General features: G+C 45.4%; 47 protein-coding genes and 1 riboswitch (2 of these 48 running past the window's edge). Of the genes, 10 read left to right on the plus strand and 37 right to left on the minus strand.

The genetic code is table 11. From position 1 onward, the window contains the following. On the minus strand, positions 1-4,347 hold the 5' portion of the coding sequence (locus IGI88_RS06300) for a Spy0128 family protein (RefSeq protein ID WP_429960283.1). Its footprint begins 1,845 nt before the window's first position; 4,347 of the gene's 6,192 nt are visible here — the first part of the coding sequence; the start codon lies at positions 4,345-4,347; its stop codon lies beyond the left edge, outside the window. Positions 4,348-4,642: 295 nt separating this feature from the next. Between IGI88_RS06300 and IGI88_RS06305 the strand changes: the two genes are divergently transcribed. Further along, entirely contained in the window at positions 4,643-6,061 is a 1,419-nt protein-coding gene (locus IGI88_RS06305; RefSeq protein ID WP_429946919.1) for a helix-turn-helix domain-containing protein, read from the plus strand. Positions 6,062-6,275: 214 nt separating this feature from the next. On the opposite strand, the gene rpoC is transcribed toward IGI88_RS06305, so the two are convergent. Together rpoC and rpoB are read right to left on the minus strand one after the other, a co-directional pair. Then, positions 6,276-9,926: a DNA-directed RNA polymerase subunit beta' gene (gene rpoC, locus IGI88_RS06310; protein WP_034871965.1), complete on the minus strand. Its 3,651-nt coding sequence runs from the start codon at positions 9,924-9,926 to the stop codon at positions 6,276-6,278. Between the two features lie 87 nt (positions 9,927-10,013). Further along, complete coding sequence (gene rpoB / locus IGI88_RS06315; protein WP_008381746.1) at positions 10,014-13,631, minus strand: DNA-directed RNA polymerase subunit beta; 3,618 nt, start codon at positions 13,629-13,631, stop codon at positions 10,014-10,016. A 433-nt stretch (positions 13,632-14,064) separates the two neighbouring features. Here rpoB and IGI88_RS06320 point away from each other — a divergent pair, with 433 nt between their 5' ends. Then, a complete protein-coding gene (locus IGI88_RS06320; protein WP_429960284.1) occupies positions 14,065-15,027 on the plus strand; it encodes a biotin--[acetyl-CoA-carboxylase] ligase in 963 nt (320 codons plus the stop codon). A gap of 333 nt (positions 15,028-15,360) precedes the next feature. Here IGI88_RS06320 and menA read toward each other — a convergent pair whose 3' ends face one another. The 3 genes from menA to pplA form a co-directional block, all read right to left on the minus strand. Further along, on the minus strand, positions 15,361-16,314 hold the full coding sequence (gene menA / locus IGI88_RS06325) for a 1,4-dihydroxy-2-naphthoate polyprenyltransferase (protein ID WP_005230333.1): 954 nt from the start codon (positions 16,312-16,314) through the stop codon (positions 15,361-15,363). 12 nt (positions 16,315-16,326) lie between these two features. After that, entirely contained in the window at positions 16,327-17,403 is a 1,077-nt protein-coding gene (locus tag IGI88_RS06330) for an FAD:protein FMN transferase (protein ID WP_429960285.1), read from the minus strand. A 264-nt stretch (positions 17,404-17,667) separates the two neighbouring features. Further along, complete coding sequence (pplA, locus tag IGI88_RS06335) at positions 17,668-18,606, minus strand: extracellular electron transfer flavoprotein PplA (RefSeq protein WP_429960286.1); 939 nt, start codon at positions 18,604-18,606, stop codon at positions 17,668-17,670. A 270-nt stretch (positions 18,607-18,876) separates the two neighbouring features. Between pplA and IGI88_RS06340 the strand changes: the two genes are divergently transcribed. The 4 genes from IGI88_RS06340 to IGI88_RS06355 all read left to right on the plus strand — a co-directional run bounded on the left by IGI88_RS06340 (position 18,877) and on the right by IGI88_RS06355 (position 23,000). Then, complete coding sequence (locus tag IGI88_RS06340) at positions 18,877-20,817, plus strand: NAD(P)/FAD-dependent oxidoreductase (protein WP_005230327.1); 1,941 nt, start codon at positions 18,877-18,879, stop codon at positions 20,815-20,817. Between the two features lie 206 nt (positions 20,818-21,023). Continuing rightward, positions 21,024-21,431 (plus strand): NusG domain II-containing protein, encoded by a 408-nt coding sequence (locus IGI88_RS06345; RefSeq protein WP_010748871.1) that lies wholly within the window; start codon positions 21,024-21,026, stop codon positions 21,429-21,431. 10 nt (positions 21,432-21,441) lie between these two features. Continuing rightward, positions 21,442-22,002 (plus strand): Gx transporter family protein, encoded by a 561-nt coding sequence (locus IGI88_RS06350; protein WP_005232987.1) that lies wholly within the window; start codon positions 21,442-21,444, stop codon positions 22,000-22,002. Positions 22,003-22,013: 11 nt separating this feature from the next. Next, positions 22,014-23,000 carry a polyprenyl synthetase family protein gene (locus IGI88_RS06355; RefSeq protein WP_081119194.1) on the plus strand — a complete coding sequence of 329 codons (987 nt, stop codon included), beginning with the start codon at positions 22,014-22,016 and terminating at the stop codon, positions 22,998-23,000. A gap of 163 nt (positions 23,001-23,163) precedes the next feature. Here the strand turns inward: IGI88_RS06355 and gor are convergent, their stop codons facing one another. The 18 genes from gor to IGI88_RS06445 form a co-directional block, all read right to left on the minus strand. Further along, positions 23,164-24,510: a glutathione-disulfide reductase gene (gene gor, locus IGI88_RS06360; RefSeq protein WP_005230323.1), complete on the minus strand. Its 1,347-nt coding sequence runs from the start codon at positions 24,508-24,510 to the stop codon at positions 23,164-23,166. Positions 24,511-24,603: 93 nt separating this feature from the next. Further along, positions 24,604-25,845: a peptidase U32 family protein gene (locus IGI88_RS06365; protein WP_008381725.1), complete on the minus strand. Its 1,242-nt coding sequence runs from the start codon at positions 25,843-25,845 to the stop codon at positions 24,604-24,606. Positions 25,846-25,858: 13 nt separating this feature from the next. Continuing rightward, on the minus strand, positions 25,859-26,779 hold the full coding sequence (locus IGI88_RS06370) for a peptidase U32 family protein (protein WP_016612060.1): 921 nt from the start codon (positions 26,777-26,779) through the stop codon (positions 25,859-25,861). Positions 26,780-27,048: 269 nt separating this feature from the next. Then, entirely contained in the window at positions 27,049-29,529 is a 2,481-nt protein-coding gene (locus IGI88_RS06375) for an ATP-dependent Clp protease ATP-binding subunit (RefSeq protein ID WP_008381720.1), read from the minus strand. A 5-nt stretch (positions 29,530-29,534) separates the two neighbouring features. Next, on the minus strand, positions 29,535-30,002 hold the full coding sequence (locus IGI88_RS06380) for a CtsR family transcriptional regulator (protein WP_005230319.1): 468 nt from the start codon (positions 30,000-30,002) through the stop codon (positions 29,535-29,537). 223 nt (positions 30,003-30,225) lie between these two features. Then, positions 30,226-32,229 (minus strand): Stk1 family PASTA domain-containing Ser/Thr kinase, encoded by a 2,004-nt coding sequence (gene pknB, locus IGI88_RS06385; RefSeq protein ID WP_005232981.1) that lies wholly within the window; start codon positions 32,227-32,229, stop codon positions 30,226-30,228. Continuing rightward, complete coding sequence (locus tag IGI88_RS06390) at positions 32,226-32,966, minus strand: Stp1/IreP family PP2C-type Ser/Thr phosphatase (RefSeq protein WP_005230317.1); 741 nt, start codon at positions 32,964-32,966, stop codon at positions 32,226-32,228. The genes pknB and IGI88_RS06390 overlap by 4 nt, the downstream gene beginning before the upstream one ends. A 14-nt stretch (positions 32,967-32,980) precedes the next feature. Next, positions 32,981-34,339, minus strand: a complete 1,359-nt coding sequence (gene rsmB, locus IGI88_RS06395; RefSeq protein WP_429960287.1) for a 16S rRNA (cytosine(967)-C(5))-methyltransferase RsmB — start codon at positions 34,337-34,339, stop codon at positions 32,981-32,983. Further along, positions 34,329-35,282 carry a methionyl-tRNA formyltransferase gene (fmt, locus tag IGI88_RS06400; protein ID WP_429960288.1) on the minus strand — a complete coding sequence of 318 codons (954 nt, stop codon included), beginning with the start codon at positions 35,280-35,282 and terminating at the stop codon, positions 34,329-34,331. Before fmt ends, rsmB begins: the two co-directional genes overlap by 11 nt. Then, positions 35,275-35,766 (minus strand): peptide deformylase, encoded by a 492-nt coding sequence (gene def / locus IGI88_RS06405; RefSeq protein WP_005230314.1) that lies wholly within the window; start codon positions 35,764-35,766, stop codon positions 35,275-35,277. Before def ends, fmt begins: the two co-directional genes overlap by 8 nt. Before the next feature lie 10 nt (positions 35,767-35,776). Next, complete coding sequence (gene priA / locus IGI88_RS06410; protein ID WP_016612055.1) at positions 35,777-38,179, minus strand: primosomal protein N'; 2,403 nt, start codon at positions 38,177-38,179, stop codon at positions 35,777-35,779. A gap of 128 nt (positions 38,180-38,307) precedes the next feature. Then, positions 38,308-38,613, minus strand: coding sequence for a DNA-directed RNA polymerase subunit omega (gene rpoZ / locus IGI88_RS06415; RefSeq protein ID WP_005232977.1), 306 nt, complete (start codon positions 38,611-38,613; stop codon positions 38,308-38,310). 5 nt (positions 38,614-38,618) lie between these two features. Beyond that, complete coding sequence (gene gmk, locus IGI88_RS06420) at positions 38,619-39,233, minus strand: guanylate kinase (RefSeq protein ID WP_005230308.1); 615 nt, start codon at positions 39,231-39,233, stop codon at positions 38,619-38,621. 124 nt (positions 39,234-39,357) lie between these two features. Next, entirely contained in the window at positions 39,358-39,639 is a 282-nt protein-coding gene (locus IGI88_RS06425) for a hypothetical protein (protein ID WP_429960289.1), read from the minus strand. 13 nt (positions 39,640-39,652) lie between these two features. Further along, the gene (locus IGI88_RS06430) at positions 39,653-40,537 is read right to left on the minus strand and encodes a YicC/YloC family endoribonuclease (RefSeq protein WP_429960290.1); all 885 of its coding nucleotides are present in this window, start codon (positions 40,535-40,537) and stop codon (positions 39,653-39,655) included. Positions 40,538-40,564: 27 nt separating this feature from the next. Further along, complete coding sequence (locus IGI88_RS06435) at positions 40,565-40,780, minus strand: YdbC family protein (RefSeq protein WP_005230288.1); 216 nt, start codon at positions 40,778-40,780, stop codon at positions 40,565-40,567. After that, entirely contained in the window at positions 40,773-42,437 is a 1,665-nt protein-coding gene (locus IGI88_RS06440) for a patatin-like phospholipase family protein (protein ID WP_429960291.1), read from the minus strand. The genes IGI88_RS06435 and IGI88_RS06440 overlap by 8 nt, the downstream gene beginning before the upstream one ends. A gap of 75 nt (positions 42,438-42,512) precedes the next feature. Continuing rightward, entirely contained in the window at positions 42,513-43,229 is a 717-nt protein-coding gene (locus IGI88_RS06445; protein WP_005232974.1) for a class A sortase, read from the minus strand. A 231-nt stretch (positions 43,230-43,460) separates the two neighbouring features. Between IGI88_RS06445 and IGI88_RS06450 the strand changes: the two genes are divergently transcribed. Further along, positions 43,461-44,249, plus strand: a complete 789-nt coding sequence (locus IGI88_RS06450) for a hypothetical protein (protein WP_005232973.1) — start codon at positions 43,461-43,463, stop codon at positions 44,247-44,249. A 54-nt stretch (positions 44,250-44,303) separates the two neighbouring features. Here the strand turns inward: IGI88_RS06450 and thiT are convergent, their stop codons facing one another. From thiT to IGI88_RS06485, 7 genes are all read right to left on the minus strand, one after another. Then, a complete protein-coding gene (thiT, locus tag IGI88_RS06455) occupies positions 44,304-44,876 on the minus strand; it encodes an energy-coupled thiamine transporter ThiT (protein ID WP_008381706.1) in 573 nt (190 codons plus the stop codon). Positions 44,877-44,928: 52 nt separating this feature from the next. Beyond that, positions 44,929-45,030, minus strand: a riboswitch (TPP riboswitch). A gap of 181 nt (positions 45,031-45,211) precedes the next feature. Next, complete coding sequence (locus IGI88_RS06460; RefSeq protein WP_008381705.1) at positions 45,212-46,186, minus strand: ribose-phosphate diphosphokinase; 975 nt, start codon at positions 46,184-46,186, stop codon at positions 45,212-45,214. A 116-nt stretch (positions 46,187-46,302) separates the two neighbouring features. Then, positions 46,303-47,676 (minus strand): bifunctional UDP-N-acetylglucosamine diphosphorylase/glucosamine-1-phosphate N-acetyltransferase GlmU, encoded by a 1,374-nt coding sequence (glmU, locus tag IGI88_RS06465; RefSeq protein ID WP_034871957.1) that lies wholly within the window; start codon positions 47,674-47,676, stop codon positions 46,303-46,305. 177 nt (positions 47,677-47,853) lie between these two features. Further along, complete coding sequence (gene purR / locus IGI88_RS06470) at positions 47,854-48,678, minus strand: pur operon repressor (protein ID WP_008381701.1); 825 nt, start codon at positions 48,676-48,678, stop codon at positions 47,854-47,856. 151 nt (positions 48,679-48,829) lie between these two features. After that, a complete protein-coding gene (locus tag IGI88_RS06475; RefSeq protein ID WP_005230272.1) occupies positions 48,830-49,660 on the minus strand; it encodes a metal ABC transporter permease in 831 nt (276 codons plus the stop codon). Then, positions 49,633-50,313, minus strand: coding sequence for a metal ABC transporter ATP-binding protein (locus tag IGI88_RS06480; RefSeq protein WP_005232967.1), 681 nt, complete (start codon positions 50,311-50,313; stop codon positions 49,633-49,635). Before IGI88_RS06480 ends, IGI88_RS06475 begins: the two co-directional genes overlap by 28 nt. Before the next feature lie 12 nt (positions 50,314-50,325). Beyond that, entirely contained in the window at positions 50,326-51,273 is a 948-nt protein-coding gene (locus IGI88_RS06485) for a metal ABC transporter substrate-binding protein (protein WP_034878800.1), read from the minus strand. Positions 51,274-51,580: 307 nt separating this feature from the next. Here IGI88_RS06485 and IGI88_RS06490 point away from each other — a divergent pair, with 307 nt between their 5' ends. Next, positions 51,581-51,760, plus strand: coding sequence for a hypothetical protein (locus IGI88_RS06490; RefSeq protein ID WP_005232965.1), 180 nt, complete (start codon positions 51,581-51,583; stop codon positions 51,758-51,760). Positions 51,761-51,939: 179 nt separating this feature from the next. Here the strand turns inward: IGI88_RS06490 and ispE are convergent, their stop codons facing one another. Beyond that, positions 51,940-52,791, minus strand: coding sequence for a 4-(cytidine 5'-diphospho)-2-C-methyl-D-erythritol kinase (gene ispE, locus IGI88_RS06495; RefSeq protein WP_008381696.1), 852 nt, complete (start codon positions 52,789-52,791; stop codon positions 51,940-51,942). 174 nt (positions 52,792-52,965) lie between these two features. Between ispE and IGI88_RS06500 the strand changes: the two genes are divergently transcribed. Beyond that, positions 52,966-53,373, plus strand: coding sequence for an Hsp20/alpha crystallin family protein (locus IGI88_RS06500; RefSeq protein ID WP_034871953.1), 408 nt, complete (start codon positions 52,966-52,968; stop codon positions 53,371-53,373). A 56-nt stretch (positions 53,374-53,429) separates the two neighbouring features. Here the strand turns inward: IGI88_RS06500 and IGI88_RS06505 are convergent, their stop codons facing one another. From IGI88_RS06505 to IGI88_RS06515, 3 genes are all read right to left on the minus strand, one after another. After that, positions 53,430-54,185 carry a DUF6681 family protein gene (locus IGI88_RS06505; RefSeq protein WP_005232961.1) on the minus strand — a complete coding sequence of 252 codons (756 nt, stop codon included), beginning with the start codon at positions 54,183-54,185 and terminating at the stop codon, positions 53,430-53,432. Between the two features lie 8 nt (positions 54,186-54,193). Next, positions 54,194-54,628 (minus strand): hypothetical protein, encoded by a 435-nt coding sequence (locus IGI88_RS06510; protein ID WP_144330823.1) that lies wholly within the window; start codon positions 54,626-54,628, stop codon positions 54,194-54,196. Positions 54,629-54,809: 181 nt separating this feature from the next. Next, on the minus strand, positions 54,810-55,361 hold the full coding sequence (locus tag IGI88_RS06515) for a hypothetical protein (RefSeq protein WP_034871948.1): 552 nt from the start codon (positions 55,359-55,361) through the stop codon (positions 54,810-54,812). 125 nt (positions 55,362-55,486) lie between these two features. Between IGI88_RS06515 and IGI88_RS06520 the strand changes: the two genes are divergently transcribed. Continuing rightward, the gene (locus tag IGI88_RS06520; RefSeq protein WP_016612040.1) at positions 55,487-55,999 is read left to right on the plus strand and encodes a type 1 glutamine amidotransferase domain-containing protein; all 513 of its coding nucleotides are present in this window, start codon (positions 55,487-55,489) and stop codon (positions 55,997-55,999) included. A gap of 138 nt (positions 56,000-56,137) precedes the next feature. Here the strand turns inward: IGI88_RS06520 and IGI88_RS06525 are convergent, their stop codons facing one another. Beyond that, positions 56,138-56,437, minus strand: a complete 300-nt coding sequence (locus IGI88_RS06525; RefSeq protein WP_005232957.1) for a hypothetical protein — start codon at positions 56,435-56,437, stop codon at positions 56,138-56,140. A gap of 175 nt (positions 56,438-56,612) precedes the next feature. After that, positions 56,613-57,671: the 3' portion of a mannitol-1-phosphate 5-dehydrogenase gene (locus IGI88_RS06530; protein WP_010748851.1), read on the minus strand. It continues 90 nt past the right edge of the window; 1,059 of the gene's 1,149 nt are visible here — the last part of the coding sequence; its start codon lies off the right edge, out of view; its stop codon occupies positions 56,613-56,615.

The raw sequence follows: 57,671 nt of genomic DNA on the forward strand, positions 1-57,671 counted from the left end.
ATATTCCGCAACTGCGGTCAATTGCCCGTCTTCATCGGTGACGGTCACGACTACTGCCAGTTCTCTCGTATCGTAAGTGATGGAGCCATCGTTTCCTGCTTGCTCACGGATGGTATAGCGGTATTCGCCAGCTTCCTCATAGGCGAGAGCGTCAAAGTAGATTTGTCCGGTTGCATCATTGGCTTTTGTTTGAAGAACAGTTCCTTCTTCATCTACCAGTTCAAAGGCAAACTCGTTGGCTTCCAACGTGCGGCCCGTCAATACTTTCTCAGCATTCAGCACCACTTCGCCAGCTTTTGGCGTATAGTCGTTTTCAAAGACTTGATTGCCTTCATATTCCGCCACTGCGGTCAACTGTCCATCTTCATCCGTCACGGTCACAACTACCGCTAGTTCTTTTGCATCGTAAGTGATGGTACCGTCAGTTCCTGCTTTCTCACGGATGGTATAGCGGTATTCACCTGCTTTATCATAAGGAATAGCGTCAAAGTAGATCTTGCCAGTTGCATCATTGGCTTTTGTTTGAAGTACAGTTCCTGCTTCATTGACTAATTCGAAGTCAAATTCTTCTGCTTTCAAATCACGACCGATCAGCACTTTCTCAGCATTCAAAACGACACTACCGGATTTTGGCGTATAGTCATTTTCGAAGACTTGATTGCCTTCATAGACTGCTTTCGCAATCAACTGGCTATCTTCTTCCGTGACGGTCACAGTTACCTTTAGTTCTTTGTCGCTATAGGTGATGGTTGGATCATCGCCGGCTTTTTCCCGAATCGTGTAATGGTATTCGCCAGGCTCATTGTAAGTGATGGCGTCAAAGGCAACTTGACCGTTGCCATCATTAGTTTGTGTTAAAATCACAGAGCCAGTTTCATCCACTAGTTGGAACGTAAATTCGCCGTCTTTTAGCTCGCGCCCATCAAGCAGCTTCTGAACATTCAAGGCGTGGGTCGTTTCTTTGATTTCCCGCTTGTTGGCTAGTTCAAAGACATAATTGACTTGCTTATCAGAAATAGTGAAGGTGTACTGAGTCGCATCTCGTTCGTATCCTTCCGGTGCGGTGATTTCTTGGATCATATAATCGCCGTAACGCAGATTGTCGATCCGATCAATGGCGTTGCCGTTTTCCATGATCTGATTGTTTTTCACCACCAGGTTCGACAAGATGACTTCATAGGTATTTTGTGCATTTTTGCGGCTTAATTGGAAAACCGCTTCTTCATCGATCCCTCGTTCTTTGGTGCCATCGGCATCGTATTTCACGATCGTCAAGGAACCGTTCGTCCCAGAAGACGTTCCGCTGCCATCTGTCGATTTGATGGTGATTTCTTTGGTTACTGTGTGAATCTCGATCTCACTACCCGTCAAATTGACATTGTTGGTCACCCGTTCATTGTTCAAAATCCCGGGGTCAAGTTGTGTTTGATAAACGATAAAGTATGGTTTATCAATCATTTCTTCAAAAGCGATCACTAACGATTGCGTCCCTGCTACCACATCCGAGGTGATTTTCGGATTGTCTTCGTTGGTGAAGGTGACTTTTTCTCCTTTTTCCCACGTACCATTGTTTAAGACCGCTTCATACACATCTACGATCACGGCATCGTCGGCATCTCGTAAAAAGGTGTGTTGATTGTAGTTGATGGTATCGGTCACTACCGCATTGTGGATTTTGCGGCTATCAGCATTGATCATGATTTCCCAATCGATCAACCGATTGTTGTCGGCATTCTGGCTACCATTTTTCATCAACCAGTCCGTTTTCGCAGACTTGTCGACTTGGCCATCGGCAGTCAACGTTGTGTCATTGTCCGTCAATGTAATAGTATTTTTGTAGGTAAATACTTCTTCCGCTGCTTCCGTTGCCAAGAAGACCGCCAGTGTTTCTGACGTTTCTTTCAGCAAGGTGATCGTAACTTTTTTCGTGTCAGGGTCATAAGTGTAACTGTAATCCTCGTTTAGCACCAATTGCTCTTTCAGTGCTCTGACTTGCGTCGTATACCCAGTTACTGTGACCGTGTAAAGCGCCAAGTCTTTCAAGGTTTGGCCTTCTTGCAGCTGGTCCGTGATGATTGCATCTTTGTTGATTTTTTCTTTGTACGTATTGAATAGCCCCATCCAATAGACTTGATCGCTAGAGGCGGTCTGCTCATCAAAAATAGTTCCTAAGTTCCGACCTAATACGGCAGTAATCGCTTTGGCGACATCTTCCCCTTCACCAATAAATAGGCCGTATTTCAAGGCATTTTTTAACCAGTTGGTATCCATCCAAGTATTGGATTCAGAGGCTTCCGTGAACGTATTGCCGGCTTCGTCTTTATAATGGACAAACGCTGCATTACTAAAACGACTGCTAGAACTTCCTAATGCGATCTGCTGTGAAACATCGAAGCTAGTTTTGAAATTAACCGTGATCGTTGCCGAGGTCGTTTGGTACGCCCCTTGCAGCTTGATCCGAAAACCAGTCTCAAGTTCCTTCGTTGAGCCATCGGCTAGCGTTTTCGTTTCTGTGATTAGCTCTAGCGTATAGTCGGTATTGAGCTCTAAAGGCTCGGTCACTCCGCTTGCCGTCACTACCAGCGTATCCGCCAACAAGGCCAGTGCGCTGCTGTTTGCGCCAGAGATCAATTGATAGCGGTCTTCGATGATTAGGTCACTGACTTTTTGCTGATTGGTATTGGCATCAATTTTCCATGCGACAGTCTTCGTTTCATAGTCTTTGGTGCCAGCTGTTTTCACGATACCGATCGTTTTGGTTGGCGTCACTGTCCCACTGCCCGTCAATGAGGTATTTTGATTGTCGCGGATCGAAGCGTAGTTGTAAATACGAGTATCAGCTAGAACAGATTCATACAACTGGGTATCGTATTGGATCTTGTAGTAACCAGCTTTGGCAAACGTGATGCCAAAGCGGACGATTTCCCCCTCTTTATCCAGCTGGTACGTCCCATCAAAGGACCAATCTTCTGCTGGGATAGAGTTACCATCTTTGTCCGTGATCACCAAAGTCTCTGGAACAAAAAAATGTAGGGCTTTTTCAGGATCCGTTCCTGAATAGGTCTGATCCAAAACTCTGGCTTGGTCTTTGTCCAATGTGACGGAAATTTCCCATGATGCTCGTTTCGTTTCTTGATCATAGCCTTTGAACCGTTTGTATTCCGATTGCTCATCGTAAGTAACCGTTGCTTCTGCAGTTTTTTCTGTAAAATCGCTGCCGTTGATTGTTGCCGTGTTTTTGAAAGAAGAAGCCGTTGGATCGGTGACTGCACTATTGATCACGATTCGAACCGGTTGATTAACCGTTTGATTGAAGGTAAACGTGTTGTTAACGCTGTTAAAGGTATATAAGCCATCGGTACGAACCCACTCCTCGGTGGCTTCATCGTACAAGTAGCCTGTCGAAGTACTATAAGACAAACCTTGAGGCATTTTATCGGTGATCACCACATCATGCAATTCACGACTGGTTTGGTTAAAAATAATTTCCCAAACCACTGAACCGCTGGAAGTCACGTTACCAGTCTTAATGATGTCGACTTCATAAATAGGCAATGTAATGATGATCTCATGACCATCTTCATCGTAGATCCCAGTATGAATCGTCACTTCTTCGGTGACAGTGCTCACACTTAATTCCGTAATTAGATCGATAGTCCCTGAGCGGTTGGAAAGTGTTTGTGCCGCTTCGTTAAAAGTAACAGTCAACGTGCCATCGAGTGCTAAGGTAAAGGTTCCGATCGATTGCCCACCAGAACGGGTCAATTCGCCGTTAACGGTGTTATGAATAGCAAAATATTCCGGTAATTGATACGTATAATAATCGCCAGCGCGAATTTCTTCCGTATCTGCTAACGACCAGTCAAAATGAATTTTGATGTTGCCGTTATACATCGGTGGATTTTCGGCAGTGAAGGGTTGATCGTTTAAGTCAGTAATTCGGACATTGTCAAAAAGTTGTACTCCCCGTTCGTTTAGGTTGGCACTAAGATTCTCAGCGGTAGTAGAAGCTTCCGTTTCCGCCTCAGTATCTGGTGCTCGGGGTTGAATGCTGTTTTGATTCAGTGTCGAAGATGCTTGGGTTGCTTGACTTTCACTAGGGACGGTTGCTTGTTCTTCTTCTGCTTGACTCGTTTCTGACTGAACTGCTCCCGCTGTCGATGAATCCGTAGGTGCTTTTTCCGTATCGATCGTTCCCGTCTCAGGCTCGGTACTTTCCAGCGTTTCAGTCGTTCTTTCGGTACTTTCGGTTGCGTTGATTGCTTCTGCTAGTATGATCGTTGGTTCACAAAAAATGGAGCCAAGCAAGACTAGCAAACATATATAGATAGAAAATTGTTTTTTCATAATTGTTCATTCCTTTTTTATTTAAATTTTTTCAATTGATCTCGGAAACGCTCGACGAATAACATTGTTCAACAGTGAGCAAGATATCCCAACAAACAACTGCTTTTTGCCTCCTCCCCATGATTCAAAAATTTTGGTCTTTGCTACTTGTATCAAACGTATTACTACTATTCCACACTTCTATTTTCCCAAAATTTTGGGGTGGGATGTATTCAAAAAAAATACAACACGCAATTTTTTTGAATACATGTAAAAACGTGATACTATTTACTTAAAAGGGGGCTCAGGGGCAATCATGTTACGGAAATTGTTATCATCTACGACACAAAAGAAACTACAGCTGATTGAGTATTTATTAGACGATCAGGGAACGAGTCTTCACGATTTGGCAGTAAAATTTTCCATTTCAATGTCTGCAGCAAAAACCTATATCGCGGAAATCGACAATGAATTTTCGTTTCTGGACTTACAATTTGACGATTATTCAGCTGTTCGCCTCCACTTGCATCCCTTTGCTACTCGGCTAGACGTATACAGCCAGTTTTTGACTCGCTCTTCTGCATTTCAATTATTGGAACTACTCTTCTCATCAAGTTTCACTAGTTATGATATGTTGGCTCTAGAATTAAATTTAAGCAAATCGTCGATCATTCGTTTGATCAAGAGGATCAACATGGTTCTGGCACCATATGATTTCTTCATCGCGACCAAACCCATCCAGTTAAAAGGAAATGAACACAACATTCGCCAGTTTTTTCTGATTTTCTTCTTAGAAAAGTACCAGTATGAATTTGTGGATGCCAACATCAACCAAGAACAGGATTTTTTGAAAATCGCCCGTATCATGGCAGCAGCGACGCCCTTAAAGCTTTATTTTTCCGACATCAAAAAAATCGCTTTTGTGATCTATATCAACACGAAGCGCGATCGCCTATACGCCTCCAACCCCAATGGAAACCACGTCGAATATTTCTTAGAGAAAATCGATTTGAGCGAATTTACCGGCTACAGTCGGGCCTACGTCGAGAAAATGGTCGGTTATGTCACGACCCATATTGGTCAAGACCCCAACGTCTTTCGTAAGACCAAACAAGAGTTTTATCAAATGACCAAACGTATATTTAAAAAGTACAACTATCATGAAGCCGACTTTGAAGAGAAACTCGACGCTGTGGTCTTTTCTTATTTTCTTGGGATCAACTTGCGCGTTCCTTACTGCATCTTGGATGATCGCTTTGCTCGTTTTGTCAACAACTGTGATTTGGTCCAACAGGCAGTCAATCGAGACATCGTTCACCTTTTGACCCATTCAAATTTACCGATCATTCGACCAAGTACGATCAATTACCTGATTTATATTTTCCATATATCTTTCCCAAATTTCGCTAAAGAAATCATCGATGCCAATGCTGGCTTTCGCTTAGCTTTGTTTTATGATACGAATAGTTACCATACGGAATTTATCCAAACGAAAATCCAACAGTTTATTCCTTATCAGCTAACAATCACGATTTTAAATCCTCTGGACTCGTTTTCTCTGACCAAACTGGATGAGACTTATGATTTGATCATCGGCAATCTGACCCCCTCCTGCAGAAAAAACTTATTTCATTATGCAGACATCAATCTGACTTCGAATGACTTGGCGTTTATCGCTCGGCAGGTTCAGGAAAAGGGAATTCATATGCTGCAAGAACGGCAAGAGGAAAACTAATAAACAAAAAAAATCACCTTCGAAAGAGTTGAATGACGTACGCCAAGGAACAATTTGAGCGCATGTCGGGATTCATCATACTTTCGAAGGTGATTTCTTTTGCACATATGGACCTAATAACATTAATTTCTATAATATAGACAAAAAAAGCTTGCCATTCCGAAGAATGACAAGCTTTTCCGTCACACTGAGTCAATCAGGTGCTGGGCATTGATTAGTTTTGGCTATTCAATGCGTCTTCAGCAGCCATTTGTGCTTCGATGTCTGAGATGCTGTAGACATTTTCGCTGGCAACTGTTACTTCTTTTGGTTCCATTTCACGGTAACGAGGCATACCAGTACCAGCTGGGATGATCTTACCGATGATAACATTTTCTTTCAATCCAAGAAGTGGATCTTTCTTGCCGCGAATCGCTGCATCGGTCAACACACGAGTGGTTTCTTGGAAGGACGCAGCAGACAAGAAGCTGTTGGTTTCCAAAGATGCTTTCGTGATCCCTAGTAGGACTGGACGGCTAGTTGCAGGAACGCCGCCGGCTACCAATGTGTCGTAGTTGCGGTCTTTAAAGTCGGCGATATCCAACAATGTTCCTGGCAAGATGCCTGAATCACCTGGATCCATGACGCGGACTTTACGCAGCATTTGACGAACCATTACTTCGATATGTTTGTCGCCGATTTCTACCCCTTGCATCCGGTAAACGCGTTGAACTTCCCGTAATAGGTAGTTTTCAACAGACAAGACATCGCGAACTTGTAACAGTTGTTTTGGATCGATCGAACCTTCTGTCAATGGTGCACCACGATGGATAAAGTCGCCTTCTGCTACTTTCATCCGGGCAGTATAAGGAACGGTATACGTACGCGTATCGGTTTCCCCTTTGATGGTCACTTCTTTGGTCCGAGTTGAAGGGTCTTCTGAGATATCGATGACTTCTCCGGTAACTTCGGTAATGACCGCTTGTCCTTTCGGATTACGGGCTTCAAAGATTTCTTGGACACGAGGGAGACCTTGCGTGATATCGTCTCCGGCAACCCCGCCGGTATGGAAGGTACGCATGGTCAACTGAGTACCAGGTTCACCGATTGATTGGGCAGCGATGGTACCGACTGCTTCCCCAACTTCAACTTCAGAACCAGTGGCTAAGTTGCGACCATAACAATGTTTACATACACCATGTTTGGTGTTACATGTAAAGACAGAGCGAATGGATACTGTTTCGATACCAGCGTCCACGATGGCTTTAGCTAAATCTTCAGTGATCAATTCATTGACCCCTAGAAGGACTTCGCCAGTTTCAGGATGGATCACTGATTTACGTGTGTAACGTCCAATCAAACGTTCTTCTAAGGATTCGATGATTTCGTTTCCTTCGCGAATTGCTTGAATGTCTAAACCACGGTCAGTACCACAATCGTCTTCACGGATGATGACATCTTGGGCAACGTCAACGAGACGACGTGTCAAGTAACCGGAATCGGCTGTTTTCAAGGCGGTATCGGTCATCCCTTTACGGGCACCATGGGTCGAGATAAACATTTCCAAGACAGATAGACCTTCACGGAAGTTTGAGATGATCGGCAACTCCATGATTCGTCCGTTAGGCGCGGCCATCAATCCACGCATCCCAGCAAGCTGAGTAAAGTTGGAGATGTTACCACGGGCACCGGAATCAGACATCATGAAGATTGGGTTTTTCGCTTCCAAAGATTCCATCAGTTTTAACTGAATTTCATCTTTGGCTGCATTCCAAACACCAATAACTCGTTCATAACGCTCGTCATCGGTAATCAATCCACGACGGAATTGTTTCGTGATCGTTTCTACTTGTTTGTGGGCATTGTCGATGATTTCATGTTTTTCGTGCAAGTTCATGATATCAGCGATACCAACGGTGATACCCGCCATTGTTGAGTGGCTGTATCCTAAGTCTTTCATGCGGTCAAGCATGCGTGACGTTTCAGTGATGCGGAAACGTTTGAAGACTTCTGAAATGATGTTTCCTAAGTTTTTCTTCTTGAATGGGCCAACAAGCTCTTGTTCTTTGATGAAGGCAGGCACATCTGTACCAGCTTCAATAAAGTACTTGTCTGGTGTTTGAACCGTCAAGTTGTAGTCTGTCGGTTCGTTCAAGAATGGGAATTCTGGTGGCATGATCGAGTTAAAGATCACTTTACCCACCGTTGTTACCATCAAGCGTTGTTTTTGTTCAGACGTGAATGGTTTGTCCCCTAAAGTGTTTGGATTGATGGCGATCCGTGTGTGTAAATGCACGTAGCCATTGCGCCATGCCGTAACTGCTTCGTCCATGTCACGGAAGATCATGCCTTCCCCTTCACGGCCTTCTTCTTCCATCGTCAAGTAGTAGTTCCCTAGGACCATATCCTGAGATGGTGTTACAACTGGTTTTCCGTCTTTTGGATTCAAAATGTTTTGGGCTGCTAACATCAGCATACGTGCTTCTGCTTGCGCTTCTTCGTTCAATGGTACGTGAACGGCCATTTGGTCTCCATCGAAATCGGCATTGTAGGCTTCACAAACAAGTGGGTGCAAACGAATGGCACGGCCTTCAACTAAGACGGGTTCAAATGCTTGGATACCTAATCTGTGAAGCGTAGGTGCCCGGTTCAATAGCACTGGATGTTCTCTGATAACATCTTCTAAGACATCCCAAACTTCGTCTTCTTGACGTTCGATTTTGCGTTTGGCATTTTTGATGTTTGACGCGATTTCACGAGAAACAAGTTCCCGCATCACGAATGGTTTGAATAATTCGATCGCCATTTCTTTTGGCAGACCACATTGGTACATTTTAAGGAATGGACCCACGACGATAACTGAACGACCTGAGTAGTCGACCCGTTTTCCTAGCAAGTTTTGACGGAAACGACCTTGTTTCCCTTTCAACATGTGAGAAAGAGATTTCAATGGGCGGTTCCCTGGCCCTGCAACTGGACGGCCGCGACGACCGTTATCGATCAAGGCATCGACTGCTTCTTGTAGCATCCGTTTTTCATTTTGAACGATGATGTTTGGTGCATTCAAATCTAACAAGCGTTTCAAACGGTTGTTACGGTTGATTACACGACGATACAAGTCGTTCAAGTCACTTGTGGCAAAACGTCCACCTTCTAATTGCACCATTGGACGCAAATCAGGCGGGATAACTGGGATAACGTCCATGACCATCCAGCTTGGTTTGTTTCCTGAAGCACGGAATGCTTCTAAGATATCCAAACGGCGGATCGCACGGGTCCGTTTTTGACCAGTCGCGTTTTTCAATTCTTCTTTTAATTCAGCAACTTCGCCTTCAAGATCAACGCCATCTAATAATTGTTTGATGGCTTCGGCACCCATTGCTGCTGAAAATTCTTGACCGTATTGGTCACGTTTTTCACGGTATTCCCGTTCAGTCAATAGTTGTTTTTTCTCAAGGCTGGTGTTTCCTGGTTCAATCACTACGTATGAAGCAAAGTAGATGATTTCTTCCAATGCACGTGGGCTCATGTCTAAGACAAGACCCATCCGTGAAGGAATGCCTTTGAAGTACCAAATGTGTGATACTGGTGCTGCTAGTTCAATGTGTCCCATGCGTTCACGACGCACTTTTGAACGTGTTACTTCCACGCCGCAACGGTCACAAACGATGCCTTTATAGCGGATCCGTTTGTATTTGCCGCAAGCACATTCCCAGTCTTTGGTTGGACCGAAAATACGCTCGTCAAACAACCCTTCGCGTTCAGGTTTTAACGTACGGTAGTTAATGGTTTCTGGTTTTTTTACTTCACCATAAGACCAGCTTCTGATTTTTTCAGGAGAAGCCAAACCGATTTGCATACTTTCGAATTTATTTACATCGATCAAAAAAGGTTCCCTCCATTTCATTTCATGGACATATCCGATAGAACGGGGGCTATTTCCGCTAGTGGCGGAAATAGCGAGGGCCGTCTATTATTGCAAGCGATCTTCTGCTGTCTCGATTTGTTGGTTCAACGCGTCGGCGGCATTTTTAGCTTCTGTTTGTGCTTTTTGTTCTAATTCACGGGCTGTTTGTTGCTCCGCAAATTTTGTTAAGGCATCAACGGTGATCAAATCATCATCGTCATCATCCATATCACGCAGTTCGATCTCTGCATCATCGATATCTAGGACACGCATGTCTAGACCCAGTGATTGCAATTCTTTTACTAATACGCGGAATGATTCTGGTACACCTGGTTTTGGAATTGGTTCCCCTTTGACGATCGCTTCGTATGTTTTCACACGACCAACCACGTCATCTGATTTGTAGGTCAAGATTTCTTGCAAGGTGTAAGCAGCACCGTATGCTTCCAGTGCCCAAACTTCCATCTCTCCGAAACGTTGTCCACCAAATTGGGCTTTTCCTCCCAATGGTTGTTGCGTAACCAATGAGTAAGGTCCAATGGAACGGGCATGCAATTTATCATCGACCATGTGGGCCAATTTGATCATGTACATGACACCAACGGAGATGCGGCCATCAAATGGTTCGCCGGTACGTCCGTCGTAAAGCACTGTTTTGGCATCGCTGGCCATTCCTGCTTCAGCAACCGTTGCCCAAACATCTTCATCGCTGGCTCCATCAAAGACTGGTGTTGCCACGTGAATGCCTAATTGACGCGCAGCCATTCCTAAATGTAACTCTAATACTTGTCCAATGTTCATCCGAGAAGGTACCCCTAATGGGTTCAGCATGATATCGACTGGTGTGCCATCTGGTAAGAAAGGCATGTCTTCTTCTGGCATAATGCGAGAAACGACCCCTTTGTTTCCGTGACGTCCGGCCATTTTATCCCCTTCATGGATTTTCCGTTTTTGAACGATATAAACGCGAACCAGCATGTTCACACCTGGTGACAATTCATCGCCAGCTTCGCGGGTAAAGATTTTGACATCGTGGACGATTCCGCCGCCGCCGTGAGGCACGCGTAGAGAAGTGTCACGCACTTCGCGGGCTTTTTCACCAAAGATTGCGTGCAACAAACGCTCTTCTGCTGAAAGTTCCGTTACCCCTTTTGGAGTGACTTTCCCAACAAGCAGATCGCCATCTTTGACTTCCGCACCAATGCGGATAATACCCATTTCGTCTAGGTCTTTCAACGCGTCTTCCCCAACGTTCGGGATTTCGCGAGTGATTTCTTCAGGTCCTAATTTTGTGTCGCGGGCTTCTGATTCATATTCTTCAATATGGACAGAAGTGTAAACATCATCTTTCACCAAACGACGGCTCATGATGATGGCATCTTCATAGTTGTACCCTTCCCAAGTCATGAATGCGACTAAGACGTTTTGTCCTAGTGCCATTTCGCCTTGTTCCATAGATGGGCCATCTGCTAAGATGTCGCCTTTTTCCACTTTTTCACCAAGTGCCACTAATGGACGTTGGTTGTAGCTGGTTCCTGAGTTTGAACGACGGAATTTGGTAACAGAATAAACGTCCAATGCGCCATTGTCACGACGAACGCGCACTTCGGCTGCATCCACGTATTCTACGATCCCATCATGTTTACATAACAAAGCAGCTCCTGAGTCATGTGCTGATTTGTATTCCATACCAGTACCAACCCAAGGTGCTTTCGGATTGATCAATGGTACAGCTTGCCGCTGCATGTTGGCACCCATCAAGGCACGGTTGGAGTCATCGTTTTCCAAGAAAGGAATACATGCGGTTGCGACTGCGACTACTTGTTTTGGTGATACGTCCATGTAGTCGACTTTATCGATCGATACTTCCAAGTTTTCAGAAGTAGCACGCGCCATAACAACGTCGTTTACGAAAGAGCCGTCTTCATTTAACAAGCTGTTTGCTTGGGCCACAACGTAGTGGTCTTCGGTATCGGCAGTCAAGTAATCGATCTTGTCTGTAACACGGCCTGTTTCGCGGTCAACTCGACGGTATGGTGTTTCAATGAAGCCATACTTGTTGACTTTGGCATAAGAGGCCAAGCTGTTGATCAACCCGATGTTTGGTCCCTCAGGCGTTTCGATCGGACACATACGGCCATAGTGGGAATAGTGAACGTCTCGGACTTCATAGCCAGCACGATCACGCGTCAAACCACCAGGTCCTAAGGCAGATAGACGACGTTTATGGGTCAACTCACCCAGTGGGTTTGTTTGGTCCATGAACTGTGACAACTGAGAAGAACCAAAGAATTCTTTGATACTTGCGACAACCGGACGAATATTGATCAATTGTTGTGGTGTCAAGGTTTCGGTGTCTTGGATCGACATCCGTTCACGAACGACACGTTCCATCCGAGCAAGCCCGATCCGGAATTGGTTTTGCAATAATTCACCAACAGAACGAATCCGACGGTTTCCTAAGTGGTCGATGTCATCGACATTGCCGATGCCTTCCATCAAGTTGAAGAAGTAGCTCATTGAAGCAATGATGTCTGCTGGACGAACGGTACGTGTGGCAGTATCTGGATAGCCATTACCGATCACGTTGACTTCTTGTTCTGGATCTTTTGGTGAAAAGACTTTGATGACTTGGACCGTCATTGGTTCGGTAACGACCCCATCTTCTGATGGATAGTACGTTACACTGTTTAGGCCATTATCGATAAATGCGCCTAGTGTTTCCATGACTTGGTGAGTCAAAACAGTGCCTTTTTCAACAATGATCTCGCCTGTTTCAGGGTCAACCAAGGTTTCTGCTAAGGTCAAGTTCAATAGACGTGTTTTCAAGTCTAATTTTTTGTTTACTTTGTAGCGACCAACATTTGCTAAGTCGTAACGTTTTGGATCGAAGAAACGTGCGTTCAGCAAGCTGCGTGAGCTGTCTGCTGTTTTTGGCTCGCCTGGACGAAGACGTTCGTAAACATCTTTCAATCCTTCTTCGGTACGAGAATCGCTTGCGTTTTTATGCAAGTCTTTTTCGATCGTGTTACGCAATGATTCACTGTCGCCGAAAATTTCAAAGATCGTGTCATCAGAACCAAACCCTAGGGCACGGACTAAGACCGTCAAAGGAATTTTACGGGTACGGTCAATCCGTACGTAAGAGATATCTTTGGCATCAGTTTCCATTTCTAGCCACGCACCGCGGTTAGGGATAACAGTTGAACCAAAGCCTTCTTTACCGTTTTTATCGACTTTGCCATGGAAATATACACCTGGAGAGCGGACCAACTGAGAAACGATAACCCGTTCTGCCCCGTTGATGATAAAGGTTCCTTGTTCAGTCATTAATGGGAAATCACCAAAGAATACTTCTTGGGATTTGATTTCCCCGGTTTCACGGTTCGTCAAACGCAAAGTAACATGTAATGGTGCCGAATAGTTTGCATCATGGGCACGGGCTTCTTCTACTGTATACTTTGGTTCTTTCAATTCATAATCCACAAATTCTAGGGACAAGTTACCGTTGAATCCTTCGATTGGCAAAATATCTTCAAACATTTCTCTCAGGCCCTCATCTAGGAACCATTGGTAAGAGTCGGTTTGAATTTCAATCAAATTCGGTAATTCTAATACTTCACTGATCCGTGCGAAACTTCTACGTTCGCGATGCTTTCCGTATTTTACTACGTGTCCAGCCAAGCTCTTCACCTCTTCATAAAGTCTTTCAAAAAGGCTATCCGATTATTTACAAAACTGTAACAAATATTAAATATAGGTTACAGAAAGCATTTTTTGCGGCTTTTAGGCAAAAAAAAACCAAAAATAGAACGGATGCATTGGGCATTTTCTACTTTTGTTTCCTTATTCCTAAGCCGAAACGGACAATATTTCGTTTCTGCTTTTTTCGTTCAGATAGTTTTTGCAACTCCTTATTATACAGATGAAGCACTTCTCTGTCAAGCTTTCATTGGAAGTTACAATGCTTTTCTGGTGCACCCATTTCCTAAGATTTTCTAAAGAAAAAAACAAGGCTGGTGTGGACGGTTTTTCGTAAGAAACTACTTTGCTTTTTGCCGATTTCTTGCTATGCTAACGAAAACGTTACACGTGAAACATTAGGAAGGATATCCTTATGACGACAAAAGAAAAAATACTGACCTTATTACAAAAAGAAGATACTGTGCTATCTGGAGAGAAACTGGCCCAAGCTTTGTCGATCTCTCGTACCGCAGTCTGGAAAGCCATTAAAGAACTCGAGAAAGAAGGCTATCATTTCGAACACTTGGCCAACGGCTATCGCTTTGTCTCGGATGATCGCTACGATCAAGCAGCACTTGCAACCGCCTTGCCGATGATCCCCACGATTCAAATCAAGGATGCTGTTGAGTCTACTATGAAAGAAGCCAAGATCGCCGCTTTGGATAGTGGACTGGCAACCCCCGCCCTTTTTTTGACCGAAACACAAACAGGCGGCCATGGCCGCTTCGAACGACCGTTTTTCTCACCGAAAAAACAAGGGATCTATATGAGCTTGCTTTTAAAACCAAACCAAGCGTTTCAAGAATTGCCGCAATATACCGTTCTGGCGGCGGTAGCAGTTGCCGAAGCCATCGATGCCCTTCTAATGAAGGAAACGGCCATTAAGTGGGTCAACGATCTGTACTTAGATGGAAAAAAAATCTGCGGTATTTTGTCTGAAGCAACCAGTGACTTTGAGACAGGCCGTATTACTTCGGTTGTGATCGGTATCGGCATCAGTTTTTCAATTCCGCAACAGCAGTTTCCAGCAGAGATTCGGGAAAAAGCGACATCACTCTTTCCTGGTGAAGAGTATCCAACCTTTTCTCGGGCCGCGTTGATCCAAGAAATTTGGCGCCGTTTCTTCCAATTATTAGCGCAACTGCCTGACATGAATTATATGGCCCGCTATCGGCAGAAATCCTTTGTTTTGGGCCGCACCGTTCAATTTACGCAACAAGGTGTGACCTATGAAGGGATCGCCAAAGACATTACCAACACCGGTGAATTAGTGGTGGAAACAGCGACGGAGCGCAAGGTGCTTTCTTCTGGAGAAATCAGTTTGGAACGGTATTGATGCTGCGAAAAGTCGCAAATTCGCTTGCTGATTCGCTGCTTTCGCAGGGAATCAGTCAAAGCAATCGCGAGCACACATGCTCCATAAACAGACCTGCTTATTCCGAGGAGTCATACAAAAGAACAACCTAGGCAGCTCCCCTTTCTATCGGGTTTAGCCACTGTCACCAAAACTTTACTGTTGCAATCAGGATCGCAGAGAAAGCGAGCCTCATCTTTTCATAATAAGCATTACGATCGTTATTTTATCAAATGATTTCTGAAGTTTTTTACGTTATTTTGGTTCTCAAAAAAAGATCGACCTGCTCTTTCAAGAGCGGGTCGATCTTTTCTTTTATAGCAATTGCCACAGCAGGCACAAAAGCAAGCCCAAGGCATAGCTGCTGTTGAATAAAATCATGTTTTTAATCGAATAGCCGAAGCTACGTGGGTGGGGCAGGCTGGTTTGATGTTCTTTCAAGTTTTGACGGATTTTCGGCAGTGTCAGAAACACGAGCAAAATCGGCCATTGAAAGAGTCCAAACAAGAGGCCCAATAAAATAGCGGCGTAGGAAGCTAGCATCATTCCTTGAAACAGACGGATACCTGCTTCGCGACCGATGTAGTACACCAGCGTGTAGCGATGGTTTTCGATATCAGCTTCCAGATCCCGTAAGTTATTGGCTAACATGATGTCAGCAATCGTGAAAATCAATGGCAAGGATGCCAACACGATGGCACACACAGCCCAGAGATTCCCCACTAAGCCAAAGGTTCCGTTCGCAAAATCCAGTGCCAGATAAAAAACTTTTTGATCAATGGTATTGATATAGATCGTGATGGCAAAAATCCCTAATCCCATCGTTACACCGCTGAATACCTCGCCTAAAGGCATCCGCGATAACGGAATGGGGCCAAAGGTATAAAAGACCCCGATAAAACAAACCACCAGCCCCATCACTAGCAGCAGCCAGCCGGTAACAAAGGTCAAGTAAAGACCGATCAGTAAGGTTCCTGCCAGCATCGCAAAAATCAGATTGCGAACAGTAGCTTCTGAGATGTTTTCGCGCCCGATCACATTGTGCTGGTATTTGTAGGTCTCTGATTTGGCTTTTTTGAAATCCATATAATTGTTGATGGACGTCGTCGTCAAATCAAACAGCAGCATCCCCAGAAAAAAAATCACAGTATTCAACGGATGAAATTCATGAAAATACACCAACGAGAACAACACACCCATAATGAAGGGGAAGACACTCGCCACCTTGGTGCGGATCTCCACCACTTCTAAAAACACTGAAAGAGACATCTTTCACTCCTCCTATTCTAAATCAGCACGATCACCCATCGTGTAGCCTGATTCCTCTGAAAGCTCAAAGGTATCTTTGATGCCGTCTGTTACGTACACTTTATCTTCTTTTGTGATAAAGATCGCATCGGTTCCCTTTTCGGTATGCTGTTCGATATAAGCCAAGCCTTCTTTGACTCCTTTATCAAACGCCACCGTAGTCAACCCGTCACCATCGATGGATTTGTCAGTGATCACAGTCACACTTGCTACATCGCTATCGTAAGGATAGCCAGTCTCAGAATCAAAAATATGGTGATACGTTTTGCCGTCTACTTCTAAGTAGCGTTCGTAGATCCCTGAAGTAACTACTGTTTTATTGGTTTCTTTGATACTGCCGATAATCGAGCCGCGAGATTTGTTTGGATCTTGGATTCCGACATTCCATGGCTCATCTGCACCGCGGTTGCTATGACCTAACACATAGACATTCCCGCCCAAATCGACGATCGCGGAAGTCACGCCATTGTCCTTCAGCACTTTGACGACTTCATCCGTGATGTAGCCTTTGGCGATCGCCCCAAGGTCAAGGATCATGTCCTTGTCTTTTAAATAAACGGTTTGATCTTCATCGTTAAACTCGACTTGTTCATAATTGATATGTTTCAACGCTTCATCGATCTCAGATTGCTCTGGCTTGCGGGCATCATCAAAGCCGATTCGCCATAATTGGGTGATCGCACCGATAGTCATATTAAAGCCGCCTTCTGATTTCACACTATAATCATAGGCTTCTTTCAACAAATAATAGATATCATCTGAGACCTTCACTGGCTTGATGCCAGCTTGCGCATTGATTTCATCGATCTCTGACCCTGCTTGGTTGATGGTGATTTTATCGCCTAACTCTCTGATGCGGTCAAAGGCCGGCTTCATAGCGTCCTCTTTGCCTTCATCATAAATGCGAATCCGAGTATACGTGCCTAATAAAAATTCTTCTTGAAAATATGGTTCTTCTCGCAGCGTCGTTGCTTCCTGATCACTGCCGCAGGCTGCCAACATTGTGCCTAAAAAAACAAACATCAGAAAAAACGTTACTTTCTTTTTCATGATTTTCCTCTTTTCTATTGTCTTCAACCTTCATATAATAGCCTTTTTTTGGCAGAATGAAAAGGGGCATTCCGTGATTCCTCAACGTATTTTAGGAATCCTTAATCGAACCTTTTCTTCTTTGTAAAAAACAGTTCTTTTTTAAAACAACCTTCCCACCAGATTGCTTCCTTTTGCACGAACTTGCTTTTTTGACCTTGTTGCCCACGAAAAAAAGACAGCACTCAAAACGAATGCTGTCCTCTTAATGGAAAGAAGTTGTGATTATTCAGTAACGAAGTTATCCACTTCGATTGTTGTTTGGTCGCCTTTTTCAGCGGCATTCAACAATTGTTGTGCATAGATAACAAAGCTGTGGAAGCTGTGGGTTGCTCCTGAAACAACATCCATGTCTGCCACAGAGCCGTCTTCGGCATTGACTGCAGAAACAAAGGCTTCATTGAAGTTTGGAATGAACTCTTCTGGACTTGTACCAGATTTTGCTTCCATGTTTTCGTTGTATGATGCATCATCTTTTTTCGACTCGCCTGCTTCGTTTAGGTAGTCGTAGTTTGATTCAGAGATTTTGCCGTCAGCCACAGTCATTGAGAAGACTACGCGGTAACCGTTTGAGTAGTTCTTTTCTTCTAATGTATAGGTTCCGTCTTTCAAGTCTGCACCATTGTCGATTTCAATGGTTTCCGTGTTGCCTGCTTGCGCCGCTTGAATCAATTGTTGTGCATAGTTTTGGAAGGAATCAAAGGAATGAGTCGCGCCAGAAACTACTTCGATTGAAGAAGGGCTTTGTGCTGCAACTAACTCTTCATTGAATTTAGGAATAAATTCTTCTGGGCTGATGCCTGCTTTTTCTTTCATCGTTTCATTGTATTCAGTGTTTTCTGTTTTTGATTCGCCATCCGCATTGACGTTGTCATATTTTGATTCAACGATTTTGCCGTCTTTGACTGTGATCTCAAATGTGACACGGTAGTCGTTTTTGTAGTTCTTTTCTTCTAAACGATACGTCCCATCTTGCATTGGCTCGCCCGCAACAATGGTTGCTTCCGTGCTTTCTGTTGATGCTGAATCGCTTGCAGAAGTTTGTGATGTACTTTCACTAGTTGACGAAGAAGCTGTGTTATTGTCATCTGCTCCGCAACCCCCTAACAACATTGCTGAGAATGAAAATACCGCCATACCTACAATCAATTTCTTTGCTTTCATAATTATCCACCTTTTACTTGTTTATTTTCCCCACAAAAAAGTTTGTGATACACCTAACATTGTAAAGTAAATTTACGATATGTCAACCGCTTCCTTTCCGCTTTTTTACGGAAAAAGGACTTATTTTTTGATTTTCGCAAGTTTTCACGAATTTCAGGAAATATGCGTTTTTTTCATCAGAATCGTTAGACAAATGAACCATTTGTCTATATAATAGGAACGATTGTGTAATTATTATCATAGATTATTTTTATTAAGGAGAGATTTGCAATGGCAAAGAAAAACATTGTCGTTGTCGGTGCCGGTTATGCAGGCGTTTCTGCTACGAAGTACATGGCAAAGAAATTGAAAAAAGACAATGATGTTGAGATAACATTGATCGACCGTCACTCTTATCATACGATGATGACTGAACTGCATGAAGTCGCTGGAGGACGTGTAGAACCTACCGCAATTCAATATGACTTGCAGCGCTTGTTCTCACGCAAGAAAAATGTTCGTTTAGTAACCGATACAGTAACTGGGATCGATAAAGAAAATAAAACCGTCCAAACAAAATTAGGTAGCTATTCATTTGACTACTTGATTTTAGGGATGGGTGGCGAACCGAACGACTTTGGTACACCTGGTGTTAAAGAAAACGGCTTTACTTTATGGTCATTTGACGATGCTGTCCGTATTCGCGAACACATTGAAAAAACTGTCGCAAAAGCAGCGATCGAACCAGATGCAGCATTACGCAAAGCAATGTTGACCTTTGTCGTTTGTGGTTCTGGATTTACCGGGATCGAAATGATCGGTGAACTGATCGATTGGAAAGATCGTTTAGCTTCCGATTATAAATTGGACCCTAGTGAAATCAGCTTGAAAGTCGTTGAAGCAATGCCAACGATCTTGAACATGCTTGATCGTAACGATGCAGCCAAAGCAGAACGCTACTTGAAGAAAAACAATGTTGATCTTGTCTTGAATGCACCAATCGTTGAAGTGGCACCTGACCACATCAAACTAAAAGATGGTTCAACGATCCCAACCCACACATTGATCTGGACTGCCGGTGTCAAAGGAACTAGCGATGCTGCTGATTTCGGTTTAGAAACAGCCCGTGGTTTCCGTCTAGTTGCCAATGAGTACATGGAAGCAAAAGGCTACGAAGACAAAAACATCTATATTATTGGTGACTTGGTTTACTTCGAAGAATTCCCGAATACACCAACACCACAAATCGTGCAAGCAGCTGAACAAACAGGTCACACTGCAGCAACGAACATCGTTTCAGCCATCAAAGGCGGCGAAAAACATAAATTCAAAGGAAACTACCAAGGATTTATGGTTTCGATCGGTGCCAAATGGGGCGTGGCGAACTTATTCAATAAGATTCACCTGAGCGGTTTCTTAGCGATCATTATGAAGCACATCGTTAACTTGAAATACTTCTTTGATATTCGTTCTGGTTACTACATGTTCCAATACTTGATGCATGAAATCTTCCACATCAAAGATGACCGGACAGTCGCTCGTGGTCACACGTCTCGTTACGGTAACGTCTTGTGGAGTGTTCCGCTTCGTATTTTCTATGGTCTTGTCTGGTTCGTTGAAGCCTTCAAGAAAATTTTAGGTACGAATGGGGAAGTCTTCAAACCTGGTACTTGGTTCGGTGAAGGTTCTTGGTTCCAAGGCAACAGCGTATTCCCTTGGACTTGGGAATATCAAACAGTCGCTGATGCAGCAAGTGGTGCTAGTGAAGCAGCCGATGCAGCAAGTGCCGCTAGTGGCGCCGGTGAAGCAGCCGATGCAGCGACACAAGCCGCACACTTTGGTTTGAGCTATGCTTACGGTGAACAACCAATGATCGTGATCGAAAAATCACCTGACTGGTTCACAAAAGTTATGCAATTTATCATGCCAAACAACGACGTTGCAATGTTCTTCCAAAAATTCATGGTCTTCTTTGAAATTGCTTTAGCTCTTGCATTGATGGCTGGTCTCTTCACTTGGTTAGTGAACGCAACGACCATCGTTTTAGTGTTAACTTTCTGTATGTCTGGTATGTTCTACTGGGTAAACATCTGGTTCATTCCAGTTGCGTTTGCCTTGATGAACGGTTCAGGACGCGCAGTCGGTTTAGATCGTTGGGTAATCCCATGGTTGCAACGTACCCTTGGAAAATGGTGGTACGGTACCCCTCGCTCCTTATATGGCAATAAATAAGCCAGCAAAATAGAATACCTGTACGACTTCATGAGACTAAGACATTCTGATTTTCAATCAGTGTCTTGGTCTCTTTCCAAGTACAGAACTTTTTCTTGATTGTCCTTGCACAGAAATCGGTGGATTATTGAGGATTCAGCTAGTAGAATCTTGTCTTCTTATGCTAGAATGAGACACATCACATGAAAGAACAGGAGTCTTTTTTGATGAAACTAAAAGAATTTATCCGCGATGCCCATTTAAAACCATGGGATGGCGTCATCATACTTGTTTTGATCCTCAGCTCTTTTTTACCGATTTTTATTTTTGGCCAGACGCAAACGGCTGACAAAGAAGCCGTCTTGCGGGTCGATGGGACAGAAATCAAACGTTTTGACTTAGTTGAAGGTCAAAAAACGTACACCTATCTTTATGAAGATGAAGACGGGGATACCAATTTACTGGAGATCGAAGGCGATCGGATCCGAATCAAGGAAGCTGATTGCGGCGACCAGATTTGTGTGCGCCGTGGCTGGGCCAGTAAAAATGGGGAAACCATCGTCTGTCTACCTCATAAATTGGTGATCGAAATCCAAGCCGCAGATGGGAGTGAGACCGACGATCTAATCTATTGATCGTTTGCTTATGAGTCGATTACAACGAATAATTTTCATCTCACTGCTGGTCGCCCAAGGGGTCGTGATTGGTTTAGTTGAAAATATGATCCCTTATCCATTTGCCTTTGCGCCTGGTGCGAAACTAGGTTTGGCAAATTTAATTACCATTATTGCTTTGTTCACCATGCCGAAAAAAGACAGCTTTCTCTTGATTTGGCTAAGACTGATTTTAACGACGTTACTAGGAGGAACGGTTTCGACCTTCTTATATAGTATGAGTGGTTCCTTACTGAGCTACTTTGGGATGTCTTTGGTGAAACAGTTGGGGCCTAAGCGTGTCAGCATCATCGGCATTAGTGCGGCTGGCGGTTTCTTGCACAACGTCGGACAGTTGATCACCGCCTCATGGATCGCTCAATCCTGGAGCGTGATGCTCTACTTGCCGGTCCTGTCTTTCTTTGGGATCTTGTCCGGGATCGCTATCGGGATCGCCGCCAACTACTTGCTGCGTCGTGTTGAAACACTGCGCCGTTTTCAAATTGATTATGAACGCCAGACCAAAGTCAAATGGCGCTCGGATTCAGAATAAAGGAGTTAATTATGAAACTTCATTCCATGTGGCAAGAGTATCCAGCACTGCAAGCTGACTTATCTGCCTCCTTGCAATTGATGGAAAAATCATTAAAACTAAAAAACAAAGAGGTCGAACAAGCGATCCTGTCCATGATCCATTCAGGTGGGAAACTGCTGCGTCCTGCTTATCAGCTGCTCTTTTCTGCTTATGGCAGTGACAAAGATCGCGAAAAAGCTGTCGCATTGGCGGCTTCGATCGAGATGCTCCACACTGCTTCGCTGATCCACGACGATATCGTCGATCATGCGGACACCCGACGCAAGCTGCCGACCATTCGTTCCGAATTTGGCAACGATGTCGCTGTCTATGCTGGTGATTACCTCTTCGTCTGCTGCTTCAAATTGATGGCGGATTATGCTAGCTCCATGAAAAGCTTGCAAATGAATTCCCGTAGTATGGAAAAAATCCTCGCCGGCGAATTAGGGCAAATGAGCAAACGATACGATTTGTCCGTCACCGTCGAGGATTACTTAGAAAACATTCGCGGCAAAACCGCTGAATTGTTTGCCTTAAGCTGCTTCATCGGGGCTTACGAAAGCGGCACTTCCTTGCGCTTTGCCAATCAAGCCCGTGAGATCGGCGAAGCCATTGGCCTTGCCTTTCAAATCATGGATGACGTCTTGGATTATAGTCAAGATGCGACTGCCTTAGGAAAACCAGTATTGGAAGATGTTCGGCAAGGCGTCTATTCTTTGCCGCTGTTGATGGCATTGAAAAATGACCGCCAACAACTGTTGCCACTGCTGGAAAAACAAGCTGCCATGACTGAGGCGGATACCCATGAAGTCTATCGGATCGTCCAAGAAAGCGCCGGGATTGACGAAGCCAAGAAACTCGCTGCCGACTACACGAAAAAAGCTTTGCAAGCGATCCAGAAATTGCCTGAGACCAAAGATGAAACCAAAACATATCTTTATCAGATCACTGCTCAGATCCTTGGGCGTCAGAACTGATCAAGGATCTAGGATAAACCCAGCAGCTGGGATCATCCTGAAATAAGCCCCCAAGGTTCGATTTCTGATCTACTTTTGGGGACTTTTTAGTTGATAGCTAGAATTTTATACGCAAAAAAAGCCTCAACGGACAAATCATCTGTCCGTTGAGGCTTTTTTTCTTTTAACGCATCGTCACAAATTCTTCTGACCCCGTCGGATGAATGGCAACGGTTTGATCAAAGTCTGCTTTCGTAGCACCCATTTTGATGGCTACAGCGAAGCCTTGCAACATTTCATCGACACCGATCCCGATGCCGTGCAGACCGATGATTTTTTCTTCTTCTCCTAAGCACACCAATTTCATCTCACATTTTTGGCGATACTCATTTAAAGCAAAGTACATCGGTGTAAAGCGCGAACGGTACACCTTTATCTGCTCTTGGCCATATTTTGCCAAGGCTGCTTCTTCGGATAAACCAATCGTGGCAATCGGTGGATGCGTAAAGATGACCGTCGGCACTAAGTGATAATCCAAGTACGCATCGCTTTGACCGTTGAACAAGCGTTCAGACAAGCGACGACCGGCGGCGATCGCAACCGGGGTTAAATCTAATTTTCCAATGACATCGCCCACTGCAAAAATCGAGTCAGCTGTGGTATTTTGATATTTGTCCACAATGATAAACCCTTTTTCATCCAATTGGACATCGGTGTTTTCCAGACCTAACTTATCCGTATTCGGCACGCGACCACCAGCAAAAAGGACGCAATCGCCGGTCAAAGTTTCGCCATTTTCAAAGTGAACGAGATACTCGTCACCTTCTTTAATGATACGAGAGGCAACGTAGCCTGCATAAGTTTCGATTCCTGATTCTTGGTACATCTCCACGAGATTATCCGCAAGCATCTTGTCAAAGGTTCGTAATGGCCGCTCTTTGCGGTACGCCCAAGCCACTTGGCTGCCCAGCTGTTGGCTGACCCCGCTGATTTCGGCTGCGATGTAGCCTGCCCCTAAGACGACCATACGCTTTGGTGCTTCTCGCAACGCAAAAAAACCATTCGAGTCAATGGCGTACTCACCGCCGGGAATATTCATCGCGCTAGGTTTTCCACCGGTGGCAATCAAAATGTTTGCTGCATGGTAGTTTTCCCCATTGACGGTAACCGTGTGGTTATCCACAAACTGTGCATAACCGTGGATAACTTCTACATTGTTACTGTCTAAGCCTTTTTGATAAGCTGTGTGTAAAAAATCAATGTATTTTTCACGGTTATCCACAAGCTCAGTAAAATTAAATTTATCCACATGTGGATAAATGCCGTAGCTAGTTGCGTCCCGCTTGATCATTTCTAACATCTCACTGGCTTGCCACATGACTTTTTTCGGCACACAGCCGACATTGACACAGGTGCCGCCTAATTCATTGCCTTCGATCAATAATACTTTGGCGCCGTGCATTCCTGCTCGATTGGCTGAGGCGATCCCGCCGCTGCCGCCGCCAATTACTATGTAGTCGTATGTTTCCATATTTGTTGTTTCCTCCTTAAGATTGTCTATGTTCTCATCGATCCTTTTTGGCTGGATTGATTCAACAAAAAAAGCCGAGAGAAACTCTCGACCTTATTTTTTCTTCCGAATCATGTCTCCGACTTCCACCGGTTCTTTGACCGGCATCGTCAGCAGCATCATAGGATTTGGTGCACGATCGATGGATTCACCGTCTTCATTATACATGACTTCGACGGTTTGGTGAAAGTGATGGAATCCGGGACCGTAAAATTCGATTTCATCGCCGACGGAAAAGTGGTTCCGTTGCCGGATCGTAGCTGTTTTCGTTGCCGGATCATATGCCATGACTTCCCCAATAAACTTGTATTGTGGAATTTTCCGACGTGGACCAAACAACTGCTCATTTTCACTCGGGGTATCATAGTAAAAGCCTGACGCAAGCTCGCGCTGCGCAACTTTCCACAGTTCATCGATCCATTCTTGTTTGCAGACATAGTTCTCTGGATCGGCCATGTAACTGTCCACGGCTGCTTTATAAACGTTCGCCACGGTTGAAACATAGTGGATCGATTTCATGCGGCCTTCGATTTTGAAACTATCCACGCCGTTTTCAATCAGATCAGGGATATGTTCAATCATCGACATATCCACAGCACTCATAGAAAACTCTTCTTCCACTGTACCGTTCTTGGTCAAACTGTTTCGTTCCGTTGCAAAGGGCATGTCAAACAGATCATATTTCCAACGGCAAGATTGCGAACAGCCGCCGCGATTAGCGTCTCGCATCGACATATGATTGGACAAAGTACAACGGCCAGAATACGAAATACACATGGCGCCATGAATAAAGGCTTCGATCTCCACGCTGGTATTTTTGCGGATCTCAGCGACTTCCTCCATCGACACTTCCCGAGCGAGGACGACCCGTTCTAGGCCTTCTTCTCGCCAAAATTCCAACGTTTCATAGTTCGTGGCACTGGCTTGGGTGGACAAATGGATCGGTAGACCCGGCGCTTCTGTTGCGCAGATCTGGATCAAAGCTGGATCAGAAACAATCACGGCCGAAATACCGACATCTCGCAATTCCCGAAAGAACTCCCCTGCACCTTCTTGATTGCCCTCATGAGTCACCATGTTGGCTGCTACATAGACTTTTGCGTTGTGGGCTTTGGCAAAAGCTACCCCTTCCGCCATTTCTTCATAGGTAAAGTTTCCCGCGCGACTCCGTAGGCCATAGGCATTGCCGCCGATATAGACAGCGTCAGCGCCATAGTGGATCGCTGTTTTTAATTTTTCTAACGTACCAGCTGGTGCTAACACTTCTGGTCGTTTCAATGCTTGTTTAACGGTCATTTGTTCTTGCTCCTTACTTGATATCGTCAGGATCGATGGCATAAAATCCAGTGTCTAACCCACGTTCTGCCGGATGAAGTTGGGCAACTTGTTCACTGAGCACAGCAGCTTGCTCTGCTTGCCACTCCCCACTTTCTACAAGGGTCTTGGCTTGGGCAAACAGTTTAGCAATTGCCACAAAGGCTGCCCCTCGTGTATAGATTCCGTCCAACTTCCAGGTTTGAAAGCCTGTTTCGGCTAATTCCGCCAGCTGCAGCATCAAATTAATGTCGTTATTGGCAAAAATGTGCGTACCGTGGCTATCTTCATAAATGGAATAGTGGGTTTCTTCTTTTTTCGGTTCGGATAAAAACAACCCACGATCGTGGTTCTTTTCTTCCGATTGTTGGGTATAGTTATAATAATTTTGTAAAAGCGGACGCTTCGATTGGTGAATGCAGGTCGCACCATAAACCAATACTTCCACAGGAATATTTAGTTGCGGGGCCATGATTTTCATTTCCTCGAAAGGAACTTCTCGCGCTAAAACGGCTGCCCTTGCCCCTTTTTGTCCCCAAAAATTGATTTGACGAGCGCTTGTTACTAAGGTTTCCCCTGCATAGATAAATGGCAAGGCACATTCTGGATTTTGCTTCATGCGGTAAATGATCCCAGGATCTCCGAGAGCGATTTGATCGGCTTGATTGGTCTTCAGAAATGCTAGGTATTCTGGAATCAGCTTCATTTTTTCTGGGTGCATGATGCCATTGACCGCGATCGTCACTTTCTTTCCAGCTTCGTGGGCCATGTCGATCAGTCTGATTTGCTCTTCACGAGAAAAAGAGGCCGGTAGGCGCAGCCCAAATGTCTCTTCTCCAAAAAACAATGTATCAACATAAGGGATCAGCTGCTGTGCTTGCTCGATCGATTCCACCGTGGCGATAATCTCAACCATAATACTCCTCCTTTTTTCAACTCATTCATAGTATCACACAGCAGGATTCTTTCCAAGAGGTCTCGTTACTCTTTTTTTCACGAATAGCGCTTTGCTCATTAATCAATCGTTGTCATAAAACTATTTAGAAGGATATTTTTTTGTGAATCATCAATCATAATCAGTGGATACTTCTTGATCACTACTAGACATAGCATGACAAAAAAGCGGCGTTCCTATGGATGCCGATTGCTCGACCATAGAAACGCCACTGCCGTTATTGGCTCGACTTAAACTTGTTGCAAGACCCGTGCTTGTCCCTCTTTGACATTGAGGGTGATCGATCCTTTGGAAGCACCGATCGTCACTTTGTCACCTAAATGAATTTGTCCTGATAGGAGTGCTTCACTTAAACGGTCTTCGACTTCTTTTTGCAAGGCCCGACGAATCGGCCGTGCCCCATATTCTGGATCAAAACCAGCTTTACCGATCACATCAATGGCAGATGGCGTGATCTTCAATTGGATGTCTTGGTTGCCTAATCGTTTGATGATCGCTTTGCTCATGATCTTCACGATCTCGTGGATCTCCCCTTCACCTAAGGATTGGAAGACCACTGTTTCATCCACACGGTTCAAGAACTCTGGACGGAAGGCTTTTTTCAGCTCTTCTAAGATCCGTTTTTGCATCGCTTGGTGATCTTTCGTTAAATCAGTGACATTAAACCCAACGCTTTTTTCTTCGCGGATTTGTTGGGCACCGATATTAGAGGTCATAATCAAAATCGTGTTGCGGAAATCGACCTTCCGACCTTTGGCATCCGTCAAATGACCATCATCTAGCACTTGCAAGAGGATATTGAAGACATCGGGATGGGCTTTTTCCACCTCGTCCAATAAGATGACGGAGTATGGTTTTGAACGGATTTTTTCCGTCAATTGCCCACCTTCATCGTAGCCGACATAGCCTGGCGGTGAACCGATCAAACGGCTCGTGCTGTATTTTTCCATAAATTCGGACATATCGACACGAACCAAGGCATCTTCACTACCAAACATCGCTTCTGCTAAGGCTTTGGCAAGCTCGGTTTTCCCGACACCGGTCGGGCCTAAGAACATGAAGGAACCAATTGGACGGTTCGGATCTTTCAACCCACTGCGGGCGCGGCGGATCGAACGAGCGACTGCCTTGACTGCTTCTTCTTGGCCAACTACCCGTTGATGCAAGATCTTTTCAAGATCCAACAAGCGTTCGCTTTCTTTTTTCTCCATCTGCTGCAAAGGTACGCCGGTCCATTGGGAAACGACCGTAGCAACATCTTCTGCAGTAACACTATCGGCATAGCCTGATGCTTCTTTGACTTCCATAAACGCTACTTCCGTCAGCTGTTGGGTCAATTTCTTTTCCTTGATCCGTAAACGAGCTGCTGCTTCAAAATCTTGCTGACGAATAGCGGCTTCTTTTTCTTCGATCAAGTTGGCGATCTCGTTTTGCAGATCTGCCAATTCTGAACTTTCATCGGTTTTGTCTAAACGCACTTTGGCAGCTGATTCATCCATCAAATCGATGGCTTTATCTGGTAATTGGCGCGAATTGATGTAACGCACGGACAGTTGCACAGCGGCGTGTAACGCATCATCAGAAATTTCCACCCCATGATGTTCTTCATAACGAGGACGCAAGCCCCGTAAAATTTCTTCCGCTTCTTCTGGTGTCGGTTCGTCGACTTGCACCCGGGCAAAACGGCGTTCTAACGCAGAATCTTTTTCAATGTATTTTTGGTACTCATCTAGTGTTGTGGCACCGATGGTTTGCAATTCCCCACGGGCTAAGGCTGGTTTCAGAATATTCGAGGCATCAATCGCCCCTTCTGCTCCGCCGGCCCCAATTAGTGTATGCAATTCATCAATGAATAAGATGATTTGACCATCTTGATAGATCTCATCAATGATTTTTTTCATTCGGTCTTCAAATTCGCCCCGGTATTTCGTTCCGGCAACTAAAGCCCCCATGTCCAGCATCATCAAACGCTTGTTTTGCATGTCTTCTGGGACTTCCCCATTGATGATTTTTTGGGCTAAGCCTTCGGCGATCGCGGTTTTCCCAACACCAGGTTCCCCCACGAGAACAGGGTTGTTTTTGGTACGACGGCTAAGGATCTGGATCAGGCGTTTGACTTCTTTGGCACGACCGACAACAGGATCCAACCGTTTTTCACGGGCTAATTTGGTCAAATCACGGGCTAAGGAATCCAAGGTTGGTGTTCCTTGCTGCGCTTTGGCTTGGGCTGGACGACGACGACCAGCACTTCCGTTGGTTTTGCTTTCATTGAAGCCCATTTTTTTCTTCAAAAGCTGACGCATTTTCGCGAGACTCAAGCCGAGATTCAGCATGATTCGTGAAGCCAAAATGTCTTCGTCTCTTAATAAGCCTAATAATAGATGTTCGGTACCAATCTGCGGTGCCCCTAAACGCTTGGCTTCATCCCCTGCATAGGCAAATGTATGTTTTGCTCGTGGTGAATACGCGAGATAGGCATTTTCTGGGTATTGACGAACGGTGCCGTACCCTGTTAAATGTTCGATTTCTTCACGAATATCGTTTTCTGTGATATTCATTTCCCGTAACGTTTTGCCGGCGATCCCGTTTTGTTCAATGACCAGTGCCAATAGAATATGTTCAGAACCTACCGCTTGGTGCTTAAAGTATTTTGCTTCTTCTTGGGCGATAGCCAAAACGGCTTTCGCGCGTTGGGTGAATAATTCATCCATCTCTTTCACTTCCTGTCTTCGTAACTTAATCGTTCTAGAATTGCATGGAGCAAATCAGCTCGTGTTCTATTTTCATAAGGAGAACGTCCTAGAACTGCTTTCGCGATGACGGTCAATAATAAGTTGCCTTCTCGCTTGGACAGGATTCCTTCCTCATAAAGTTTCTGGATTATTGCATACGCATCTTTTTCCGAGATGGTTTCATCGAATAGTTGATTCATTTCTTTTAAGTAGTGGTGGCTGTCCGTGATTTTGACTTTTTCGATCCGAATATAGCCGCCCCCGCCGCGTTTGCTTTCAACCGCATAGCCTCTTTGAACGGTGAAGCGGGTATTGATCACGTAGTTTATTTGTGAGGGCACGCAGTTGAACAAATTTGCCATTTCCGCGCGACGAATCTCAATGGTTTCACTATCTTCAAGAATTTTCTTCAAATATGCTTCAATCAAATCGGAAGTATTGTGATGACTCAATTCATTCCCTCCCTTGACTAATTCTGACCTTCATTATACCCAATTTTTGAATCCTTGGAAAGATGTACGCTTGCACAAATGGCAGGACTAAAGGAAATTTTAAAGACACCTGTGCCTCACTATAAGGTTTAGAAACAAAAACAAGCAGCTGGACGGGGAACAAAAAGAGAATTCTTTGGTCCCCGAAGGCTGCTTGGTTAATGTATTTGGTTTTAGCTAGTTTCTAATCACTTTCTGAGCTACTTTCACTCGTAGCGCTTGAATCAGAGGAATCATCTGAACTACTGCTTGGCGTCGATGAGGACGAATCATCTGGTTCAGGTCCTCTAGAGATCGTGACCGTTACAGTAGAGCCAACTTCGACGGAGGTTCCAGCACCTGGAGAGACACGGACAACATGTCCAGCTGGTACCGAGTCATTATAGCCGTCCTCTTCCTCAAAAGTTGAGTCCAATCCCGCTTCATTCAAATCTGCTTCTGCATCGGCTTGGCTTTTCCCAACGATTCTTGGTACATTGACCATTTCCTGCCCACTGCTGACCGTCAAAGTGATGGTCGTTTGGGAAGTCACCACCGTTTCACCTGTTGCGGGTGCTTGGGCGATGATCGTGCCTGATGGTTGACTGCTAGATTGATAGTTCACTTCGATCTGTGATCGGTCGACACCACGAGAAGTCAATGCTGCTCGTGCATCTGCCTCTGTCATGCCATAATAGTTGTCCATTGCGAAGCTATCTGGTCCGGAGCTGACCTTAAAGGTGATTTCGTCTTCTGCTGGGGAAACTTCCCGCCCTGCTGCTGGTGATTGACTGATAATATCCCCTTCATCGACATCATCTGACGACTCTAGCTCTTCTTTGATTCTGTCTTCATCAAAGCCCAAATCGATCAACTCTTTTTTGACATCATCAAAGGAGCGACCTTCATAGTCATCAAGGGTGATTTTCTTGGTTCCGCTACTGATGTAGAGGGTCACGACGGAATTCTTTTTGACTTCATTGCCTTCTGGCGGATCGGTCTTGACGACATTGCCTGCTTCGACTTCATCGTCTTCGATTTCTTCTACCTCGTCTGCCACTTGTAAGCCAGCGGCTTCCAGTTCGGCCCGGGCGGCCGCTTCTGTCTGGCCGTTGACTTCAGGAATCGCTACATCCCCCCGACCACCGCCGAATAGGAAGTAACTGCCTATGCCTAGCAGTGCGATCACCATAATGACCGGCAGCAGCAGCCAGCGTTTGCGTTTTTTCTTTTTTGGTTTCGCTGATTCTTCGGCTTGATCCGCAGCCGTTTCTGCCACGGGTTCTTCCACTGGCGGCGTTTCAACTTGGGCTGCTTCTACAGGGGTCAGCACTCTCGTTTCATCCATCAGGGCATGAGGTTCCCATCTCGGTTCATTGAGTCGATCAGGTGACAATACAGTATCAAGATCCGCTCGCATTTCATCGGCAGTTTTGTACCGATCCGCCGGTTCTTTGGCGGTCGCCTTCAATACGACGTTTTCCAGCGATTGCGGAACATTTTTGTCATAGATCCGAATCGAAGGGATCTCATCTTGGAAATGTTTCAAGGCGATCGTTACGGCTGATTCGCCATCAAAAGGTACTTTGCCGGTTAAAATTTCATAGAGAATGATCCCAATCGCATAAATATCTGATTGATTGGTCGCCATACTGCCTCGTGCTTGTTCTGGTGAAAGATAATGCACCGAGCCTAGCATCGAGTTGGTTTGGGTGATCGATGTTTCTGATAGGGCGATCGCGATCCCAAAATCGGTGATTTTCACCACGCCGTCTTCATTGATCAGCACATTCTGGGGCTTGAGGTCCCGGTGAATGATGCGGTGTTGATGGGCCAGCGCTACCGCTGATAAGATTTGTTGGATGATATCAACGATCTGCAAATAAGGTACGGGATAGTGCGTTTGGATATAGCGCTTGAGATCCATCCCTTTGACATATTCCATCACCAAAAACTGCATGCCGTCTTCTTCGCCGACATCATAAACGGTTACGATGTTGGGATGAACCAGCTCAGTCGCCGCCAATGCTTCTCGTTGAAAGCGCCGAATCGCACTTTGGTCGTTTTGGAAGTCAAAACGAAGCACTTTGATTGCCACTTCACGGTCTAAGATCAAGTCATGCGCCAAAAACACATTTGCCATTCCGCCGCTGCCGATATTGCCGATGATTTTGTATCGGCCGTTTATCTTCTTCCCAATTTCGATCATGGGCGCTCTCCTCCAACTTTAATCAATAATACCGTGATATTGTCGACACCGCCGCGTTCGTTGGCTTGATCGATCAATGATTGCACTGCTTCTTCCAGCACAGGGGTTTCTTGGATCGTTGCTGTGATCTCTTCATCTGAGACCATGTTGGTCAATCCGTCTGAACACAGCAGCAAATAATCCCCGTCTGCAATAAAGTGGATCGCCACATCGACTTCGACTTCGCTTGGCATGCCGATCGAGCGGGTCAAAACGTTTTTGCGAGGATGATTCAAGGCCATTTCTGCTGTGATTTGTCCTGACTTCACCAATTCATTGACCAGTGAATGGTCCTCTGTGATTTGGGTCAGCACTTGATTGCGTAAAAGATAGGCACGGCTGTCCCCGACATTGGCAATCGTAAACTGGTCGCCTAATAAGGCCACAGCAATGATCGTGGTGCCCATGCCGCTAAGTTCTTCTTGTTCTTGTCCTTTTTGGAAAATCACTTGGCTTTCTGCTTGGATTTTTTGGATCAACCATTGGGCAGTTTTTTCACTGTCTGTCAGCTCTGTCTGTTCCCAAGCGGTGCCAATCTCACTGACTGCTTGACGGCTAGCGACATCTCCGGCCCGGTGGCCCCCCATGCCATCGGCAAGCAAGGCCAATGTCACATTGGCTTTATTTACATAGGTTGCTGCAAAATCTTGGTTTGTGTTGCGACGTTTGCCGACATCTGTTTGAAAACGAATCTCCAATTTCTTTCACCTCGTTACTTTTTGCGTAGACAACTGATAAAAAAGCCATCTGTCATAAAATCTTGCGGATAGATCGTCAACATATCCTCTTGAACAGCTTCGGCTGCCAGCGGTCCTACCGCAAGAGGCATTTGCTCAAATTCAGGATGGTCAGCGAGAAACGCTGCCACGACTTGTTGATTTTCTTCCTCTAGAATCGTACATGTGCTGTAGACCATTATACCCGATTTTTTCAAGGTTGGGGCGGCACTTTCCAAAATCTCTCGCTGAATCTGCGGCAAGCGTTGGAAATCGGCCTCCGTCTTGCTGTATTTGATGTCCGGCTTACGGCGCATCAACCCTAATCCAGAACAAGGGGCATCCACTAAGATGCGATCAAATTGTTCGGGGGCAAAGGTTTGAGCCGTCTCTCGGGCATCCATCACGCGGGTTTCCACAACTGCTTCTACGCCTAAACGTTGGGCATTTTGCTGAATCAGCTTAACTTTATGGGCATGGATATCCAGTGCTGTCACTTTGCCGCCCTCTGCGGCAGACAAGAAGGCAGCGATATGGGTCGTTTTGCCTCCTGGTGCGGCGCAGGCATCCAATACTTGATGGTTCCGGGCTACTTGTAAAACGGGGGCAACCAGCATCGAACTTTCATCTTGGATCGTCAGTAAGCCTTCTTTGTAGAGGGAAGAGCCCGCCATAAAGCCTTTATCAGCCACAACCCCATAAGGGGAAAGCTCACTTGGTCGTGCGTCAATGCCTTCTTCTTGTAGCCGTTCGATCGCTGCTGCTTGCGAGATGCGCTGCAGATCGATACGACCACTGGCATGATTGGGTTCAAATAGGGCATAGCCTAGCTCACTGGTTTCTTCGATCCCAATTTGTTTGACTAGTTTCTTCGTTAGCCATAAGGGCAGGCTGATTTCCGTTGCTGAACGTTCCATTGGGTCTTTAATCAATGCCAAGTCTGGCACTCCTTGTCGTTGGATCGTGCGCAGCACGCCATTGACGAATTTACCAGTCCCCGGATTGCCTTTGGCTTTCGCAATATCCACGGCTTCATGAATGATGGCATGGGCGGGTACTTTATCGAGATACAGCATCTGATACAAGGAAAGCCGCAGCAGCGTTTTGACCCACGGGTCGACTTTGCGGGCATTTTTAATAAACCGGTCCAAATAATAATCCAATAAAAGCTGACGACTGATGGTGCCGTACACCAATTCAGTCAGTAAGCGACCGTCCTTGTCATTTAAACGCCCTTGATTCATCAATTCCCGCAGCAGTAGATTGGAATAAGCACCGCCTTTTTCGATTCGCAACAACGCTTCTAGTGCCACAAAACGCACTGTATATTGTATGTCTCCAAGATTACGCTTCATAGGTACCTACCTGATCCCCTTTTTGAATCTGTTGTCCACTGCCGTTTAAGAATGCGGCAATGTCTTGTCGGCCTTTTCCAGCTGGCTGCAATTCATCGATAGCCAATACCGTGCCTTCCCCACAAGCGATCAGCAACGTTTTTTTCGTCCGTTCAATGATCGTTCCTGGCTGGGCTGTCGTCGTTTGCTCCAGCGGTGTTACTTGCCAAAGCTTCCAGCGGTTGCCGTTTTGTGTCGTAAAGGCGATCGGCCATGGCCGCATGCCTCGGACTTGGGCATCGATTTGCACCGCCGTTTTCTGCCAGTCGATGGCTTCTTGTTCACGGCTGATATTCGGCGAGAAGGTTACTTTCGCTTCTTCTTGCGGAACCGGCTGCAACTCTCCTGACAAGATTTTCGGCAGGGTTTCCAGCAGCAAGTCTTTGCCCAGCAGGCTCAACTTATCAAACATCGTCCCCACATCATCTTGTGCCGTGATGGGCAAATGAGCTTGAGCAAAAATACCGCCAGCATCCATTTTTTTGATCATTTCCATGATGGTTACACCCGTTTCTTGCTCGTCTTCCATGATGGCATAATGCACAGGTGCTCCGCCACGGTATTTCGGTAGTAGGGACGCATGAACGTTGATAGCGCCATACTTCGGTACTTCTAGTAAAGCACTAGGTAAAAATTGGCCGAAAGCTGCCGTGATCAGCAGATCAGGTGCTAAAGCTTGAATCTGCTCCATTTCTGGTGACCCACTGATTTTTTCTGGTTGTAAAACCAACAAGCCATGCTTCAACGCCGCTTCTTTGACGGGTGTCGGAGTGATGGTTTTTTTGCGACCGACGGGACGATCCGGCTGTGTCACGACTGCTGCCACTTCATAGCCGGCTTCAAGCAAACCTTCTAAAATTGGGACGGAAAACGCCGGGGTACCCATAAAGACGATTTTAGTCATTTTCATGTTCCTCCATATACTTTTCTAAGTCTTCTTCAGGAATGCGTTCGACGAGCTTGTCGACAAACAGCACGCCATTTAAATGATCGATCTCATGCTGCATCGCACGCGCCAAGTAGCCGAATGCTTCCACTTCCATTTCTTCTCCTTCTCGATCGAAATAGCGGACAGTGATCTCGTCTGCTCGTTTGACGGTCCCAAAGGTGTGGGGAATACTCAAGCAGCCTTCCACATCAAGGGATTCACCAGAAGAAGCGATGATCTCAGGGTTGATCATTTCAAAGCGATCGTCTTCTTCGACTTCCACGATCGCCACTTGCAGGTTTTTGCCGACTTGCGGTGCGGCAATACCGATCCCGTCATGGGCGACCATCGTTTCATAAAGGTCGTCTAGTAGCTGAACGAGCTCATCGGTAATTACTTTGACGGGTTTTGCTTGCCGACGAAGACGTTCATCGGGGGTGATAATAATAGGATAACGCATATTTTCTCCTCTAAATAAAATTCAACGGCTCTTGGTCAATCGATACGTACAATCCTTTGCGCTGATCGATTTGACTTTGATCCAACAGACGGGTCAACAAAGCAGGTAGCTGCGGTTCATTTTTGTATTTAATGATCAATTGGTAGTAATAACGGTTTTTCACCCGCAAAATCGCACTTGGTGCCGGACCCAACAAAATACTTCGCGGTGACAGCTCCTGCTGCAGATCCCGCGCGATCGCAAACATCTTCTGAGCGGCGACTTGCTCTTCGGGATGGCTGCAGGTGATTTTGACGGTGAAATAATACGGTGGATAACCGCTTTGGTGCCGCATCCACATCTCTTTTTGATAGAAATCTTCGTAGTCTTGCGACTGCGCCAACTGGATGGCATAGTGCTCAGGGTTGAATGTTTGGATCACCACTTCGCCGGTTTTTTCTGCCCGACCTGCCCGACCACTGACCTGAGTCAGCAGCTGGAACGTCCGTTCACTCGAACGAAAATCTGGCAAGTTCAAGGCGGTATCGGCATTCAAGACCCCTACCAGTGTGATATCAGGAAAATCCAAGCCTTTGGCGATCATTTGGGTCCCCAACAAAATATCCGCTTTTTTCTCCCCAAACAAGGTCAAGATTTTTTCGTGGGCGCCTTTTTTGCGGGTGGTATCGACATCCATCCGTAAAACCCGCGCTTCGGGAAACAGTTCCTTCAACTCTTCTTCCACTTTTTGCGTGCCCGTTCCGTAATAACGAATCTTGTCTGCATTACAGTTGGGGCAACGATGGGGGATGTGTTCTTCATGTCCGCAATAATGACAGCGCATCGTTTTGGTATCCATATGGAGCGTCAAGGAGATGTCGCAATTTGGGCAAGGCAAAACATACCCACAATCGCGGCACATCACGAAGGAAGAGTAGCCGCGCCGATTCAGCAGCAAGACGATCTGTTCTTTGCGGGCCAAGCGGTCTGTGATTTTTTCCTGTAACGGACGAGAAAAGGTTTGATACTTTTTGTTGGCAAATTCGGTACGCATATCCACGACTTCGATCTGCGGTAATTGCGCACTGGTTTTTGCCCGTTGATTCAATTTCAATAGGCGGTAGACTTCTTTTTGCGCCCGGGCACGAGACTCCAATGACGGCGTCGCACTGCCTAACACCACTGGACAATGATGGTACTGGCTGCGCCAAATCGCTAAATCTCTCGCATGGTAACGAGGGGCTTCATCTTGCTTGTAGGAAGCTTCGTGCTCCTCATCGACGATGATGACCCCGATGTTTTTCAACGGAGCAAAAATCGCCGAGCGGGCGCCAACCACCACCTGCGCCTCCCCACGTTCGATCTTACGCCATTCATCGTATTTTTCACCTTGGGACAAGCCGCTGTGTAAAACAGCCACTGCGTCGCCGAGACGGCTTTTAAAGCGTTCGACCATTTGCGGGGTCAAAGCGATCTCCGGTACGAGCATGATCGCAGTTTTGCCTTGTTTCAGCAATTGGGCGATCGCTTGTAGATAGACTTCTGTTTTTCCACTGCCGGTGATCCCTTCCAGTAAAAAAGTCTGCGCCTCTTGGTTATCCGCACAAGCAGTGATTTGCGCTACTGCAGCTGCCTGTTCTTCATTTAATTCAAGGGGGACCGTTTTTTGAAATTGACGGTCTTTGTAAGGATCACGGTAGGCTTCAACTTCCGTAAAGGTCAGCCAGCCAGCTTCTTGCGCTTGGTTCAAAGCCGCGGTGGAAATCCCTTGTTCGGTAAAAAAGGAAACCGGCAAGCGGGCTTCCTCTGTCAAAATCTGTAAGATTTCCAGCTTGCGTTTAGCCCCTTTGCGCAGCTGTTGCTGGACGGCGGGGATTTCTGCTGGCTCGATCTTACGTTCAATATAACGGGTCATTTTCGCTTTGTTTTTATTTTTCACGAGGTACTGCAGTTCAACTACTGCGGCTTCCCGCAAAGGCTTCAACTGCGGCAGCAGCCCGGCACTTTCGGCGGCTTGCCAGCTGAGGATGCCGTCTTCAGGAAAATATTCTTTGATGGGATGATTTCCTTCGAGTAAAACGATCTGCTTTTGGTACTCGGCTTTCATCACACTAGGCAGCATCGTCTGCAAGCAAGTAATCTTAAAGGCAAAGGTCGTTTCCTTCATGTAGTCGGCTAATTGGAGAAGTTCTTCATTGACGACAGGCGACAAATCCAACAAACGAACGATTGGTTTTAAGGTCTGTTGCGGTTCGGCAACTTCTGAAAGCCCGACGACGAACCCTTGGATATGGCGGTCGCCTTTGCCAAATGGCACTTCGACCCGCATTCCTGTCTCAATGGCGGCTTGTAATTCTGATGGGATCAGATAAGTAAAAGGCTGATCGGTCTGCATCGTGGGAACATCCACGATCACTTCTGCTATGTACGCCATCTCTTCTCCTCCTTTTAGGTTCTATTTTACTAAATGGGCTGGGGTTTGTCTGTACCCCTTACAAAAATTTAACCATCGCCATTCAAAAGAAAAAGCCAGAACACAGGCGTGCTCTAGCTTGCTTTTGTCTATAGCTTTTGTTCGTCGCGGATACGCGCTTCTAATTCTTTTTGTTCTTGGTCTTTTTGCGCTTTGCGCTCTTCTTGTTCCATTTTCAAACGGGCCCGTTTGATTTCCGGATGCGGATCATTAACGACTAATTCCGCTTCGATTTCTTCAAGCGCTTGACCCACGCTTTTCACTGAATCAAAGTTTTCTAATGTTGCTTGCGCACCGGCATCAAGTTCATGCGCCCGTTTGCTTGCTAAGATCACTAATGAATATTTTGAGTTGACACGATCCAACAAAGAATCGATTGAAGGTTTTAACATCATATTTCTTACAGCTCCTCTAACATTTTGATATAGGTTCCGATCACTCGGTCAACGCGAAAATGTTCACTCGAAATAATTTCGCGAATTCGTTGGACTGCCTTAGGTACTTCATCATTGACAACGGCATAATCATACAAAGCCATCATTTCGATTTCTTCACGGGCGACACGCATCCGTTCATCGATCACTTCGGCAGAGTCGGTTCCTCTTCCTGTAATACGAGAGCGTAATTCTGCCAGATCAGGTGGCGTCAGAAAAATAAACACACCATCGGGAACTTTGTCTTTTACTTGTTTTGCCCCTTGCACTTCGATCTCTAAAAATACATCTTTTCCTTGATCCAGTGTTTGTTGGACATAAGATAATGGGGTGCCATAATAATTGCCGACATATTCGGCGTATTCCAGCATTTCACCGGCTTCGATCAAGGCTTCAAATTCTTCCCGCGTGCGGAAATAGTAATCGACCCCTTCCACTTCCCCCTCGCGTTTTTGACGAGTGGTCATTGAAACGGAATATTGAAAATCGTTGTCGTCACTCTCAAAAATTGCTTTGCGCACGGTCCCTTTCCCTACTCCGGAAGGTCCTGATAAAACTATAAGTAATCCTCGCTCTGACATAATGACGTCCTTTCACTGACATTTGCTTAACGTCTATTTTGCACTTTTTTTCAGCAACTTTCAAGAACTACTTTATTATAATGGGAATTTCATGAAATTGCTAGTCTACACTTCGGCTACTTTCTTAAAAGCCCATGTTGCTTAAGGTATTGATGACCCCTGCTAATTCGTCTTTGGCAGTGATCGCTTTTTCGGTCGGATCCGCCACTTCTTGGCAATCGATACGTACGATGTACCGACGATTTAAAGAAACAGCTACGCCATCAACTAGTAGATGAAGAAAATCCGGCTCGATGGCTACGCAGGCATCTTCCCACGCAGAGAAATTCTCTTTATCAGAGGGAATACTGCGCTTGATGACATTTTTTCCGCTCAGTTCGTGAAAGGTGATATCGTAATATTTCATTGGTTCATTCCTCCTACTCGATGTTTTGAACTTGTTCTCTGATTTTCTCAATGATCGTCTTCATTTGGACGACACTGTTTTTGATTTGGATCGGACTTGATTTTGAGCCAATCGTATTGACTTCTCGGTTCATCTCTTGGATCAAGAAATCCAGCTCTCGACCTATCGGCGTCTCAGCTGCCAGCAGCTCCGTCATCGTCGTTAAATGGATACTTAAACGATCCAGTTCTTCGTGGATATCGCCGCGTTCCAATAAAATCGCCAACTCTGTCAGTAAACGATCGCGATCGACTTCTTCCCCTAAATAAGCAGTCAGTTTCTTTTCAAAGCGTTCTTGGTAGTCCGCCTCATAGAGGGCCACGAATTGTTTGAGTTCTGTTAGTTTTTCCTGCAGCTGTTGCTGGTTTTCTTGCAAGATCTGCAGAATGCCTTGCCCTTCCACCCAGCGGCTTTGGTCGATCGCTGCCAACGCTTGGTCTAATGCTTCCATCACGCCATCGGCTAAGGTGCTTTCTTCTGGCTCTTGATCAGAGATCGTTAGAAAAGCCTCATGGAGCAAGAATTGTTCCAGCAATGCTGCTTTTGGAAGCTCTGCCAGGTCAAAACGGTCTTTGGCTTCGGTATCGATCTCCTGCATGAAACGTTCCAGCAAGTCCCATTGGATCTCGATCTGTTTCGTATTTGCGGTTTTTTCTTTTAACGTCACATACAATTCGATTCGTCCTCGCTGGAGGGTCTGCTTGATCGACTGCCGTAAAGCACCTTCTAGAGGATTCAATTGTTTGGGCATTCGCAGCTGCAGGTCCAAAAAGCGCTGATTGACACTTTTGATCTCAATTTCGATCTGCACATCTGGCGTTTCTGCACTGCCTTTGCCAAAACCAGTCATACTTTTCATTTGATCACTCCTCACCCTTTTGCTTTCTTACATGGAAAGCAGGGCTTTTTTAAGTTCTGCAAATTCTTCATTGGATAAGGTCACGCCTTTGCCCATCTTCTCGTGCTCTGGGCCCCAATCTCTCAGATCAAATTTTGGCGGACGCCCATTCCAGCTCACCAAATTCAATTCTTTGCGCCAGCCTCTTTGATTTTCCGAAAGCACGGCGATCTCTTCAACGATTTCATACGAAAATTTATCCATTTTCTGCTCCTTTCAAAAGATAGTGACTATACGCTGCCATTAAAGCAGTCAGCGGGTAACGCCGACGAATCTGCTGAAGGGCGGGCAGATTCAATTGCTGCGTCCGATAAAAAAAGAAAAAGCGGTTTTGCTCGGACAAGACAAAAAAACGGTCGCGATAATAACTCAGCCACTCTGTGATCGACCAGGCATCGGCTTCTTCCACTGCCTTTAGCGCAATTTTCTCAGCTAAAGCCGTTAGAATCGTTTCCTGCTCATAAATCACCGTAGGCGCTAGATACAATACTTTCGCGGTACACTCTATCAGTATACGCCCCCACTGCTCAAATGGCACATCCTCTTGATAGAATTTACGCATTTTTTTCCAAAATTCTTTTTTCTTTAGTTCCTGATAAAGCAACGGGTCTGTCTGGCGTAGCTCTTTCAAAAAGCCCCGCCATAACGGCTGAAAATCAACCGTCTTTTCAAAGGTATACCAATGGCCTTGGTATTTGCCGAACACTTTCAAGGTTTCCAAATAGCCCAAGGTCATATTATCCAGCGAACGCTGGGCATCAAAAACCAAAAAGCTGCCTAAGGACCAAGGAGACCCTAACGAAAGTTGCGCAGTTTCTTCCGTCAAAACCGTCCTTTTATTGATGCCGGGTCCTTGGACATCCACGGTGATACATTCCGTTGCCCCTTGCTGTAGAGCGACATCGATGGGCAGGTTATTGCGATAGCCGCCATCAATGTAATAGACGTCATTAATTTTTTGCGCCTGCATCGCTGGATAAAATGAGGCTGATGCCAATAACCAATGCAGGTTTTCTTCTACTGCTGATGGATCAAAGGCATAAACCGTCTCCTTGAAATCTGGCAGACGAGTCGTACAGATTAGCAAATGACAAGCAGTTTGGCTGAATTTTTCTTGATCAAAGGTCTTTTGCAAAAGCTTTGCCAAGGGTTCGGTACTGGCGCCGTTGCTTTTGACCGCTTCGCGGACCAGCGAGTTGGCTTGATTCATCAAATCCCGCAGCGTTTGGGCTCGTACCGAAGCAAGCGGATAGTGCAATACTTGCTCGCTGGAGATATTTGCCCATAAATCGACTGCCGCTTCCACATCGTTCATTAAAATCAAGGCACCATTCAACGCACCGACGGAAGTTCCCGTGATCCATTCAAAGGTGATGCCCCGTTCTTGCAGCGCTTGCCAAACCCCGATTTGATACGCCCCATGAGCACCGCCACCGCCTAAAACCAGCGCCGTCTGATAAGCTAGCGCTTTTTGATACCCTTGAGGGACCACCTGATACCCTTGCTGGATAAACCACTCCGCCAAGGGGGTCCGATGAGGAAGCTGCCACAAGACGGCTGCTACAAAGCGACTGCGGGCGAAGTTTTCTGTCACGGCCAGCAGTTGTTTCCAAGTAAACTCGGCGGCCGCTTCCACCAGCAGATTGGTGATAGTCAGTGTCTTTTGGTCAAAATCAAACTGCCCAGCAAGGTAAAGACGTCCGTAACGGCTGTCGATCTGCCAGCCCTGCTGCGCTATATCGGCTAGAAAGGCTCGTCGCGCTTTTGAATGTGACTCAAAAAAGGAAAAGACGAGTCGGCTTTCTTGAAATCCTGCCCTTTGTGCAAGAAAATCGATCGAAGTCAGTTTTTTCACTTTCATCAAGACGCCTCCTTATGCAAAAAAGAATAGACGAATGACACGCCAGCTGCCGTACCACTCGAGCTATTCTTTTGATTAAAATGTTCGTTGTGCCATGTTGAATGCTGCCAACATCTCATCCGTTGCTTCGTCGACAGGCGTTACAGATTCCAGATCACCTTGGATCACACGACGGGTGACACCGCCCATTTCCCCACAGGTGATCAGCGTGATCATTTTGCGGCCTTCTACTTCGTCAAGCAAATAAACATCGGTCGGGTCGACCCGCACAGAAGAAGTCGCAGTATACGTGTAAATATTTTCCAGATCGGTCACATAGATAGCCGCCCCGATCGCGACATCATCCAATGGTGTAAACAGGAGCTCTGGCGATTGAGCGCGATGGCTAGCTAACGCGTAATTGCCTTCCCCCATTTTTTGGGTGGGACTTAACGTACCAGCACCATACAGCAAGGCCTCGTTGGCCAAGCCTTTAAAAATCGGCAGATTGATCCCAACACTGGGAACCGCCACGCCGCCGATCACTGGCAAAGCTTTGTTGCTCAGCTGCGCCCGTAAGACTGCTTCTGAACTTGCCGGCTCCACGGCATCAAAATCAAAGGTCGCTTCCGCTTCCATATTTTTTTCGACCTCACTACGATCAATGGTGCCGACTGCGTATGCTTCACCTGTTTGTTTAATAAAATAATTTTTGATTTGATTATTAAAAATCAATGCTAAACCAATCAATAACAGCACAAGCAAAAAGAGATTGCTCAGCCAATTCGAAAGTCTGCTTTTCTTTTTTCTCATAGGTTCTCGTCTCCATTAGTTTCTTCTTTTATCATACCAAAATCCTCATAAAGACGCCAATTTGTGCAATTTTTTTTACGAAAAGACAAGATTTGCCTTTTTTTGTCGAAAAAGGGAACTTAAAAATTGTTTTTTCTGTTATTTTGTAATATAACTTTAAACGAAAAGATACAAGCAATTTTCAGCGCTTTGTTGTAGAATGAACTTAGTATATAGGAGGGATCGATCGGCATGTCTAACACGATTTACGTACATATTGATACAACCAGCAATGCCGTCTTGACCCGCGGGCTTGCCCCCCAAGATTTTAACAAGAGCATCGTCCATCAGCCCAAGAATTTGCTCTTGCTTGATCCTTCCAGTGATTTCGGCGAATTCGACGGTCATACGGGCTTAAAAGTCATCCGTGGAATGGAAGATGTCCAACTGTTTTTTCAGCAGATCAACAAAGGTCGCATTGCCGAAGAAATGAAGTGGATCGATTTTAATGATTACGAGATGGTCAAAGAATTGACGCCTTTAGAGATCTCCGAATTGTTATATTTTGGCCACATGAAGACACACCTCCACTCCCCTTTCTTTTACAAACTGCAAAATAACTTTGTTTTCTTTGACTTAAAAGATGCTCGTTCCCGCGTTTATTATCGTTACTTAGATGAATATTACCGGATCTTGGCGGATCGGATCACCCGCATCGTCTTAGAAAAAATCAATGATCGCCTCTCCTTTTTTAAAAAAGCAACACCGGTGGAAAAACTCGATTTTAATTTGCTGAAAGAGTTGCGGGGAATCATGCAAGAAGGCATCGTCTTCTGTCTGACACAAGAACAACTGATCGATAAAACTTATACGATCCCGATCTATCTGTCAGAAGATGCTGGCTTGAAAAGCACATTGGTCAATCAAAAAGAGTTAGATCAAATTGCAGTTTTGCGCTACTCAGCCAGCAAAAAAAACTGGTCGTTGGAAATTGATCAAGAAGATTTGGCTTTTGGCTTTTTCGACAAAAAAATGTCTTGATGCTTCTCTTTTTCAAAGAGCATCAAGACATTTTTTATGATTTCATTTCTAAAACTAAGCTTTCGGCACAAATAATTTTGGAGCGGCCTTGACTAAGAGACCTAGGACGACCCCTACATAAACGATATTGATAATGACCGATGTTCCATTGAAGATCAAGGAATACAGATACGGGCTTTGTCCTTCTGGTGCGTACATTCCCCAGACAAACACCCCTGCCCAATAATGCCAAAACCAACGGCTAATCACCGCCACGATGCCCCCTAAGACGACATACCACGTAACGGTTTTGCTGTTTTGACGGATCGCTTGCTGGATTTTATTAGCAAACAAGCCGCCCATCCCGCCAAAAGCAAAGGCAAAGGGATATTCAAAGATGATCTGTGGAACGGTGATAAAGTTACGCATGGCGCTACCAATCAAAATATTCAGCAAGCCCCACATAAATCCCGCCGTCATTCCCGGTAGCACCCCGCGACGATACGAATACAAGACCAAGGGCACGAGCCCTAGAGACAAGTCGATACTGGAATTGGCTGTCTGGATCGGGATATACGACAAGACGACCCCGATCGCAGCAATCATCGTTCCTTCCGTCCACACTTGCAGCGACATTTTTCGTTTCAAAAAAAACTCCTCCTTTAGAATCATCACAATTCACAAAGGAGAAGTGTTAGACACTTCAACTCGTCACAATTCCTACGTTCGCATGATCGAAACAGGTACGAAGGGTTTAGAGTACTCTCATTCTCAGCCTTTGCAGACTCCCCTTTGTGATTAGATTCTATTTTATTTTGTGCTTGCGTTTCGCAAGTCACTTTCAAGAATACCATAAATTGGTGAAAAGAAACATGACTGCGATCGTTTTTTCTAAAAACATCCTGAAACTCCTCAGAAAAAAACAACCAATGAGCGGTTAAAGACCGACCATTGGCTGTTGTTCTCATGCTTATGAGGCACGATTAAATTGATAATTTTGATTCAAACAGTGGACTTACTGGTTTGTTCTCATGGATTCGTTTGATCGCTTCGCCCATCAAGGCACCAACACTGATCTCATCGATTTTTTTCGACTTACGGTCTTCTGGCAAGTAAATCGAATCTGTCACAACTAGATGCTCAATGGCCGAATCTTCGATCCGTTCCAAGGCAGGTCCTGACAAGACAGGGTGAGTACATGAGGCGTAAACACTTTTGGCACCTGCTTGTTTCAACGCATTCGCAGCCAATGTGATGGTACCAGCAGTATCGATCATATCGTCGATCAAGACACAAGTTTTGCCTTCAACATGACCAATGATATTCATGACTTCCGCTACGTTGGCTTTCGGACGACGTTTGTCGATGATCGCGATTGGTGACTTAAGAAACTCAGCTAATTTGCGGGCACGAGTCACGCCACCGTGGTCTGGTGAAACGACTACGACGTCATCGCCTTGAATGCCTCTTTCCAAGAAGTAGTTGGCGATCAATGGTGCACCCATCAAGTGGTCAACTGGGATATCAAAGAACCCTTGAATCTGTGAAGCATGCAAATCCAGTGTAACCATACGGTTCGCACCGGCTTTTTCGATCATGTTTGCTACAAGTTTTGCGGTGATTGGTTCTCTTGATCGCGCTTTGCGGTCTTGTCTTGCATAACCATAATAAGGCATTACTACATTGATCGTCTTCGCACTGGCGCGCTTCAAAGCATCGATCATGATCAGCAATTCCATTAGGTTATCGTTTACAGGGCTGCTGGTTGATTGAATCACGTAGACGTGGGCACCACGAATACTTTCTTCAATATTCACTTGGATTTCACCATCGCTAAATTGTTTGACTGAACACTTACCTAATTCAACACCTACTGCAGCTGCGATTTTTTCCGCCAAAGGACGATTTGAGTTCAGAGAAAAAATCTTCAATCTTGGATCAAAATAATGATTTGACATGAGAACCTCCACTTTCTTTGCGTTCATCTAGAAAAAAATGACTCCTTTTTACTAGAATCTTCTTCCTAATAAATAGTAGTCATTTTTCCTTAAGAAATCAAGTCATTTCGCTATTTCTAATTTAGATAAGGTAACTTTTTCGCGTAATCCGCTTTATTTTCCTGACGGGCGCGGGCAATCGCCATACTGTGTTTAGGAACATCTTTGGTGATCGTTGAGCCAGCAGCGATCATCGTTTCCTCTTCGATGGTCAAGGGCGCAACCAGATTAGACCCGGAGCCGATAAAGCAATTGTCCCCGACAGTCGTTTTAAATTTGCTCTTGCCGTCATAATTAACAAAGACTACACCGCAGCCGACGTTGATGTTTTTGCCTAAGGTTGCATCACCGACATAGGACAAGTGTCCGACTTTGGTGCCTTCACCAATCGTCGCATTTTTGATTTCCACAAAGTTACCGATATGGGCATGGGCCAAAATTTCCGCATTGGGGCGAAGGTGGGCATTGGGACCGACATCGGCGCCATCATGAATGATGCTCTCCTCGATCGTCGATGCCTTGATCGTCACTTGGTTGCCGATCTTGCTGTCTTCAATTTCAGAAGCTGCCGTAATGACACAGTCTTCTCCGATCGTCGTCTGCCCTTTGATGATCACACCGGCTTCGATCAAGGTATCTGAACCAATCACAACGCCTTCGTCGATATAAGTCGTCGCCGGGTCGATCAAGGTCACGCCGTTTTGCATGTGCTGACGGTTGATCCGCTGGCGCATCAAGCGATTAGCTTCGGCTAAGGCGATGCGGTCGTTGACTCCTAAAGATTCATGGAAATCTTCGGTTTGATAAGCAGCGATGATTTTGCCGTCTTCCTTTAAGATCTCAATAATATCAGTCAAGTAGTACTCCCCTTGGGCATTGTCCGTATCTAATTTTGCCAAGGCGTCAAATAACAATTCATTGTCAAAGCAATACGTGCCTGTATTGATTTCTTGGATCAGTGCTTCTTCGGTCGACGCATCTTTTTGCTCGACGATTTTTTCCACGATGCCGACATGATCCCGTACGATCCGGCCATAGCCCGTTGGGTCTGCCGCTTGTGCCGTCAAGATCGTCGCCGACGCATTTTTCCCTTGGTGGTAATCGAACAAATTATTCAAGGTTTCCGTCGTCAATAACGGCGTATCCCCACTAATTACTAAGGTCGTGCCTTTTTTACCCTTTAAAAATGATTCGGCTTGAACGACAGCGTGACCGGTACCTAATTGTTCGGCTTGTAAGGCGTAATTGGTGCGATCCCCCAGTTGCTCCTTGACCATTTCCGCCCCGTGACCAACGATCGTCACGATCTCTTCAGGATTTGTTTCCACCACTCGGTTCATGATGTGCTCCACCATTGGCTTACCGCAAACCGGATGTAACACTTTATATAGCTTCGATTTCATGCGCGTGCCTTTTCCAGCCGCTAAAATTATTGCAAAACGTGCGTCCACGTATTCCACTCCTATCAATCTGAACGATTTTTGTTCATTGAATTTCCTATAAACAGTTTAGCCCAAGTACTTGTAAATTTCAACGATTTAAGGAATCCCCACCTAGACCAATCAAAAAAAGACTGGCAGCCGCCGTTCGAAAAACAGCTGCTTGCGCCAGTCTAAGAGCCACAAAAATCAGGCTTTTTTCTCAAAATAATTTCCCGGTACTACCGAGATCGTTTTGGTCTGGGTATCGACATCTTCAACATACAGCAGAGAGCTGTAATCGCTGATGGCCCGCTTGCCTTTGAATTTCGTTTCGGCAAAAACCGTAATACCGACTAATTCGGCCTCAAATTCTTCAATCAAGCTCTTCATCCCATTGACCGTGCCGCCGCCTTTCATAAAGTCATCAACCACCAATACTCTAGAGCCGCGCTTTAAGCTGCGTTTGGATAATTCCATTTTTTCGATCCGCTCTGAAGAACCAGAGACATAATTGACACTCACGGTCGAGCCTTCAGTGATCTTGGAATCACGACGCACGATCACGAAGGGAACATTCAAGTAGTAAGAGACTGCTTGAGCGATCGGAACTCCTTTAGTAGCAACGGTCATCACCGCATCGATTTGTTCGCCTAAATATTTGGAAGCGATGATGCGGCCGACTTGGCGCAGCAATTCCGGTTCGCCCAATAAGTCAGATAGATAGACATAGCCGCCAGGCAACAAACGGTCTTGCTCAGACAAGCGTTTTGCCAGCCCTTCAACGTACGCATACGCTTCTTCTTCAGAAATTTCAGGCACAAAAAAAACACCGCCAGCAGCGCCTGGCACGGTATCAAGAATGCCTGTTCCTCGTTCTTTAAAGGTCTTTTTGATAATAGATAAATCTTCGCTAATCGATGATTTTGCAGAGGCATATCGTTTAGAAAAGAAGGACAATGAAATCAATTCATGGGGATGATTCAACAAATAATGTGTCATATCGATCAGTCGTTCACTTCGACGTATTTTCACACCGGACAACTCCTTTAGTTTATTCGCCTTATTATAAGGCTTTTCCGGGATAAATGCGAGCATTATCTGAAATATTGCTTATATCGTTCGGTTTTGATTAGAGTTTAAAAAAAAGAAACGAAAATTCTTCGTTTCTTTTTCATAAATCTCTTTATTTGAGGCGTTGTTTTCGTTGCACGAGGATCACGATGCGTTTGATCAAATTGATTACTAAGAAAAGAGCGATAAAAACCAGCGTAATCGTCGCTCCCGGTGGTGTGTCCAAATAAAAGGAACTGGTCAAACCAGACATCATCCCAATCATGCCGATCACGACACTGATCAAAATCACCGCGTTGAAGCTTTTGCCTAAACGCATACTGATGGCAGCTGGTAAAACCATGATCGCAGAGATCAGCAATGCACCCGCAATCGGGATCATCATGGCGATTGCCACCCCCGTCAAGACATTAAAGAGCATCGACATCACTCGCACAGGCAAGCCATCGACATGAGCGGTATCTTCATCAAAGGTCAAAATGTACATGGGCCGTTTGAATAAGAAAAATAAAGCAAAAACGACTAAAAACAAAAAGCCTAAGATCCAAACTTGCTCTTGTGTGATCGTAACGATCGACCCAAACAAATACGATTGGATACTCGTTGCGGAGTTTCCACCGCTAAGGTTCATCAAGACGAGGGCTAACGCTAAACCGCCGGACATCAAAATGGCGATCGAAATCTCTGAATAACTGCGGTACAGTGTTCGCAAGTATTCCAAAATGATTGCGGCAATGACTACGATCAATAGCGTCGTCAAACTCGGATTTAGATTTAGAAAGAAGCCTAGTGCCACCCCTGCTAAAGAGACATGGGACAGCGTATCAGCCATCAATGACTGTCGTCGAATCACCAGAAAGACCCCTAGCATTGGTGCGATACCAGCAATAAAAATCGCCGCAAGAAAAGCTCTTCTCATGAATTCATATGAAAGCAGCGCCATGGTGAATCCTCCTTCCGCACTAAACGGATCTGACGGTCCGCATATTCTTTGATATCTTCGTGATCATGAGTGATCATCAAAATCGACTTGCCGTGGTCATGAGCATTGTGCCGCAGCAGTTCATAAAACAGATTGCGGGATTGTTCATCCATCCCCGTAGTCGGTTCATCTAAAATAAATAAATCAGGATCCGTGGCAAAGACCCGTGCCAAGCTGATCCGCTGTTTTTGGCCACCGGACAACTCACCGATCCGTTTATGACGCACGTCCCACATCCCGACGGCATCTAATGCACGGCGGACATGTTCATGGTCTCGTTTCGTCAGTCGCTTGAACCAACGATCTCTTGGGTAGCGGCCTGATTGGACCAATTCCAAAACGGTGCTGGGGAACCCGACGTTAAAGGAAGCAATCTGCTGAGGAATGTAGCCGATGCTTAATTTTTCACCAGCTGCATTCTTGGTCGCCAAGGTGACTGCACCTTTAGAAGGTTTCAACAAACCAAGGGTTGCTTTGATCAAAGTAGATTTTGCCGCCCCATTTTCGCCGGTCAAAATCACGAATTCGCCGTCTTCAACAAAGTAAGAAATGTCTTCCAAGACGGGCTCATCATCATAATAAAAGGTCAAATCTTTTACATCGATATAACGCACGCAGGCGCCTCCTTAGTGAATACTTTTTTGTAATGCTGCCAAATTGTCTTCCATTACAGACAGGTATGTTTCGCCGTTATCCATCTGCTCTTGCGTCAAGCTTTCTAATGGATTCAAGACCGCTAACTCCACGCCCGTTTCAGAGGCTAAGGTCTCAGCCACCTTCGATGAGGCATTTTCTTCAAAATAGATAACTTTGACTTGTTTTTCTTCCACATATTCTTTCAGCTCAGCCAACCGACTTGGCGTTGGTTCTTGATCGGGTGAAATGCCCGAAATCGATTCTTCGACTAAATCATACTGCCGTGCCAAATAGCCAAAGGCTGCGTGCTGCGTAACGAAGGTTCGTTGGGTCGCATCCTTTAATGCCGCTTGGTAGGCTTCATCTAAAGCAGAAAGCTTTTCGATATAGGCAGCCGCATTTTCCGTAAAGGTTGCCTTTTGCTCAGGAAACTTCGCAATCAGGTCATCGCGGATCGTTTCTACTTCTTGGATCGCTAAGACTGGGTCAGTCCAAACATGAGGGTCATACGTATGATCATGGCCTTCATGGCTGTCTTCGTCCTCGTGACCATGCTCTTCCTCTGTGCCTTCCACCAACTGAATGTTTTTGGCCGCTTCAATCACTGCTGTTTGCTCAGGATCGACGGAATCCGTCAAACTAGCAACCCAAGTTTCTAGCTCAGGACTATTGTAGACAAAGGCATCTGCATCCATAATTTTGGTCATATCTTTGGCACTTGGCTCATAGTCATGAGGTTCTGTTCCTGCAGGGATCAGCAAGGAGACATCCGCTGCCTCACCTGCGACTTCTTTCGTAAATTCGTACATTGGGTAAAAGGTCGTGACGATCGACAGCTTTTCTGCGTCACTCGATTGACTTGTCGCTTCTTGCTGCCCACAAGCGCCAAGAAGCACGCCCCCTAAAAGGAGTGCTGTAGTAAGTAAGATTTTTTTCATCGGGATTTCCCCTTCCATTTGCTGGCTCATCTTTTTATTTTTAAAACGGAACAACTCCGTTTTGTTAGCAAAAGTTACTCTATCAAATGATTTCCGGTTCGTCAAGACAAATCGTACGTTTTACGATTTAAAACTTTTATTTCGAGATAAATCGGAAAACATAGGAGAAAACGTTCATTTGAAGCGGATTCTTCTCTCGGGAACATCGTCTTATTTTACACCGTTGGCCATGCGATTCCTTTGTGATAAATTGAAAAATTAGAGAGTAAGTAGGATAATAAGCTAAAAGCACTTGGAGGAAACGAAGATGAACGAATTTGTAACTGTGCCGCCAACTGTAAACAACAGCGAACTGCTGAATCGAATCGATTTACCAGAAGATCCTGCATCGCAGCAAACCGAAGAAATCCGCAAAACGATCGACAAACCATTGTATGAAGAAGACAAAAAGAAAAAATCCGCAAAGAAGCAGCACCAAAAAGAATAGCCTTTGCTTTAGGTAAAGAATCAGACCCCGACGCCTTTTTTTCGTCGGGGTCTTTTCTGTAAGGTAGCTTCTAGATGCTTCCTCCCTACCTCAGCTGCCTTATTCTTTACTATTGAACTGGATTTTATAGAAGGAATGCAAAAAAACACAGGCGAATCCAGCCTGTGTCCTTGACTCATTCATTTCAATGTACGTACAAGATAAACCTCATCGCAGAATCCTTTTAAGGCATTATAGACCCGCTGTGCCCGCGAATATTTTTGACAAAGAGCAAAGACAGTCGGTCCGCTGCCGGTCATCAAGGCAACATCGGCGCCGTATTTCATCATGCGATCTTTGATCTGTTGGACGATCGGATACTTCGGGATCGTGATGGCTTCTAGGCTATTGCCCATGGCAGCGATCATTGCTGGGTAATCTTCGGCTAAGACGGCGGCAGACAATGCTGCGATATCTGGATGGTGCAGTTGGTCCAGCTCAACTTCTTGAAAGATTTTCCCCGTTGAAACACTCAGACGAGGTTTGACTAAGATGACCCAACATTGCGGCATCGGCCGCAGCGGCGTCACCAGCTCCCCTTTTCCTGCAATATGAGCAGTGGTCCCATACAGACAATAGGGAACATCAGTGCCAACTTCCATACCAATATCGATCAGCTCTGCCATGGAGAGGTCCAAGTCCCAAAGGCGAACCATCCCCCGCAGCGCTGCCGCACAATCCGTACTGCCACCACCTAACCCAGCTGCCACCGGGATATTCTTGGTGATGCGAATGCGGATGCCTTTTTTGATACCATAGCGTTTTTTTAAAATACTGGCGGCCTGATAGACATTATTGCGTTTATCGATCGGTAAAAAAGCTTTGTTGGTTTCTACAATGATCTTATCTTCTGCTATCTCTTCCATTATCAGACGGTCGGCTAGATCAACACTAGACATCACCATTTCCAACTCATGGTAGCCGTCTGTTCTTTTCTCTAACACATCGAGACCGAGGTTGATCTTAGCTGGCGCTTTTTCAATAATCTCCATCTTCATTCATCCAATCATCTGATAGTTATTTAGTTCTATCATAGCAGATTCTTATAAGATAGTTGAGTGATTTCTCTTGTTTTTATGATTGTTGCCATTTTGGTTGCCCTTTGGCTTGGTTCCTCGTAAAATAGAGGTACCAACTCAATGGATAAAAGAAAGCGGGGGAACCACATGGCAAATTTGATTCCAAGAGATTTAGCAGGCGGCGAAGAACTATTAGGCAAATTAATGAACAGTTTTTGGCAAGAACGACAAATGAACACGGACATTAAAGAATACGAAGACAAGTATCTCGTTCAAGCAGATTTACCCGGCATCAAGAAAGAAAACATCCGCGTCAGTTACGTCAACAACACGCTGACGATTTCAGCTGCTCAAACAGAAACCACTGAAACCGAGGATGATTTCGGACATTATTTGCGCAAAGAACGCTCCAGCAGTGCCTATCAACGGACCTTCACCATCACAGACATTGATGACGAGTCCATCAAAGCAGTGTTTGAAGACGGCGTTTTGACCCTGACTTTACCGAAAGCTAGCTACAAAGACGCACCTGCAAAAAACATTCCGATCGAATAACCGAGATACCAAAAAGGCAGTCCCTTCAGAGAACGCTCTGGGGGAACTGCCTTTTCTTATTTGCGTGCTTGTCGTCGATACGCCTGTCTTGAGGTCTGCGGTTCTTCTTCGGAGACCTCTTTTTTGACATACAATTTTAAACTGTATGGTTCGTGGTATTTGACATCATTTTTGACAAAATCACCGCCAGTGATAAATAAGCCCACTGGCTCTAAAGGTTGCTTGCCGGTCCATTGAATCGTGCCAACTTTCGTCATCTCCGTGTAGCTGGTCCCGATCTGCAATACGTACTCGTTTTTCCCTTGCTGTTTGACAAAATAGTAAGGGTACAAGGTATTTTTCGGAATCGTAAAGCCGTTGGATGACGGTTTGATCGCCAATTCTTCTTGAGCGATCAAGGTCTGCAAATGATTCGCCAATACCAGCTGATAGTCTTCTTCAAAATCGATCACCGCTTTTTCAGTCGTCAAACGATCAATGTCGGTGGTGCTGATAGTTTCCCCTTCAATATTGAAGACTTCGTCCGGTAAGACTTTGACAAAGGTCTGAGTAACATCGAACTTCATGTTTTTATTCAAGAAATAATAGAAGATATTCAGTACCCAGAAATAGACTAAGACCAAAAAGCCGATCGTATAAAGGATCGCTTGAAAATAGTTTTGGTTCGCAAACATTCCATAGATGATCCGCAAAATATACGCCGTTGGAATGATACTGAGGATGGTATAGGCGCGATTCAAGTATTTGGGACTGATGTCAAGATAGCCCAAAAATTTGTGGATGCCGTTGATTAAATCTAAAATAAGCGTCATTTTCTCACCTACTCATTTCCTTGATTCTCATCCATGATCACTTGCTGATCTGGCGTGGTTTCTTCACTTGAAGAAGGTGTTTCTTGATTGTTTTCCGGTGTCGCCGGTGAAACACTCTCATCGCTTGATGGCGTCGTTTCTGCAGGCACCGAAGAAGACGGGGTCGTTTCTGGTGTTACTACTTCACTGCTGGATGACGGTGTGATCTGCTGGTCATCGTTCGTCGGTTGTGAGTCCGTGCTAGCAGGTGTTTGATTTTGACTGTCTTCCGTTATCGAAGACGGTGTGCTTTCACTTGGTGCTTGTTCGGTCGTTTCTGTCGTTTCCGTCGCACGACTTGGTTGGCGGTAACTGCCTGAATTCACCACGCCGGTGGCAGTGGCAATGATCGTTGATATCGTTAAAAGTGCAATTGGTTTTAAAATAGGCGGGACTTTTCGCATAATTCTCATCCTTTTCTTACCCGATTCTGCCCATCGGCAGTCTCGGTTCCTTCAGCCTCTTCTTACCTTTATAATCGTTTCTGACAAAAGGGTCAAGATTCCCGAGGCTTCTGTCGCAGGATTTAAAAAAAACTAAACATGTAACTGTTTTCACAAAAAATAACGACGGCAGTTGCCGCCGCTACACAAGGTATTCATAAAACTTTTCAAAGGTCAGGTGCAACGTGCCATGGTAATCTCGTAAAAGGGCGGGCAAAGCGATTACTTCTTCATGTTGGATCGGCGCATCGATTTGAATCACCGCTTGCTCATCATCCAGATAGTAGGAACTAAACAGCTCATCATCAGCGATTTCTTCTAATTGATTGGTCAGCTCTTCATAAAACTTTTCTATGATCGGTTCTGCCAACTCATCAAAGACCGGCTGCAAGGCTGCCTCTACAGCTGGAAACGGCTGTGCGAGTAATTGCTGTCCGCTGAGGGAACGCCGGGTATTCTCATAGGTCAAATAAAGCAGGTCGAAATAATCCTCTTCTTCCCCGATCGCTTCTAGCGTCAAAAGGGCTTTTTCTACCAATGAAACCAAGGACGAGGATACCTCTTGATGCATCACCGCATCGACTTTTTCAAATAGTTGCTGTTTCTCGATGACAAATGTTTCTTCCATAAAAATGAATTCCGCTTTTTCAAAGCAAAGGGGAGTATCAGAGATAAATAGTTGGATCGTTGCCATGGCGTTGCCTTCTTTCTTTTTCAAGCTGCGGACAAAACAGATGATTTGTCAACAGCGAAAATCTTCGTTAGCATAAATAATAGCAGGTGAACAAATTGTTCATCAAGTAATAAGGAGGAGATCGAATGAGTAAAGTTGCTATTATTGTCACTGATCTAGTAGAAGATGTTGAGTTGACGTCACCAAAAGAAGCACTGGAAGCGGCCGGACATGAAGTAGTCGTTATTAGTAATGAAGGCACCGAGACCGTAAAAGGCAAACAAGGTGGAACGTTTCCCGTCGATGCGGCCATCGATACGATCGATCCCGCCAGTTTTGATGCTTTGTTGATCCCAGGCGGTTTCTCCCCTGACCAATTACGGACCGATGAGCGCTATGTGTCATTGACGAAAGACTTTTTGACATCTGATCGCCCCGTCTTTGCCATTTGCCACGGCCCACAACTGTTTATCCAAACAGGACTGACGAAAGATTTGACCTTGACGGCTTATGATTCTGTGCGACCAGATTTAGCCTACGCAGGTGCCACTGTCAAAGATGAGCCCGTCGTGATCGACGAAACTTATCGGTTGATCACCAGTCGGAACCCAGATGACTTAGATGCCTTCAATCAAGCCATTACTGAGGCATTGAACTAACCGCGAATAAGACGTGGTTTCTTTGATAGAAAAAAAGCCGCCAGTTGCAGCGTTCGATCCTTCGTATCGATCGAGCTGCAGCTGAGCGGTTTTTTTTTTGCGTAGCTTTTCAGTTTTCAGTGAATGGCTTTTTTCCTGTTACTCGTCAGAGGGCAACTCAAAACCATCGAAGGTCTCGCCATCATAGTAGCGCAATAATTCTTCCGTCGATAATAAGGAAGACGTCATTTCTTCCTGTGCCTCATTGACCTCTCGAAGTTGGGCAAGGTAAGCCGCGTAGGCTTCTGCCAACTGCCGGTAAACAGCTTGCCGCGATGTTCCTTCCCCTTGGATCGTCGGCAATTCACGGATAAAGGCCCGATAGACGGGGCGATTTTCCTGCCATTCGATCGGCAACTCAATTACTTGAAGCTGGGCTTCTTCAAACCATCGTTCCATTGCTCTCCCTCATTTCTTTTCTTATTATCGTCAAGTTGGCAGCAAAGGTCAATCGGTGAGCCAAAAAACACAGAACAAGCGTTGAAAAAAATTGCCACATCCGCAAAAGCTCGCTTGTTGGGCTAGCTTTTACGGATGCGGCAATTTATCTGCTTGTTCTGTGTGTTACTCGTTTTTATGCAGCAACATACGCATATTTTTCAATGTTTTGTCGGATCGTTTCAATCATGTCTTCATCTTGTAAGCCAGTGATTTCTGCAATGACTTCCGGTAGTGATTTTTCATCCAAAAGTGCTTGTAACTGTTGGCTTTGCTCATCTTCAGGGTCTTTGTAGTTGAAGATCATGCCGATCGTTTCATAGAGATGATCTGGCTGCATGTTGCGTTTTTCTAACTCAAGGACTGGTCGGATAAAGCGTTCTTCGGTCCCTAATTTGCGGACAGGTGTCCGTGCCACCCGAGTGATAGCATCGGAAATGTGCTTGTTTTTAAAGCGTTGGATGATTTTTTCGATATACCGTTCATGTTCTTCAGGATCAAAGGCCCACTTCTCAATTAAAAGCCGCCCAGTTTCTTCGAGAACGGATTTTAATTGGATCACCACTAAATGGTCCTGCATCGCTTCATCGATCGTCTGATAGCCTTGGAGAGCGCCTGTGTACGCTACCGTGGCATGACCCGTATTGACACTGAATAATTTCCGTTCAATATACGGTTCCAGGTCCGCCACATAATGGACCCCTTGCAGATGGATCGATGATTTCATCCCTGACTCTTGGATCACCCATTCGCAAAAAGGTTCTACTTGAACGAATAAGGGATCTTCATGGTGCTGCAGCGGTACGATACGGTCCACCGCTGCATCTGGAAAACCAACCGTCGCTTCCAATGCTGACCAATCCGCAACGTATTTTTGCACTTCGCTTTTTAAAAAGGTCGATCCGCCGATCATGTTCTCACAGGCGATCACATCAATGGCTGGCTTGTCTGGGTGTTGCTGACGTGCTTCTAAGCCTTTGGCGATCAGCTCAGCGATATGCGGCAAAATGTTGGGACCAATGGCGGTCGTAAGGATGTCTGCCTCGGCGATCGCTTGGATCACCGCTTCTGGTTCTTTGGCATTGTTCAATCCCGTCACATGCTCGATGTGGATCTGTTCTTGGGTCTCATCGGCTAATTCGATGGTATACCCTTGTCTTGCTTTTAAGGCGTCAATGATCGTTTCATTGACATC

Origin of the sequence: Enterococcus sp. AZ179 (assembly GCF_050498885.1) — a bacterium.
GTDB lineage: Bacteria > Bacillota > Bacilli > Lactobacillales > Enterococcaceae > Enterococcus_D > Enterococcus_D entomosocium.

Excerpts from the sequence above, each read along its gene's own strand:
- IGI88_RS06500 (WP_034871953.1), top strand. The coding sequence starts at position 52,966 with ATGGCAAATTTGATTCCAAGAGATTTAGCAGGCGGCGAAGAACTATTA.
- IGI88_RS06445 (WP_005232974.1), bottom strand. The coding sequence starts at position 43,229 with ATGAGAAAAAAGAAAAGCAGACTTTCGAATTGGCTGAGCAATCTCTTT.
- pplA (WP_429960286.1), bottom strand. The coding sequence starts at position 18,606 with ATGAAAGCAAAGAAATTGATTGTAGGTATGGCGGTATTTTCATTCTCA.
- IGI88_RS06510 (WP_144330823.1), bottom strand. The coding sequence starts at position 54,628 with ATGCGAAAAGTCCCGCCTATTTTAAAACCAATTGCACTTTTAACGATA.
- IGI88_RS06365 (WP_008381725.1), bottom strand. The coding sequence starts at position 25,845 with ATGACCGTTAAACAAGCATTGAAACGACCAGAAGTGTTAGCACCAGCT.
- IGI88_RS06355 (WP_081119194.1), top strand. The coding sequence starts at position 22,014 with ATGAAACTTCATTCCATGTGGCAAGAGTATCCAGCACTGCAAGCTGAC.
- IGI88_RS06320 (WP_429960284.1), top strand. The coding sequence starts at position 14,065 with ATGACGACAAAAGAAAAAATACTGACCTTATTACAAAAAGAAGATACT.
- IGI88_RS06515 (WP_034871948.1), bottom strand. The coding sequence starts at position 55,361 with ATGGCAACGATCCAACTATTTATCTCTGATACTCCCCTTTGCTTTGAA.
- IGI88_RS06490 (WP_005232965.1), top strand. The coding sequence starts at position 51,581 with ATGAACGAATTTGTAACTGTGCCGCCAACTGTAAACAACAGCGAACTG.
- gmk (WP_005230308.1), bottom strand. The coding sequence starts at position 39,233 with ATGTCAGAGCGAGGATTACTTATAGTTTTATCAGGACCTTCCGGAGTA.
- IGI88_RS06435 (WP_005230288.1), bottom strand. The coding sequence starts at position 40,780 with ATGGATAAATTTTCGTATGAAATCGTTGAAGAGATCGCCGTGCTTTCG.
- fmt (WP_429960288.1), bottom strand. The coding sequence starts at position 35,282 with ATGACTAAAATCGTCTTTATGGGTACCCCGGCGTTTTCCGTCCCAATT.
- IGI88_RS06305 (WP_429946919.1), top strand. The coding sequence starts at position 4,643 with ATGTTACGGAAATTGTTATCATCTACGACACAAAAGAAACTACAGCTG.
- IGI88_RS06505 (WP_005232961.1), bottom strand. The coding sequence starts at position 54,185 with ATGACGCTTATTTTAGATTTAATCAACGGCATCCACAAATTTTTGGGC.
- IGI88_RS06440 (WP_429960291.1), bottom strand. The coding sequence starts at position 42,437 with ATGAAAGTGAAAAAACTGACTTCGATCGATTTTCTTGCACAAAGGGCA.
- rsmB (WP_429960287.1), bottom strand. The coding sequence starts at position 34,339 with ATGAAGCGTAATCTTGGAGACATACAATATACAGTGCGTTTTGTGGCA.
- pknB (WP_005232981.1), bottom strand. The coding sequence starts at position 32,229 with ATGATCGAAATTGGGAAGAAGATAAACGGCCGATACAAAATCATCGGC.
- ispE (WP_008381696.1), bottom strand. The coding sequence starts at position 52,791 with ATGGAGATTATTGAAAAAGCGCCAGCTAAGATCAACCTCGGTCTCGAT.
- gor (WP_005230323.1), bottom strand. The coding sequence starts at position 24,510 with ATGGAAACATACGACTACATAGTAATTGGCGGCGGCAGCGGCGGGATC.
- menA (WP_005230333.1), bottom strand. The coding sequence starts at position 16,314 with ATGTCTCTTTCAGTGTTTTTAGAAGTGGTGGAGATCCGCACCAAGGTG.
- priA (WP_016612055.1), bottom strand. The coding sequence starts at position 38,179 with ATGGCGTACATAGCAGAAGTGATCGTGGATGTTCCCACGATGCAGACC.
- IGI88_RS06450 (WP_005232973.1), top strand. The coding sequence starts at position 43,461 with ATGTCTAACACGATTTACGTACATATTGATACAACCAGCAATGCCGTC.
- def (WP_005230314.1), bottom strand. The coding sequence starts at position 35,766 with ATGCGTTATCCTATTATTATCACCCCCGATGAACGTCTTCGTCGGCAA.
- IGI88_RS06370 (WP_016612060.1), bottom strand. The coding sequence starts at position 26,779 with ATGGTTGAGATTATCGCCACGGTGGAATCGATCGAGCAAGCACAGCAG.
- IGI88_RS06430 (WP_429960290.1), bottom strand. The coding sequence starts at position 40,537 with ATGAAAAGTATGACTGGTTTTGGCAAAGGCAGTGCAGAAACGCCAGAT.
- IGI88_RS06350 (WP_005232987.1), top strand. The coding sequence starts at position 21,442 with ATGAGTCGATTACAACGAATAATTTTCATCTCACTGCTGGTCGCCCAA.
- IGI88_RS06375 (WP_008381720.1), bottom strand. The coding sequence starts at position 29,529 with ATGGATGAATTATTCACCCAACGCGCGAAAGCCGTTTTGGCTATCGCC.
- IGI88_RS06485 (WP_034878800.1), bottom strand. The coding sequence starts at position 51,273 with ATGAAAAAAATCTTACTTACTACAGCACTCCTTTTAGGGGGCGTGCTT.
- IGI88_RS06345 (WP_010748871.1), top strand. The coding sequence starts at position 21,024 with ATGAAACTAAAAGAATTTATCCGCGATGCCCATTTAAAACCATGGGAT.
- IGI88_RS06520 (WP_016612040.1), top strand. The coding sequence starts at position 55,487 with ATGAGTAAAGTTGCTATTATTGTCACTGATCTAGTAGAAGATGTTGAG.
- IGI88_RS06330 (WP_429960285.1), bottom strand. The coding sequence starts at position 17,403 with ATGAAAAAGAAAGTAACGTTTTTTCTGATGTTTGTTTTTTTAGGCACA.
- IGI88_RS06425 (WP_429960289.1), bottom strand. The coding sequence starts at position 39,639 with ATGAAATATTACGATATCACCTTTCACGAACTGAGCGGAAAAAATGTC.
- rpoZ (WP_005232977.1), bottom strand. The coding sequence starts at position 38,613 with ATGATGTTAAAACCTTCAATCGATTCTTTGTTGGATCGTGTCAACTCA.
- IGI88_RS06475 (WP_005230272.1), bottom strand. The coding sequence starts at position 49,660 with ATGGCGCTGCTTTCATATGAATTCATGAGAAGAGCTTTTCTTGCGGCG.
- IGI88_RS06460 (WP_008381705.1), bottom strand. The coding sequence starts at position 46,186 with ATGTCAAATCATTATTTTGATCCAAGATTGAAGATTTTTTCTCTGAAC.
- IGI88_RS06525 (WP_005232957.1), bottom strand. The coding sequence starts at position 56,437 with ATGGAACGATGGTTTGAAGAAGCCCAGCTTCAAGTAATTGAGTTGCCG.
- IGI88_RS06340 (WP_005230327.1), top strand. The coding sequence starts at position 18,877 with ATGGCAAAGAAAAACATTGTCGTTGTCGGTGCCGGTTATGCAGGCGTT.